Origin of the sequence: Alkalimarinus alittae (genome assembly GCF_026016465.1) — a bacterium.
Classification (GTDB): Bacteria; Pseudomonadota; Gammaproteobacteria; order Pseudomonadales; family Oleiphilaceae; genus Alkalimarinus; species Alkalimarinus alittae.
This window is the reverse complement of sequence record NZ_CP100390.1, coordinates 980,417-1,025,000: the sequence shown is the minus strand read 5'-3', so window position 1 is coordinate 1,025,000 and position 44,584 is coordinate 980,417. Positions and strand designations below refer to the sequence as shown.

The following is a 44,584-nucleotide window of genomic DNA, read 5'->3' as shown; positions in this document are numbered from 1 at the left end:
CTGTTTTGTAGATTAATAAAACTTAGATTTCCGGAGATTTTTATGGGAGAAACTGCTCCCCTCATAGTGAATGATATTCACAAAACCTTTGGCACACTCGAAGTACTTAAAGGGATATCCCTTGAGACCCGCAAAGGTGACGTTATTTCACTCATAGGATCATCGGGCTCCGGCAAGAGTACATTTTTGAGATGCATAAACCTTCTTGAAACTCCTACATCAGGTGAGATATTTGTTGATGGCGAACAGTTAAGCTTTAAGACCAATAAAAAAGGATTAAGGATCCCAGCCGATGTACGACAGGTTGAGAAAATGAGATCCCGTTTATCAATGGTTTTTCAGGGGTTTAATCTTTGGTCTCACATGACCGTTCTTGAGAATATTATAGAAGCCCCTATCAACGTTTTAGGCATCCCCAAAAAGGAAGCCATTGAGAAAGCATCTGCCTTACTTAACAAAGTAGGGATATATGAACGCCGAAACTATTACCCCGCACAAATGTCTGGTGGCCAACAACAAAGAGCAGCTATCGCAAGAGCACTCGCCATGGAGCCAGAAGTTTTGTTGTTTGATGAACCTACGTCTGCCCTCGACCCTGAGTTAGTTGGTGAGGTGTTAAAAGTAATGCACAGTCTAGCAGACGAAGGGCGAACCATGATTGTAGTAACGCATGAAATGGCTTTTGCAAAAGACGTATCATCGCAAGTTTTATTCTTGCATCAAGGGTTAATAGAAGAACAAGGCACACCATCTAAGGTGTTTGATAATCCAGATTCAGAAAGAATGCAGCAATTTCTTGCCCCAAAATATTAACTCTATAGACGTTATTATTTGGTAGGCTAGTTAGTAGGTAAATACGTTAATAACATTTAAAAATCAATAATAAGGGGTATTAAATGAAAAAACTGATAATCGCAGTTTCATGCATGCTAGCTTTTACAGTAGGTTCACTGCAGGCAAAAGATTGGAAAGAAATACGAATTGCGGTTGATGTACCATATGAACCGTTTGAATTTAAAGCATCTGACGGTACTCTGACTGGCTTCGAAATTGACTTAGGTAATGCAGTTTGTGCAGAAATAAAAGCAAAATGTGAGTGGATCACTCAAGCATGGGATGGAATTATTCCTGGTCTGCTTTCTCGTAAATATGACGCTATCATGTCCTCTATGTCTATTACAGAAGAACGTGCTAAAAAGGTTCTTTTCTCTGAAGGCTATTACAATACACCTTCTGGCTGGTTTGCCAAGAAAGGCGCAAACCTTGTGACATCAGACAAAGCATCAATGAAAGGTAAAAAAGTAGGTGTTCAGCGTGGCACGCTTCAGGATAACTACGTTACTGAAAAGCTGGGTGACGTTGTTGAAGTTAAGCGCTATACCACTGCAGATGACCTGGTGCTTGACCTTACTGGTGGTCGTCTAGATGTCGTATTTCTAGACTACCCTGTTGGCGAGCAAACAATCATTACAAATACTGACTATGAAACAGTCGGCGACACGATTCCTGTTGGTGAAGGTATCGGTGTAGCGTTCAGAAAGCGTGACAAAGAGCTTGCTAACAAGTTTAACAAAGCCCTTAAGAAGCTTAAAGAGGATGGCACATACGACACCATCATGAAGAAATACTTCACCTACAACATTAAGATCTAAAGAAAACGCTCAACTCAGTTTAATCTGGGTAACTTAAGGGGGCCACGCTTGTTCCGGCCCCTTACCTTTCACCTTGACGGTATACAACTATGCTTGATCTTCATGGGTACGGTCCATCCATTCTCAAAGGAGCCGTTCTGACCGTTGAGGTAGCGTTACTATCTTTGCTACTAGCCGTTATTCTTGGTTTGCTGGGAGCGCTAGCAAAACTTTCTCCCAACCCTATTTTTAAAGGCATCGCGACGACATATACAACACTTATTCGCGGTGTGCCCGACCTAGTATTAATGATGTTGATTTTTTTTGGTGGTCAAATGCTAATGAACAACATTTGCGACTGGATAAATGACACTTTTGATACAGATATATGGATTAATGTAAATGAGTTTACTGCAGGCGTCATTACCATTGGATTTATATTTGGTGCCTATATGACAGAAACTTTCAGGGGCGCATTTCAGTCTGTTGAAGTGGGTCAAATAGAGGCCGGAAAAGCTTACGGGATGACGCCTTGGCAAGTGTTTAGTCGCATTATGTTCCCCCAAATGATGCGCCATGCATTACCCGGAATTGGTAATAACTGGCTTGTCCTGTTAAAAACTACGGCATTAGTTTCAGTGATAGGCCTATCTGATATGGTTCGACTTGCTTCTGAAGCAGCGAAAGCTACACATGAGCCGTTTCGATTTCTACTCCCTGTAATAATAGGCTTTCTTTTGATGACGGCAGTATCTGAATGGGGCCTCAAAAGGCTTGAACAGAAATACAGCGCCGGCGTGGTGAAGGGGTAGAATATGCTTGAACAACTAAATCTACTACTCGCCCAAAATGATATTTTTAACCCCTCTACTCTTTCTCATTATTGGGGGGGCTTCGTTGTAACCGTTCAACTTGTTTTTATGTCGCTGATCATAGGGGCTGTTATTGCGCTACCTTTAGGCATACTGAGAACATCATCAAACCCATGGATTAGTAAGCCTATATGGCTTTATGTCTATATTTTTCGTGGTACACCGCTGATCGTTCAACTTTTTTTAATTTATTACGGCACCTCTCAAATCGAAAGCATTAAGGATACTTGGCTGTGGGATAACATCCTAAGTGAGGCGTTTTACCCATGTCTAATTGCATTTGTATTAAATACTGCCGCTTACACCACTGAAATTATCAAAGGTGCAATAGACAATACACCATCAGGTGAAATAGAGGCTGCAAAAGCGTACGGTATGTCCTGGGCTCAAAGAATGAGAAGAATCATACTGCCCAGTGCATTTCGTCGAGCATTACCCGCATACGCTAACGAAGTGATTTTTATGCTACACGCAAGCGCCATCGCCAGTGTAGTGACCATCGTAGATCTTACAGGGGCTGCCAGAGATATATATTCTCGATATTACGCGCCCTTTGATGCATTTTTATTTGTCGCCGCCATCTACTTATGTATTACTTTCGCACTGATATTTAGTTTCAGGCACTTAGAAAATAAACTATTAGCGCACTTAAAGCCGTTATCATGACCGAAGAAAAATCAACCACCAGAAGAACACTCTTTGGGACTTCGTATGACTTTCTTAGTCACTCTCTTGAGAATGCTACGAAGTCGATAGACCCATGTTCTGTTAATTTAGTCGATGGCTCAACGGTCATACTGCACGCACTAGGCTGTTTGGAATTCGTTCCTGCACATAACGAGAATGCAATTAAACCAACTAAGCTGATCTTATCAGCGGGCATACATGGTAACGAAACAGCGCCTATTGAGTTCTGCAATACGCTTATAAACGAAATACTTGATGGCCTTTACCCAATCAAAGTGCCTACACTTTTTATCTTCGGAAACCCACAAGCAATGGTGGCAGGTGAGCGCTTTGTAGAGCAGAACCTCAACCGATTATTCTGCGGCTTACACGAGTCCACCGCTTATAGTTACTCAGTAGAAGGAAAAAGAGCAGCCCTTATTGAACGCTATGTCGATTCATTTGTTAAAGAAGGCGGCGAATGCCTTGTTAATCACTACGACCTTCACACAGCTATCCGAAACTCTGAATTTGAAAAATTTGCTATATCCCCCTACATAGCAGGCCGTTCAACGAACCCATCGCAACTTCAATTTTTAGCGTTCAGTGATATCGAAGCATTTATATTTCAAACGACACCTGGCAATACTTTTTCGTCTCATACGGCAGAAAAATACAATGCAGAAAGTTTTACAGTGGAGCTTGGAAAAGTCAGAGCATTTGGAAACAACCTTGATTTCAAATACCACGCTATCACAGAGAATTTAAGATTACGACTACAAGGTCGTTGGCCTACCCCCAGAAAGTCAGAGCACAGAATTCAATGCTTTATATCTAGCCATGAAATCATCAATACCGGTAAAGATTTTGTGCTTCATATTCCTGAGGATGTTAGTAATTTCAAAAAATACCCTAAAGGTAGCTTGATCTGGGAAGACAAAGAGCAGCATTATTACGTAAAAGATCAAGACGAATATATCGTCTTCCCCAACAGCCAAGTTGAAGCGGGTCAGCGTGCTGGCATTATGCTCCGGCTAGTTAATATGGGCGATACGAAGCACCCACCTCCCTCACTCCATTAGCCTACCCAGTTCACTTTTGAAATGGATATACTGAACCCAGTTTTAATATTTGAGTCAACTCATCCAGTGCGGTTTCTGACTCTCTAAGAAGTGTACTATCCGCTAAATCATCGGTCGTTAATCTATCTCTATAATGCTTATCAACCCACTGATTTAGAGTAATGAACAAATGATCTGACATCATAATATTTGGATTAACGGCTGCCTGTTCATTTTCTGTCAGCACCACTCTTAACCTTAAACAGGCTGGTCCCCCTCCGTTTCGCATGCTTTGTTTAAGGTCAAACATTTCGATCTGATCAATAGGTCCTCCCGATGCAACCAATTGATCAAGGTAGGCGGTAACAGATTCGACCTCCTTACATTCTGAGGGTACAACAAGCATCATAGAACCATCGGACTTTGTTAATAGCTGGCTATTAAAAAGATAAGAGCGCACCGCTTCATCAACCGTCACATCCCCACTACTAACCTTAATTGGGTTTAACGTAGCACCTTTCAGCTTTCGGTCTAGCTCAGAGAGGACACGTTCGGTCTCTGAAAAGGCCTCTTCGTGATAAAACAAGACATTACCATTCCCAACAGAAATAACATCATTATGAAACACGCCTGCATCAATAGTAGAAGGTTTTTGCTGCGCATAAACGACTCGTTCACCAGGTAAATGATGGAGTCTTGCGATAGCTTCGGATGCTTCTAATGTCTGCCGAGCAGGATATTTGTTCGGCTTAGGAGCGGCCTCCTCAAAAGCTCGACGCCCATAAACAAAAAACTCTACGCCTTCTGAACCATAGTCCGCACAGAATCGAGTATGGTTGGCTGCGCCCTCATCACCAAACTGAGAGACTGATGGCAAAGCATCGTGATGAGCAAAATAACGTGCATCCGAAAATGATGCCTTCATAATGTTAGATGTTAGTTCGTGCTCTATTGAGCGGTGAAATTTTGCATTTAAATTTGCCGCGGTAAAATGTACTCGCTGATCTAACGTATCTGCGCTAGGTGAAACTGTGACTGCATTAGCAGTCCACATACAGGAAGCCGAAGAAACCGCAGCAAGCAATACTGGCGACGCTCGATTCACATCAGACAATACCTTTTCATCACTACCCGTAAAGCCCAGCCTTCTCAAAACATCTATATTGGGTCTATGATGAGGCGCTAACACTCCTTGCTTGAACCCCATCTCCTGCAAAGCCTTCATTTTTTTTAGGCCTTGCTTGGCTGCTTCTTTAGGGTTTGAAATGGCCATCACATTCTCTTCAGATGCGACATTACCGTAAGACAACCCACTATAATTGTGGGTCGGTCCAACTAAACCATCGAAGTTAAGTTCACGTGCTGCCATCTAGTTGCTACCTTCTTTAATTCAATGCACCTTAGTGATTCAAACAAAACCGCTTCCCCCTAGGTCATATCTAATCCTGGGGATAATTGCGCCGGCAATGTAGCGTGATCATCTTCTACCGAAGCCATTGGATAGGCACAGTAGTCTGCCGCATAATAAGCGCTAGGGCGGTGGTTTCCACTCGCCCCAATGCCACCAAATGGTGCAGCACTGCTCGCGCCAGTTATCGGCTTATTCCAATTCACGATACCAGCTCTAATATCACCAAGAAACTGTTCGTACAGCGCTCGCTCATCACTAATCAAGCCAGCAGAAAGCCCAAAGCTTGTTTGATTAGCAATTTCAATCGCTTGTTCAAAAGTTTCATACCGAATCACTTTTAATAACGGGCCAAAATGCTCTTCATCTGGGAGGTTGACAACCGAGGTCACGTCCACTATCCCTGGCGTCAGCATTGCAGCATCAGGCCTTATCTGCTGCATACTTAAAATTGCCGTAGCGCCAGAATCAAGCAGTGATTTTTGAGCCTCTAACAACTCTTCTGCGGCATCAATAGAAATCAACGCACCCATAAATGGTTGATCTTCTGCGTCAAACACATCAACCTTTAATCGACTCGACACATCTGCCAAGCGCTCAATAAATGCGTCGCCTTCAATACCCACAGGCACTAGCAACCGCCTAGCACACGTGCACCGCTGCCCAGCAGAAACAAACGCAGACATAACAGTATGATGAACTGCGGCGTCTAAGTCACTGGGTCGATCTACAATTAACGGGTTGTTCCCTCCCATTTCGAGCGCCAGTATTTTGTCAGGACGCCCAGCAAACTGCTTATGCAGAATATGGCCGGTACCAGAACTACCAGTGAAAAATAAACCATCTATTTGATCATGGGAGGCAAGTGCAATACCGGTTTCTTTATCGCCCTGCACCAAATTTAAAACACCTTCGGGGATCCCCGCTAAATGCCACAACTTTATGGTTTCTTCTGCCACCATAGGGGTCAGCTCACTCGGCTTAAATATAACGGTATTACCCGAAATTAACGCAGGAACAATATGACCATTTGGTAAATGTCCTGGGAAGTTATAAGGCCCAAACACAGCCACTACGCCATGAGGACGATGCCTTAACACCGTATGACCTGCAGCAACATTGGCTTCTTGGGTGCCCGTTCTTTCTTCGTAGGCGTTAATAGATATTTCAATTTTACCAATCATTGCGGCAACTTCAGTTCGAGACTCCCACAACGGCTTGCCTGTTTCTTTACCTATGCACTGCGCAAAGTGCTCTTTGTTTTCTCCTAATAGTTGGGCAAATCGTCTAACGATATTTTTTCGGTCCTCTATCGACTTTTTTTTCCAACTTGAAAACGCGTGTCGGGCAGCGGAAATAGCATTATTCACATCGTCAGCATTAGCTGAATTTCCCTGCCAAACGCTTTGCTGTGTCACGGGGCACAACGAGTCTAGCACTGCCCCCAGCCCTTCCTTCCATAAGCCGTTGATATAAAGACGCCCTAACGGTAAACCAAGACTACTGTTCGTATTATTAGTCAAAATAATTACCTCTTCATTTCTCTTAGACTAACGGCGCGTAACACATCACCGGAACAAACCTTCAACTGCTCTGCAAGCTCGACAGGGATGTCGATAGTATCCTGCCGAATACTAGCGCCTGGCACTAATGCAACACGGAAGTCTGAAAATAACCGATTAGAAACAAGGTAGAGCGATGAGTCACCTCCAGTAACCACTTTGGGGTTTTTCACAACTTGAGCATGCCGCTTAAAACTTTCTCTTACTACTCGAATATTATTTACAAACGCCTCTATCGCTGGGCCTCCGTCAAAAATATCGATGAACCCATTAAAATTAAACCCTTCAGTTTCAAGCATCGCTCTAGCGGGCTCGGTATCGGCATGAACATGCCCGACTACTTTTTGAGCCTCTTCACTTAAAAAAGGGAGATATATGGGGTATTTAGGCATTAACTCAGCAATAAATGATTTCCCCTCAACCCCCGTAAGGTAGTCGGCGCGCGAGAATTCCATGGTAAAAAACTTTTTACCAAGCGATTCCCAAAACGGAGATTGCCCCTGTTCGTCAGAATAGCCTCGCATCTCGGCAAAAACCTTTTCACTAAACATTTCGGGGAAGTCTGCCAAAAATAAAAATCGACTTTTAGATAACAGCAAGCCGTTACTATTCTTTCGATAGTTAGACTGAAGAAAGAGCGAACACACCTCAGTACAACCGGTCAAGTCATTGGTCAAATAAAGTGTCGGCGTTTGATTGTGAACACCTAGCTCTATTGATGCATTGACAGTGGTGCTAATACGGTAGTTGTACCAAACATCTTCAAGCCCTACCTGAGCCTCTATTCCGCAAACCCCTACGACTTTGCTTGTATCGGTATCCTCTAAGACAAACAGGTACTTAGCATGGGGAGCATCAACTTTTTTGGCAAATGCTTTTTCAGCTTTATCAATTTTAGTTTGTAATAAATTGGGATTATCTGGCAAAGAAGTCACCCCAAAACCCGTATTTTTTGCCAAGTGACAAAGGTCAGCAAAATCACTTTTATTGATTGGACGAATGACCATCATTACGCTCACCTCCACTAATTCGTTTAGCTTAAACCCAACGAGCTATTAATAATTGTTGAGCCAACAATATTATAGCGGCGCAAAGGTCACACGCTCTTTCTCAGACACATCGAGCACCTTAGCAAGCGTATGATTAATACGGATAACATCACCTATTCCATCTGTTAGATGCCCGACAACACACTTAAAGTCAGAAAAGTCACCGTTACAGATAAGATATTTAACACCTCCGCCATTAGATTCAGTGACCTTTACGGTTTTTGTGTGCATACTTTTTACTGTATTTAGATCATTTACATGTGCTCCAAGCGTTGGGCCTCCATCAAAAATATCAATATGATTACCCACTCTAAACCCTTCTCTGTGGAGCAACTGACAATTCTGCTCCGCCAATGGGTGAGGCTTTCCAATCGCTGCTTGAGCAGCATCTGAAAGAAGGGGGACATAAATCGGATGTGAAGGCATAAGCTCTGCAATAAACGTCTTACTTTTAACGCCAGAATAATGATCGGCGGTGGCGAAATCCATATCGAAAAAATGACGCCCTAAGCTATCCCAAAATGGGCAATCACCCGTTTCATCAGAAACGCCTTGAATTTCAATAATAATATCTTCATCAAAACGTTCTTTGAATAAACCGATAAAAAGCAGTCTAGCTCGAGATAGCAACCCAAAAAATTCTGTCCCCCGATACTCTGGAGCAATCGTCAACGAGCAAAACAGTGTCTTACCCGTCAATTCATGGGTCATATAAAGAATAGGTATATGATTATTAACCTGGAGCTGGCGAGAAGAGTGAATCAGCTCATCTCGCCGGTAGTTATAAAACGGCTGTCCGTTACCAGCACTTCGGTCTATACCGGCTGTACCCAGCACTTCTCCCGTCTCAGTGTTTTCAAGGATAAATAAAAATTGTTCTATGCCTCCCATCGATTCATCACCCGCAAATGAGCGGGTAGATGCATCGATTTTTGCACTGAGCTTGTCGCGCTGCTGCGGCAACGTCGATATTTTAGCGCTATTATGATTCGCTAGTTTTTCTATACTCACCAAATCCGAAAAAGTACTGGGTCTAACGGTCAACATATAACCCCCAAATTCATATTCGTTGCAGGTATGATTTAACTATGAGTTCAACAACACCTACCCAACAACCTTCTCGACCGCTCTTTCAAATCGAGCGAGGCCTTCTTTTATTTCATCATTTTCAATCACGAGAGAAGGTGTAAAACGAATAACACTAGGCCCTGCAACTAGCACCATCACATGCTCAAGTTGCGCAGCATTCAAAAAGTCTTTTGCTTTACCTTGCCACTTTTCGTTGAGCGCTGCGCCAATCAAAAGACCTGAACTACGCACTTCATCAAATATCTGATACTTATTATTGATGGCATCCAGACCTTCAATAAATAGCGTATTCTTTTCTTTTACGCCATTCATGACGACAGGGTCTGCAACAGTATTTAGCACTGCTTCACTCACGGCACAGGCCAAAGGGTTACCGCCATAAGTACTGCCGTGCGTTCCAATCACCAAACTTTTTGCAATTTCAGTAGTTGTCAGCATTGCACCTATAGGAAAGCCACCTCCTAACGCCTTTGCGCTAGTGAGGATGTCAGGGGTTACACCAAAATTCATATACGCGTAAAGTGCGCCTGTTCGACCAACGCCAGTTTGCACCTCATCAAAAATTAATAGCGCATTATGCTTATCGCACAGCGCCCTTACACCTTCGATAAAGGCTTGTGTCGCAGGAACAACCCCCCCCTCACCTTCAATTGGCTCCATAATAACGGCGCAGGTTTTATCCGAAATTTTTGCAGCCAACGCCTCAAGATCATTAAAGTCAACGTGACTTATACCCCCAGGGACAGGTTCAAACCCTTCGCGGTATTTAGCTTGCCCCCCTACAGATACAGTAAACAATGTTCTGCCATGAAAGCTATTGTTAAACGCTATAATTTCGTTCTTCTCAATACCATTGTTTTTGTCTGCGGGGAACTTTTCCCACGCATAACGTCTAGCCAGTTTTAACGCAGCTTCATTGGCCTCTGCGCCTGAGTTTGCAAAAAACACTTTATCGGCGAACGTTAACTCTGTAAGGCGCTGCGCAAGACGAATAGCCGGCTCATTAGTCAAAACGTTACTCAAATGCCAAAGTTTTTCACCCTGACTTTTTAGAGCGCTCACTAATGCTGGATGAGCGTGCCCCAGAACATTCACGGCAATGCCCCCCGCAAAATCTATATATTCAGTTCCGTTTTGATCCCATAACGTTGAACCTTCACCACGAACCGGAATTATTTGACCCGGTGAGTAATTGGGAACCATTACATCATCAAACATTTCACGGGTTACGGTTTTTTGGTTTGTCATGCCTGCCTCACTAATGTAAATAACCACAAAACTCAAACGCCTAAGTAGGCAAGACAGTTTTGCATTCAATACTAAGTATTCTAGTCTGGGTTTATGACAAAGGCTTGTAAAAATACAACATATTGTTTCTAAATCGTCTATATATTAGCGATAACAATATTTTTAGCTTACAGCTAAGCCTTAAATGCGGGTTGCGACATACTCAGCAATAGACAACGAAGACGTTAAACCAGGCGACTCTATACCTAAGAGATTAACCAATCCGGACACCCCATGCATCGAAGCATCCTGTATCATAAAATCTTCAAAACCACCGTCAGGACCACTTAGTTTTGGCCTGATGCCCGCATAAGCAGGCTGTAGCTGCGCCTTTGGAACAGTAGGCCAATATTGCTGAATAGCGGCTTCGAAATGCGCCTTTCGCAACACATCAACGGGGTAGCTTTTTTCCGTCACCCACTCAACATCGGGTCCAAACCGCGCTTGACCTGCTAGGTCCAATGTTAAGTGAATACCTAAACCACCAGGTTCTGGTACAGGGTAAATAAGATGATTAAAAGGTGCCTTACTCGGTAATGAAAAGTAATTTCCTTTCGCCATATAAAATGCGGGTATACATTGACTCGGAAAATTCTTAATTTTTGATAGTACGTTAACCGCATCGAGCCCTGCGCTATTAACAACAGACTTAGCCGTCAATTTAAACGGTGCTTGATGATTAATTAAAAGCTCAATGCCAGCACCTGTAATCTCACCGGAGACAACAGGGCTATTAAAAACAAACTGAGCGCCTGATTGCTCAGCATCATGCTTAAGCTGCAGCATTAATTGATGACTATCGATAATGCCCGTAGAGGGAGAACGAATAGCTGACAGCGCGCTCAGTTCGGGCTCCAGAATTTTCAGTTGAGCGCCAGAAAGAATTTCAAGCCCTTCAACATCATTCCCTCGCCCTTTGGCTAAAATTTTATCGAGCTCTGTAGCCTGCTCATCATTAGTTGCAACAATAAGCTTGCCACACTGCTTAAATGGTACGTTATGCAATTCACAGTAGTTATATAGCTTTCGACGTCCTTCGACACAAAGTGTTGCTTTCAAGCTCCCCTTTGGATAATAAATGCCGGCATGGATAACCTCACTATTGCGGGAAGACGTTTCACTGCCTAGCTCGCTCGTCGCCTCAAGCAGCCATACTTCACGACCCAACAAAGCCAATTGACGCGCAACAGCAATACCCACCACGCCGCCACCAATAATGACGCAATCAGCATGATAATGTTCTAGCATCTAAAACCTTTTAATTCGCATATTATCATTGTTGTTTTTTATAAACTCTGGGGGGAGCGCCTGTCCACCGTTTAAACGCGCGAGTAAAACAACGTCGATCTGCAAACCCTAAAGAGTCACTAATTTCTTCAACGCTTTTACCGGCAGCTAAAAAGCATCGAGTTAAATCAAGCCTAGCATTATCTTGCAGCGTTAGGTAACAGGTATTTTCTTCTTTAAGTTTACGTTGCAACGTACGCCTGCTCATATTTAACTCAGTCGCCATGTCATCAAGACTACAGCAAATGTTTTCTGGCTTAGCTCTCCATACACACATTATTTTTGCTGCAATCTTAAGCTTTGTCGTAACGAGAGCAATATCAAGCGCCATGCGATAGAATCCAACTTAAACAATCATTTAAAGACGATCTAAAAACTGTACCGATGTAATCATCTGTTAATGATAGTTATGCGGATTGAGTGGTCGTTAATCAACCCTTCGGTTATATAAATGAGCTAACCTCAATATAGAGTACCACCTGCTATAATGATCTGTTCAAAGTGGACAACTTAAGTTGATGGAAGATAAAATACCCGCCATACTCTACCTTCAAAATGAAGTAGCATGAACTCAGGCAAACATCGGAGCGTTAATGTCGGATAAAAAGCAATTCACCATTGTGATGCTAATTGCGTCTTTTTTTGTTGCTTGGATCGTATATAGCAACATGTCGATAATTTTTATAAACAATATCGTGCTAGAAGATAAAGAATTAGGCGAGTACCCATACCCCTTCCGCATACTAAAAAAAGACGCCGATACCGCCGTAATGGGTACACTCCGCTCAGCCGATATTCCGGCCTCGACCGCACTTAAACTGCTTTTTCCGGAGCTTCAAGACGAAGCAGACAGTAGTAAAAATATGCAGCACGCTCAAAAAGAGATGGCGAGACTCCAGGCTAAAGCTAAAGGCATCGTATTATCTCATTCGGAGTTTAAGCAGGTACGATGGGAAATAGATGAAAACTGGTTTCGAGTACAAGGTATAAAACCTTAAATGATAAAGTGTCAGTTAAAACTGACACTCACCTTTCTAGCGATCAATACACATCAAAACATCGATGAAGGGTATCCTTCAAAAACCTCATCCATTGCATCATCTACTCTAGCCTGAGTAACATTATCAATGGTAACACCGGTAATATCACTAATAGAAGAAGCCTTCCAAATTATTCTGTCAGTGTTAGTGTCAATGATATTAATTAATAAAGAACCTTCATTAACTGGCTCGATTTGGCTTTTAATATAAACGCCATTTCCTGTACTAATTTGTTCCTGTCTCATCTCTTGGCTGTGTTCAATACGCGTTGCATAGCGAATCAGTAAATCACCCTTTTCATTCAACGTATGGCTAAGACCCTTATCAGCCAACGCACCAATAATTCCGTTTTCAATCATGCTATTTAATCCTGAAGCCTGATGACTTTGCTGAATAGCCTCAATTGTAAACGTTTTATAGCTGTCAAACGGTGCACTTTCATCATAATTCATTTGAATATTACGGCGTGATGAAGAGGCGCATGCAGTAAGGACAACGCATAAAAAAACACAAACTAATTGCTTCATGTATAACTCCCTGTGTATTTATTAAAATTTTATAATTTCTCTAACCAATAGACGGCTCTGCCTGACTATACTACAAACATTCTTTAATAAATGTATTAGCTTGGCAAAAACGCTAACGCACAATAAAAAATATTCTACACTCAGCTGTTTTACATAGATTATTCAAATAATAATCACACAGCAAATTAAAAACAGTATGGTATTATCACCTACTTACTCAGAACGTTCACTAGAGGCTATCAATGGTAAATTCTTTAGATCAATCGCATCCCTATAATGATCTAAAACCTGAAACGGTTATTGATGCGGTTGAGAGCCTTGGCATCTTGAGTGATGCTCGAATTTTTCCATTGAACAGTTACGAGAACAGGGTTTATCAGGTCGGAGTTGAAGAAGACACCCCCATCATTGCAAAGTTTTACCGCCCTTACCGATGGAGCGAGCAAGCAATAATAGAAGAGCACGAGTTTTCATGGGAGCTATATGACCATGAGCTTCCCGTTGTGCCCCCCGCAAAAGATGAAAAAGGTAAAACACTTCACCAATTTAATGGGTTTCATTTCGCTTTATTTAAGCGCCAAGGCGGCCATGCACCTGAACTCGACAACTTAGATAGCCTGTTTCTGATTGGTCGCCACCTAGGCAGAATGCACGCCATTGGCGCTCAAACTCGCTTCAAGCACCGACCCAGCATTACAGTAGACGAATGGGGTGTTGCCAGCAGAGAGTTTCTTCTATCACATGATTTTATTCCCCGTGAACTCAAGCTCGCCTATGAAACACTCACACAAGATTTGGTCTCAAAAGTCAGTACTATTTGGAATCGATTACCAGACTTGAAAACATTTCGTATTCATGGCGATTGTCATGGCGGAAACATGCTTTGGCGAAATGATTTGCCGCACTTTGTTGATTTTGATGACTGCCGTAATGGTCCCGCTATTCAAGATGTGTGGCTATTACTTTCAGGTGATCGCCAGCAAAGAACTCTGCAACTTTCAGAAATTGCAGAAGGCTATAATGAATTTTTCGACTTTGAACCTTCCCAATTAGCCTTAGTCGAAGCGCTGAGAACACTTAGAATTATGAATTATAGTGCTTGGCTAGCTAAACGCTGGAGCGACCCAGCTTTCCCTCATCACTTCCCGTGGTTTAATACAGAGCGGTATTGGGCCGAGCATATATTAGAGCTCAGGGAGCAACTTGCGGCATTAGATGAAGACCCGCTAATACTGTATTAAGCGTTCTACCCTACAATTTCTAACACGTTTGGAGCTTTTCATGTCAGAAAATAATGTTACGGCTAATAATGATAATGTTAGCAAAAACATCCTCATTATTTCGGTTCTCGGCGCCGTTTTCTTAACGATCGCCGCCTTAGAATTGACCGGTAAAATTAAGCACAACGAAGCAAAAGATGAGTTCCCTGTTAGCAGCTATCAAGCCATTCTGATTAAAAAAGGGGAAGAACACAAAATTTCACGAAAGCCATCTAATCAAACCGCGCAATGCATTAACGAGTACCTCTTTATTACGGCCGATGATGATAGCAATATGCAGGGACTTATCGTCGATTATAAAAATCGTGGAGTTCGTTGCCAAGTTGCACATTAAGTATGAATAAAACTAATCTTCAATCTAATATTCTCCTGCTTATTACCGCTGCTATTTGGGGGTTTGCGTTTGTTTTTCAGCGCACTGGAATGGACCATGTTGGCCCCTTTACATTTAATGCTGCACGCTTTGCACTAGGGACCCTTTCACTCATCCCTGTTTGGTGGTGGTTTTCGTCGCGCGCTAAAGAAAAGTCCTCATCTAAGGTTTTTTATTACGGGCTAGTAGCAGGCGTTTTTCTATTCACTGGCTCTACATTTCAGCAAGTTGGCATTCAATATACTACGGCAGGTAAAGCAGGTTTTATTACAGGGTTATACATCGTCATCGTTCCGATATTCGCTCTTTTTATGGGGCAATATACGCGAAAAGAAACCTGGATTGGCTCAACTCTAGCACTCATTGGGCTCTACCTTCTTAGTGTCACCGATGACTTGACCATCGAGTATGGCGATACATTAATATTGATAGGCGCACTATTTTGGGCTGGCCATGTACTGGTTATAGCTAAGTACTCTCCTCACGTTTCTGCAATTTCACTTTCGGTTGTGCAGTTTGCAGTTTGTGCACTATTAAGCTTTATTACGGCCCTTTTCACAGAAACAATCGAAGTACCTAATATTTTATTAGCCGGCGAAGCTATATTATTCACAGGCATATTATCCGTTGGCATCGCCTATACACTTCAAGTAATTGCCCAACAAAACGCACACCCCGCTCATGCAGCTATTATTCTCAGTCTCGAGGCGCTCTTTGCAGCTATTGGGGGTTGGTTGCTATTGAATGAAGTTCTCTCACTCAAAGCTCAAATTGGATGCACTTTAATGCTACTTGGCATGGTGGTCTCTCAGATAAAATTATTCAAAATACCTTCTACAATTGGGGAAAAGCCAACAATAGGCTAAAATACTCAATCTAGTTTTAGATCAAAAAATTCATTAAATAACACTCTATACCTGGTATTAACATGGTTGATCAAAAACCCGATAACATTTATGCCTCTCCACTGGATCGAGTGGCTGATTTCGCCTTCGACGATGCCGTGGCCAGAGTATTCCCAGATATGATCCAAAGATCGGTGCCTGGATATACTACGATCATTCCGATGATAGGGCTCATCACGGAGCGTTACGCAAAGCCCAACACCCAATGCTATGACCTAGGTTGCTCACTTGGCGCGTCTACGCTCGCCATGCGTCACGGACTGAAAAAGGCACAATGCACATTGATAGCCATCGATAACTCTGAAGCCATGATTAAGCGGTGTGAACATTACATTGAGTTAGATAATGGCGTAGCGCCTGTCGAGCTTCGCTGTTGTGATATGCGTGAAGTCGCGATAGAAAATGCCTCTGTCGTGACGTTAAATTTTACGCTTCAGTTCATACGGCAAGGAGACCGCCCAGCGATGTTGAAAAATATAGCTAACGGCTTACATTCGGGCGGTGCTCTTATTCTATCAGAGAAGGTTTATTTTGAACCTACCGAAGAACAGCAAACACTTGAAGCATTGCACTACGATTTTAAACGAGCAAACGGCTATAGTGACCTTGAAATCAGCCAAAAGCGTTCGGCACTGGAGCAGGTGCTCATTCCTGAGACAATAGAGGAACATAAGCAACGCCTATTAGATTCAGGGTTTTCAAGTGTTACTGTATGGTATCAATGCTTTAACTTTGTCTCTTTTTTAGCGATTAAATAACTGACTTATTCGGCTGGTGACTGTGGATTTTTTTAAGATATACCAAGATCTATTTCAATACATGAAAGAGGGCCGACTGAATCGCTGGCTGGATAATTTAATCCCACAGCTGGAACAGCGGCTTTTAGACAACCCTCATGGTGACCTTGCACGATGGCAAGAGGCCCTAGGCCAATTACCAGCGATAAAAGCCGACCAAGTGGCTCTAAATACTCCCGCTATTACCGCAAGTACCGCCGACAAATTATCCGTTGCAGACCAAGCGCAATTAAAATCCGCTTTGATGGCCCTTAGCCCTTGGCGAAAAGGGCCTTTTGAGTTATTCGACACTTACATTAATACAGAATGGCATTCAGATTGGAAATGGGATCGAGTGGTACCCCATATATCCTCCCTTAAAAACAGAGTAGTGTTAGATGTAGGTTGTGGCTCAGGTTATCACTGCTGGCGAATGCTAGGCGAAGGTGCTGAACGCGTCATTGGCATTGATCCCAATTACCTTTTTCTAACTCAGTTTGAAGCCATTAAGAAGTATTGCGGCCCTCAAAGCCCTATTCACTTACTGCCGGTAAAAATGGAAGAAGTGCCAGCCAACCTTGAAGCCTTTGATACGACCTTCTCAATGGGGATTTTATATCATCGCCGCTCACCTATTGACCACCTTATTGAGCTTAAAAGCACGCTCAGAAAAGGGGGCGAATTAGTACTTGAGACATTAGTGATCGAAGGGGATGACGATCAGTGTTTGATGCCTGACGAGCGTTACGCCATGATGAGGAATGTCTGGTTTATTCCAAGTTGCGAGATGCTGACATTATGGCTTAAACGAGCTGGCTTTAATGACATTAAATTGGTCGATTTGAATAAAACAACTACAGAAGAGCAGAGAGGAACGGAGTGGATGACATATCAATCTCTCGACAGTTTTCTGGACCCAGAAGACACCTCTAAAACTATTGAGGGCTACCCTGCACCACTAAGAGCGACGTTTGTTGCCACTAAATAAAACCAATAAAAAAGGCAGAGTATAAACTCTGCCTTTGTGTTTTCTAAACGACCTTACGCAAATGGACTGCGTAAAACGATCGTTTCATTTCTATCTGGGCCTGTCGAAATAATATCAATAGGCGCTTCGATCTGCTCTTCGATAAACTTGATGTAGTTTTTCGCATTCTCTGGCAAATCTTCAAGGGTCTGAATGCCTAATGTGCTTTCACTCCATCCTGGCATTTCTTTATAGATAGGCTCAAGATCTTCATAGTGATCACAATCAACCGGAGGGCGCGTCAACTCACCGTTCTTGGTTTTGTAACCTACGCAAACATTAATGGTTTCTAGACCATCAAGCACATCAAGCTTCGTCAAGCAGATGCCTGAGACACTGTTAATTTGAATGGCGTGCCTAAGTGCAACCGCATCAAACCAACCACATCGACGAGCTCTGCCTGTGGTTGCACCAAATTCATGACCTTTCTTAGCAAGGTGAGCGCCTTGATCACAAAACAGCTCTGTTGGGAATGGGCCAGAACCCACACGAGTCGTATAGGCTTTAGTAATACCTAGAATATAATCAAGGTACATAGGACCAAAACCACTACCGGTTGCCGTTCCACCTGCAGTTGTATTAGAAGACGTCACAAACGGGTAAGTGCCGTGATCTATATCTAGCAATGAGCCTTGCGCACCCTCAAATAAGATATTCTCGCCCTTTTTACGGTAATTGTGCAGTTCATCAACCACATCTACCGCCATTGGCAGAATTTGCTTAGCCATTTCAAGGGTATCATCTAATGTCTTTTGAAAATCGACAGGCTCAACTTTGTAATAATTTTCTAGAACAAAGTTGTGGTACTCCATTACTTCACGGAGCTTTTCAGCGAAACGTTCTTTATTACAAAGATCAACTAAGCGAATACCTCTTCGTGATACTTTGTCCTCGTAGGCTGGACCAATACCACGGCCAGTGGTACCAATTTTGTTATTACCTAGTGCACTTTCACGCGCAATATCTAACGCAACGTGATAAGGCAAAATAAGCGGGCAAGATAAGCTTATTTGTAAACGCTCTCTAACAGGAACACCCTTTGCCTCAAGCTCACCCATCTCTTTCAATAGAGCTTCAGGTGAAAGAACAACGCCGTTTCCGATTAAGCAAGTTACATTTTCACGCAAAACACCTGATGGTATAAGGTGCAAAACCGTTTTTTCGCCATCAATTACCAGCGTATGGCCTGCATTATGACCACCCTGAAAGCGAGCTACAGCAGCAACCTGTTCAGTTAACAGGTCAACTATTTTACCCTTACCTTCGTCACCCCATTGGGTGCCCAAAATGACTACATTTTTGCCCATCGTATATATACTCTGTTAAAACAAATACAGTGTTAAAGCGGAATTGTCGTTATATTTATTTGGCTTTCAAGTTAATAAGCTCGTAAATCAATTAAATATGGACTCAATTCCCATTCATTTCGTTCAAGATGAAAATCGTATCGGTAGTACCGTTAATTATATCGGTTTAACGACCCAAGTATCACTCTCTTTAACCAATTCTCTATCGCACCCAAGCTGAGCGGCATCATTGCTATCGCTTTCTACAGAAAGTGACTGCACAACCTTTTCGGTTTGTCGCAAGCGATCAATTGCATCCCAAAGCGTAATATCGTCACTAAAAGGCGCCAATATGCCTTTTTTATTTTCAATACCATCTGGGGACGCAAGCATGGCTAATATTTTCAAATCAGCACTAAAACCTGTTGCAGAGCGCTCACTACCAAACTCTTTACCTATCGCGTCATATCGTCCGCCTTTAGCAACCGCATGACCATAACCAGGGTAATACGCCGCAAAGACTAAACCTGTATGGTAGTTATAGCCGCGTAATTCACAGAAATCGAAGCCTAGCTCTATATTCGGGTAACGCTGCTGTAACTGGTCGATAATTGACTCTAACTGCTCAACGGCATTGAGTACGTCTTTGGACGCACCAGTAACTATCGATTTAATATTCTTGATCGCTTCAATACCACCCGACGCATTAGTCAGTTGCAATAGCATTTTTGCAACAGCCGCATTACCAACGTCGCCAGATAAAAGCTCTTCGAGTTCGGGAATCGATTTTCTACGAATCGCATCAAAAATAGCTAGCTCGGTATCTCGCTCAAAACCTGCCTCGCTAATCAACCCTCTATAGATTCCCACATGAGCAAGATCAACGTGAACCTTTTCAAGCCCTGCCAAATTAAGCGTATTGAGCATTAAAGAAATAACTTCAACGTCAGCCGCTAGTGAGGCTTCACCAAACAACTCACATCCTATTTGGATAGGACAACGATTAGTCAGAAGGTGCGCTGGACGCGCATGAATAACCGCATCGGCATAACATAGTCGGGTTACGCCCTGCTCTCTTAAACTATGAGCATCAATTCTAGCGGCTTGCGGAGTAATGTCGGCGCGTATCCCCATCAGTCTACCGGATAACTGATCGGTCACTTTTAGCGTTTGAAGGTTAAGGTCGTTTCCTGTTCCAGTTAAGAGTGACTCGAGAAACTCAATCATCGGTGGACTAATGAGTTCGTAACCCCAGTTAGATATGTTATCTAACAACCGTCTTCGTAACTGCTCAACAACCCTTGCATTGGGAGGTAATAATTCATCTACGCCATCGGGAAGCAACCAGCGATCTGATACTGTCATTTTTACGCCTGTCAGAATCTATTCAAAGTACATTTTGTAAGTACATTTTGAGTATGCACTTATTAAATTAATGTGTTGCGATATGATCAATGCACCAGGTAGAGCAACCCCGTACCTAATAACATACTTATCAACCCCATGACTCTCATCGAACGATTATCGATTTGAGCCAAGGTTTGAACCATATTCTTCCATCGCTGAGGGTACAAAAATGGAATAATTCCCTCAATAACCAAAAGCATACTGAAGGCAATACCGATTTCTTGCCACATCAAGCGATCCACCACATTAAGGGTCTAGCCTAAAAATAAGTTTGACCTAAATGATCTCAACCATAAAAACGATCATTTAATCATCAAGTGGGCGATTCTACCCTTTTCTTGCACACAAAAAAACCGGGGAATTAGTCCGCTAATGCCCCGGTCTTATTTTTACGCTATTTTACCAGACTTTTATTTCTTTTTCCCTTGAGATTGATTCAAGTATTTAAGAAAGTCGCTATCTGGGTCAACCACAAGTATGTCGCTCTTGTTAGAGAATGCACTCTCATATGCAGTCAAGCTTCTATAAAAAGAGTAAAACTCAGCATTTTGGCTATAAGCATCAGCATAAATTTGCGCTGCAATCTCATCACCTTCACCGCGCGTCACTTCAGACTCTCGATAAGCTTCCGCTTCAACGACTATTTTTTGGCGATCAGCATCAGCTTTAATCCCTTCTGCTAGCTCACGGCCTTTCGAACGGTGCTCTTGAGCTTCTTTTTCTCTTTCACTTCTCATACGACGATATACATCGCTGCTGACAGTTTTAGGAAGGTCGATACCCTTGATACGAATGTCTACGATTTTAATCCCAAACTCTTCAGCCATTACTGAGTTCATGGCTTTGGTTAGCTCAATCATCAACTCATCACGCTGGCCAGAAATCACTTCATGCATAGTTCGAATACCGAACTGATCACGCAGGCCGTTATCAATTCGAGAGGAAAGCAACATCACGGCTCGGGTTTCATCACCTGAAGTACTCTTATAGTACTTGGCTACATCATTAACCTGCCAAGTAACAAAAGAATCTACCACTAAAGGCTTTTGCTCAATCGTCAAATACTCACGAGCAGGTGCATCTAGCGTCAGAATTCGTACATCAAATTTTCTTATTTCATCAATAATTGGGGCTTTAAAATGGAGCCCAGGCTGAATTTCATTCTCAACCAACTCACCAAAACGTAGCCTAACACCACTTTGAGTTTCGGGTACCACATAAATAGAAGCAGAGCCTATAAGGAGTACGATTAAGGCAACAACTATAATGCCAATAGCTTTAGGACTCATTATTCTCTCCCTCTTCTAGTCGTGTTATCAGACTGTCTAGTACGTAGCTCTTGCAGTACTCGATCAGTTAAGCTTCCTATTTCATCACTATTCAAGCGGCCCGACCCTGCGGAACCTGAAACAGAAGCAGAACCCGATACTGTAGGACTACTCGACATCATCTTATCTAATGGCAAATACATCATGTTATTGCCACCTTCAACATCGACTAACACCTTGCTACTTTTACTCATAACACGTTGCATGGTATCGATATAGAGACGCTCTCTAGTGACGTCTGGTGCTTTATCGTAAACAGACAACAACTTAAGGAATCGAGAAGTATCACCCTTTGCCCGCGCTATAACTTCTTCTTTATATGCGCTAGCTTCTTCAAGTATACGCTGAGCCATACCACGCGCTTCAGGTACCACTTTATTGCGATACGCTTCAGCTTCTGCCTTCACTCGTTGCTCATCTTCTTTAGCTCGCTGAACATCCTGAAACGCATCTTGAACCTCCGCAGGCGCCTGAGTGCTTTCTATGTTCACCTTACTGACTTGCAGACCTGAGTGGTAGAAATCCATAGACTTCTGCAAACGCTCTTGAGTACGAACCGCTAACACAGACCGCCCTTCGGTCAATACTTGATGCAATTCTGCACTACCCACTTCATGTCGAAGCGCTGCGTCGGTCGCGTAGTCTAAGGTTCGTTCGGCATTACGAATATCAAGCACAAACGCCTTAGGATCTTTGACGACATATTGAACCGCTAAGTTAATCTCAACGATGTTTTCATCTTCAGTCAACATATGTCCACGAGTGGCCGCTGAACGAACACGCGTAACATCTACTTTTTCGACACGGTCTACCAATGGCAGTTTAAACTGCAAACCTGGGCCTAATGTTTCTGAGTACTTGCCGAATCGCAGTACAACGGCTCTTTCTCGTTCGTCAACGGTGTAGACAGATTCAACCGCTAAGAGAATAAGTAAACCTATAATGACGATAACGAAAATCCCGCCAAATGCGGCACCCGATCCATTACCACTACCGCTAGAACCAGAGTCTCCTGAGCCATTTGGTTTACCACCAAATAACTTATTCAACTTTTCCATTCCTTTTTTTAGCGCTTCGTCTAGATCTGGTGGCCCTTGATCATTGCCGCGATTTCCGCCGCCCCAAGGATCTTTGTCATTTCGATTACCACCCGGCTCATTCCAGGCCATAAGACTCTCCGTTAATTGAATTCTAAAGTTAAAATAAAGACCGTTGATAGCCTTACGGTTTTACGGCGAGAAAATCAAAAAGCTCAACTCTCGCTTACCGAAGCCTAAATAAATCCTCACCACATGTATTAGCACGAATAATATTGATCTTAATCCAATACAGCAAGTTACAAAATTGAAATTTAGCTTTTCTGGTCAATCTACCTGAGGTTCATATTCCTGAAAAACTAATTCACTTTCACTCATCTCAGCTCGACGCAGTAGCTGATTGAAGTCTTGCCGCTGTATGCGTATTTCTAGACAAGCTTGACCACTCTCCGTAAATGTTTCGGCAACAACTGCACCCGCCTCATAAAATAATGCTCTTAATCGCCCTTGCTTACTTTCAATCAGTAAGCGCTGATGAATCAGATCTTCTGCCATCAACTCAGCAACAGAATCAAGAAGCAACTCTATGCCGTCTCCAGTGTTTGCAGAAACCCAAACGCGACTAGGCCTACCTTCCTCATCTCGGTCAACCCTAGGTTGGCGACCCTCTAACAAGTCAAGCTTGTTATACACCTGAAGTACCTGAATTTCATGAGCACCAATTTCTTCAAGCACAAGTTTAACCTGCTCTATATTTTCGAGACGGTTATCATCGTCACAGTCGATCACATGCAGCAGCAAATTTGCACTGCAGGTTTCTTCAAGTGTCGCTCTAAAAGACTCCACCAACTTATGGGGTAAGTGCCTAATAAACCCCACTGTATCGACCAGTATAACGGGGCCAACATCGGGCAGTTCTACCCGCCGCAGCGTTGGGTCTAACGTTGCAAACAATAAGTCTGCCGCATAGACACTCGATTCAGTTATACGGTTAAATAGTGTCGATTTGCCTGCGTTGGTATAACCAACCAAGGAAATAGTCGGTATATCTGCACGTACACGCGCACGCCTACCCTGGTCTCGCTGTTTACGAACCTTATCTAAGCGCTTATTAATTGATTTAATTCTGGCTCTCAGTAGGCGGCGATCAGTTTCAAGCTGGGTCTCACCCGGCCCCCGCATACCAATCCCCCCTTTCTGTCTTTCTAGGTGGGTCCAGCCTCGAATCAAACGCGTAGACATATGCTCAAGCTGAGCTAACTCAACTTGAAGCTTACCTTCGTGAGTTCTTGCTCGTTGAGCAAAAATATCAAGAATAACCCCTGTACGATCTATAACTCGACATTGCAGAGCTGCTTCTATATTACGTTCTTGGCTTGGTGATAACGAATGATTAAAAAGAACAACGTCAGCATCGTAAATTTCGACGGCTTGACGCACCTCCTCAAGCTTTCCTTCGCCCACGAAATATCGTGGACTAGGATGTCCTCTTGAACCCTCAATTAAAGTCATCGGCTCTACACCCGCTGACCTGACTAATTCTTTAAACTCTTGAGGGTCTTCGCGCTCACGATCGGACGTAAAATCCAGGTGAACCAATACCGCTCGTTCACCCGTATCCGGACGTTCAAACAAATTGATTATTTCCTATTTTAGGTGTTTCCTTCGCCTTCTTCAGCTGGGTTTGCTGGAGCTAAGCGAACATTTCTAGCGGGAACAACCGTAGAAATTGCATGTTTATAAACCATCTGACTCACAGTGTTCTTCAACAAAATAACGAACTGGTCAAATGACTCTATTTGTCCTTGTAATTTAATGCCGTTCACCAGGAAAATGGATACTGGAATGCGCTCCTTGCGCAATGCATTTAAATAAGGGTCTTGTAGTGAGTGCCCTTTCGACATCTCTAATCTCCTGTTTTTATGTTTAATTCTTCCTTCAGTCTGCAAAAGACAAACTAAAATTGTTTAAAGCGTTTCAAGTTATAATACTAAATGGTGGCAGAGTGTACTATTTTCAATACCTTGGCAAGCAATTCCGGATCTTCTGACTCAAACCAATTCAAATTTGGCCATCGCCTCAACCAAGTTATTTGTCTCTTTGCTAGCTGTCGAGTTGCAATAACGCCGCGCTCAACCATTTCATCATAGCTGAGTTTTCCGTCTAGGTACTCCCAAACTTGCCTATAACCCACACATCGCATAGAGGGCATTGATAAATTCAGTTTGCCAGATTGATGCAGCCCCTCAACCTCTTCAACAAAACCGTTATTTAACATCTGTTTAAATCGTAGCGCAATTCTTTCGTGGAGAGTGGAGCGTTCTTTTGGTGATACTGCAATATTTATCGCATTATACGATAAAGCACTAAAAGTGTCGCTCTCCCAATTAGTGTAATGCGCTTCGATATTCTGTCCAGTTTCTTGCTTTTCTTTTAACGCGGCTTGATCTGCCCAAAAATCTGTTAATGTCTTGCCTGATATTTCAAAAACCTCAAGTGCTCGCTGCAAGCGCTGTGGATCATTCGGGTGTATTCGATCGGCCGAAACGGGGTCTATCTTTGCCAGCTTTTGGTGCATGTACCCCCACCCTTTTTCGTTGGCTTCATCCAACAATTTCTGTCTTATGACGGGATCTGCAGAGGGTAGCGTTGCAAGCCCTTGATCCAACGCCTTAAAGTACATCATTGTCCCCCCCACGAGTAAAGGGATACGGCCTTTTTCGATAATAGCCGCCATCTCTTTAAGCGCATCCTCTCTAAATTGTGCAGCGGAGTATGATCCTGCTGGGTCGCAGACATTAATCAAACGATGAGGTGCCTCTTTTAATACCTCCGCTTCCGGCTTGGCTGTACCAATATCCATCCCCCGATACACCAATGCTGAGTCCACACTAATGATATCGCACGGCAACGCTTTAGTGAGTGCAACCGCTAAATCTGTTTTACCTGATGCGGTTGGCCCCATAAGGTAAATAACCAGAGGCTTTTTGTTTTGATCAGTGCTACTCATTAACGCCCTCGCAGGAAGAGTTTATCGAGCTCAGACATGGTGACTAACGTCCATGTTGGACGCCCATGATTACACTGGCCACTACGCTCTGTCGCCTCCATATCGCGAAGTAATGCATTCATTTCTGGAATTGTTAACTGCCTGTTTGCTCGCACTGAGCCGTGGCAAGCCATTGTGCCCATCATTTCATTCGCGAGCGCCTCCACCCGATCACTCGTGCCGTGCTCGGTGACGTCCGAGATCACATCTCTAACGAGCTGCTCACTATCCGCATCTCGTAAAAAAGCAGGCACTTGCCGAACAACGAGTGACTCAGGCCCAATACGCTCAATCTGCAACCCTAACTTGAGAAAGGCATCTTTAAACTCTTCTGCAACTGAAGCCTCTCGCTGGCTAACTGCGATAGTCACAGGCACCAACAGCGGCTGAGCTTTAACCCCTTGTGCATAATACGCCTGCTTCATTCGCTCATAGGTAATACGCTCGTGAGCAGCATGCATATCGACCACAATCATCCCTTTTGAGCTTTGGGATAAAATGTAAATACCGTGTAGTTGGGCAATAGCATATCCCAAAGGCGGTTCAAGCTGATCAGGGTCGGCCATTTCTTGCGAATATTGCACTTGAGAAGGCAACCCTTGAGATGTCGCCCCCACACCATTAGCTGAATTATTAACAGGATGAAGCGCGCCATAGCCAGATATCTGATCTTGTATTTGGGATGCCGTAACAGAATCCCTTAATGGCATCGCTGACTGCGCACCATAGGACGGCATCATCGCCCCCGCCTCAGTCATTGAAACAGCACCCTGACCTGAGCCGGGGATCAACGACCCGGGTGTAACACCCGCAGAACTCTCAAGATGCCCTGCATTATTTAAATTCATGCGATCATCAGGCCTAACATCTGCTAATGCTTTATGCAGACTTCGAAAGATAAAGTCGTGAACTAAACGACCATCTCGAAACCGAACTTCATGCTTAGTAGGGTGCACATTCACATCAACATTAGCAGGATCAAGCTCTAAATAGAGTACAAAAGCCGAGTGCCGCCCATGATAAAGCACATCACGATAAGCCTGTTTAACCGCATGGGCCACCAGTCGATCACGTATTACTCGCCCATTAACAAAAAAATACTGAAGATCAGCCTGACTTCTAGAAAACGTCGGCAGTGCAACCCACCCCCAAAGCTTCAACCCTGATGCATCAACATCAATAACCACCGAGTTTTCCATAAACTGCGAGCCACACAAGGCTGCTATTCGGCGCTCTTTATCTTGCATTGAAGCCGCTGGGCGGAGTGAATGAATGGTACGTTGATTATGACGAAGCGAAAAGCCGACTTCAAAACGGCTGAGCGCTTGTCGCTTAACAACCTCTTCAAGGTGTCCAAACTCAGTCTTTTCTGTTCTAAGAAATTTGCGCCTAGCAGGTGTATTAAAAAAAAGGTCTCGCACCTCGACCGTTGCGCCTTCTGGGTGAGCAGCTGGGCTTACTTTGGCGTCCATATCCCGACCTTCTGCTTCTACTTTCCACGCACCTTCAGCACTTGCTTCTTGCTGAATAAGCGGAGCAGCATCTTCTGCAGAAACATTGCTACCATTTGCACGAGGACGGGATGTCAGTGATAGCCGCGAAACAGAGCTAATACTCGCTAGCGCCTCTCCACGAAACCCTAGCGTAGCCACCGCCTCTAAGTCATCTAGCGTATCTATTTTGCTGGTTGCATGCCGACTTAGCGCCAGCGGCAGGTCATCTTGTGCGATGCCCGTACCGTTATCTCGAATTCTAATGAGTTTGATACCGCCATTTTCAACCTCGATATCAACCCTACGCGCCCCTGCGTCCAAAGAGTTTTCTAACAGTTCTTTTACAACTGATGCCGGCCGTTCGACCACTTCCCCTGCCGCTATCTGGTTAGCCAAACGGGGAGATAATTTATGTATTCGACTCATTATGGGTAATATATCCTACGCCGCTTCACACGGCGTATTGAAAATTTAAGATGCGGGAATACGAATGACTTGACCAATTTTTACATGATCTGATCGCAAACTGTTCTCTTTTCTTAATTGACTAACAGTAACCTGGTTGCGTTTCGCTATCCCCGAAAGGGTATCCCCTCGTTGAATTTTATACTGCTTCGGACTATTAGCCTGCCCGCTGTATTGCTGATAAGAGAGTAATGTTCCAGGCGGGGGCGTTGTTTTAAAGTGCGTATCCAACCCCCGATAAATCGCATTTGCCATTTTCTTCTGATACTTTCTAGTTTTCAAGCGACTAGCCTCAACAGGATTCGATATAAAACCAGTCTCAACCAAAATTGACGGAATATCTGGGGATTTAAGCACCACAAAGCCTGCTTGCTCAACGCGTTTCTTATGCAACCGCGTCATTCCGCCCATGGCTTTCAATACATGATTCCCCACCCCTAGACTGGCATTCAAGCTTGCTGTCATCGACAAATCAAGCAACACACCCGCTAGCACATCATCTTTGTCATCCAGACTAACGCCTCCCACACCACCAATTAAATCGGCACTATTCTCTTTTTGTGCAAGCCAACGAGCAGCTTCACTGGTTGCACCGCGCTTAGACAGTGCATATACTGAGGCGCCACTTGCCTGAGGCTTATTAAAAGCATCAGCATGTATCGACACTAACAAATCTGCATTGTGCTTTCTTGCAACCCCTGTACGCTGCCGAAGCCCCACATAGTAATCACCATCACGCGTCATTTCTGCCTTCATACCCCGCTGACTACCTACCAGTGCTTTCAACTCCTTTGATATTGCCAGTACAACATCTTTTTCTCTCACTCTTCCTGGACCAAGCGCGCCAGGATCTTCACCTCCATGCCCAGCATCTATGACTACGACAATATCTCTTTTCTGATGCTGACTATCAACCGATCGCACGACTTTAGGTGCTTGTTGTGTTTTCTCATGCTCATATAGATCAATAACCAATCGGTTACCATACTGCTCATTCGGCTTTAATAAAAAGCTTTTTGGTTCTACCTGTCTTGCTACATCAAGTACAACTCGCAAATCACGTTTATTTCTAACCGCCGAGCGAATTCGCTTAATTGGACTTCCCGCCAACGGCAAGTCAGACAAGTCGGTGAGCAGTTTAACGTTACTCATATCCACTACAATTCGATTCGGGCTACTCATGCTAAATAGCGTGTGCTCAACCCCAGAGGTGATCTCAAAAACCAACCGAGTGTGATCGGGTGCAGGCCAAACCCTTGCATTAGTAACATTTGCAGCATGCGAAACAGAGACAATGCCTAGCCATAACACGCCTAGTATCACTATAAAATATGCACTTGTTTTATGTTTACGTGCACTCATCAACTTCACACCACTTAACAACAAAACATACAACCTTATGTCAGACCTTCAGTAAGCCGCACAGCAATCGCTTCACCATGCACTGTATTAGTTTTCCAACGCACTACTCGCCCCACCCCATCTAAGGCAAACATCACCTCAATATCAGCTTTAGGCAAAATCCCCTTCCCTTTTTCTGGCCATTCAATAATAACCAACGCCTGCTCATCTAAGTAATCCCTTATCCCCATAAACTCAAGCTCTTCCGGGTCGCCCAATCGATAAAGATCAAAGTGATAAACCATCCCCTCTTTCAGCTCATAAGGTTCGACCAGTGTGTAGGTAGGGCTTTTAACGGTTCCTTGATGGCCAAGTGCATTCAACACGCCTCGGCACATCGTTGTTTTACCCATACCAAGGTCACCATGCAAAAAAATGATCCCTGAGCCTGCACACGCTTTTGCCAAACATCCACCAAACGCAATAGTTTCAGCTTCACTTTCTAATATCGCACTGTGCCTATCTTGACCTAGCTTTACATCACCTAACAACAGATCAACCCTACCTTTACTTAAAATTTCATTTTAATGCGTGCATTCTAACAGTTCAAAGCCCAATAAATGAACGTTATTCATTTATTTCAATACGATTAATCACTTGTCATACCACCCTCAATAATTGAGGTATTGCAGCCAACACATCCGAAGCCAACAAACTATATTCACCTACCGATAAGCGTGCCAGATTTGCCGACTCACCATGCAATGTTACCGCTGCAGGCCCTACCATCATCGAGTCGATATTCTTTTGCGCAAGCAAGCCACCTAATATGCCGCTTAATACATCCCCCATGCCACCGCTTGCCATACCAGGGTTACCCGTATTAGCTAACCAAGTCGCCTTTTCATTCCCTTGTGGCTCTACAGCAATTAATGTCCCCGCCCCCTTGAGTATGATGGTTCCACCATATTTCTGTTGCAATTCAGTCGCCGCCTGAAACCGGTTTCGCTCAATCGTTTCAATTGAGCAGTTTAACAGCCTAGCAGCTTCTCCTGGATGGGGCGTTAATATCCAGTTATGCCGTGATTCAGGGTTCAACTTAGCTAACAGATTTAACGCGTCAGCATCCACAATCATCGGTTTATTAGTATGCATCACCGCTTGAAATAGCTGCTGACCCCAAGCCGCTTGACCCAATCCCGGACCGATTACAACAACATCAACACCATCAATCATACTTCCAAGATATTGGGCAATATCGATACCTTGAGCCATAATTTCAGGTTGGCGCGCGATAAACGCTGAAACATGGGCTGGTCGAGTCGCCACATATACCAAACCTGCTCCCACACGGCATGCAGCTTCAGCTGCCATTAGCGCAGCACCTGCCATCCCATGATCACCGCCAATGACAAGCACACGGCCATAAATGCCTTTATGAGCGGCTCTCTGCCGTTTGGGTAATTTAGCCTCAAACTCACGCCAGTCCGCCCTTAAGCAGCAGGGATTAATTCGCGTTAAGACGGTTTCAGGAACCCCTAGCGAGTCATATTTCAACACTCCCACTACGTTAGGCCCTTCGCCTGTTAATAACCCTTGCTTTAGGCCAATAAACGTTATGGTGCGTTGAGCCTTAACGGCGCACCCCAGCACTCGCCCTGTATCACTACAAAGCCCTGACGGAATATCAACCGCAAAAACAGGCCTGCCTAACAAGTTAATCGCACTGATAGCACTCGCATAGCCACCCCGTACATCACCTATCAACCCAGTACCCAGTAGACAATCAACTATGAGCGCCCCTTGAACCTGTAGACCCACCTGCCAAGCCATAATAGTGAGCGATGAAAATACATCCAGCTGCTGCAACCAAGCCCAAGCCTCAGCGGCTTCGCCGCTTAACGACTCCGTATCCGCCAACAAAATAACCTCGACAGAGAGCCCTTTTTGGGCTGCCAAGCCCGCAATAACAAGCCCATCGCCACCATTATTGCCACCTCCACAAAAAACCGACAAAGACGGCGTCTCCGGCCATAGACGCAGCATCATACGAAAAGCAGCCTTACCCGCTTGCTTCATCAAATCAAACCCATTAATCGGCATGGTCTCCATGGCCAGTCGATCGAGTGCTCGCACCTGCTTAGCCGTGTACAGCTCTCGAGGAAGAGCCTTATCTTCAAAAGGCGATAATGGCGATTTTAACGCTCTATTCATATCGTAAACTGTCGTATAATACTCAACCAAGTTAACTTATTGATTCAATTGAAACCCTGAACCAATAGCCGAAAAAAATACTAATACTGTTAAGGATAAGATAATAAACTGCTTAAAGATTACCCTTTAGACTACTGTTAATAATAGCAAACAGTAAGAAAAAGATCATTTTATAAACAATTTTTAATATAAAGGATAAAACCCGTTGAATATACCTCCAACCACACCCACGGCCCGCGAAAAGAACCCGTCAGATGACGAGTTTCAATCGCTTGCTGCAAATATAAAGGCGTGGGCGCGAGAGTTAGGCTTTCAACAAGTCGGCATTACGGACGTTGACCCAGGGGAGCATGAACAACGCTTCATTCAATGGTTGGAAAATAAGTACCAAGGCGATATGGATTACATGGGCAAGCACGGCAGCAAGCGCTATCACCCAGACCAACTCGTCGAAGAAACCTCGCGTGTTATTTCACTTCGAATGGACTACCTGCCGGAAGATAGCAGGATGATTGAAGTCTTAAAAGATAAGAACAAAGGCTATATTTCTCGGTATACGTTAGGACGCGATTATCACAAGCTTATTCGAAAAAGACTTAACCTACTCACACAAAAAATTAACGAGGCCATGTCTGGCTTTTACTTTCGGGCGTTTGTTGACAGCGCGCCAGTACTAGAGCGGGCATTTGCCCAAAAAAGCGGGCTCGGTTGGTTTGGAAAAAGCTCGATGATCATCAATCGCCAAGCCGGTACTTATTTTTTCCTGGGCGAGATATTTACCAACATCCCACTGCCTCTAGACCCGCCCTACGAGAAAGATCACTGCGGGCAGTGCACGGAATGCCTCGACAAGTGCCCTACTAATGCATTTGTATCACCCTATGTTCTAGATGCTCGACGCTGTATATCTTATTTAACTATCGAATTAAAAGGGGCTATTCCTGAAGAGTTAAGGCCCATGATGGGGAATCGCATTTTTGGTTGTGATGACTGCCAGCTTGTATGCCCGTGGAACCGATTCTCAAAATCATCTCAAGAAACTGATTTTACGCCTCGACACCAATTCACAGCCCCCGATCTTATTGACCTATTTAACTGGGATGAACCTACATTCCTTAAACTTACAGAAGGGTCTGCTATTCGCCGTGCAGGCTACGAAAGCTGGTTACGGAATATCGCGATTGCCCTCGGCAATGCACCTAGTTCAGAAAAAATTATTAATGCGCTAAAAGAAAAACAAGATCACCCATCCAATATCGTTAAAGAGCATGTCGAATGGGCACTGAAGCAGCATGAAAGTAAATTACAGCTTATCGATATTACACCTAAAGCTTAAAAAAGTGCTCACGATAATGGTGCAACTCACCAATAGACTCACGGATATCATCAAGGGCTAAGTGAACACCTTTCTTTTTAAAGCTGCTAGCCACCTCTGGTTTCCAACGCCGTGCTAACTCTTTAACCGTACTAACATCTAGATTTCGATAATGAAAAAAAGCCTCAAGCTCTTTCATATACTTCACTAAGAACCGACGATCCTGCCCAATACTATTACCACAAAGCGGTGAAACACCTTTATCGACGTAATGTGCGATGAATTCAATCGTTTGTCGCTCTGCTTCAGCCTCGCTCACCCGACTCTCTTTAACCCGCTGCGTCAATCCAGTAGCACCGTGTGTTTTGGTACACCACTCATCCATCTGAGCCAAGACGCTATCTGGCTGATGCACGGCAATTACAGGACCTTCGGCCAATATATTTAAATCTGCATCGGTGATAATGGTTGCTATCTCAATGATGCGATCAACGTCTGGCTCTAAGCCCGTCATTTCTAGGTCAATCCACACTAAATTTTCATTTCTAGCCATAAAATTTCCTTTATCAGCCATCAAAAGCTGCTAATCATCTGTAAATCCAATATCATAGAGTCATATTAGCAGTTATTTACAGTGCTCCAAATAAAAGAAAGGTCTCTTAGAGAATATGGCCAAACGAAAGCTCAACAGACGACAGCAATGGCGTGTAGAAAAAGTACAAGAAGAACGTACGATTCGCGCCCAAAAACGCGAACGCGATATTAGCCGACAATTACAAGCAGGTGACTTAAGCGAAGAGCAAGAAGGGATCGTCATCGCCCATTTTGGCCAACTCCTGAATATTGAAGCGCTCGAAGGTGAAGACAAAGGCGAGATTCACAGCTGTCATGTTAGAGCTAATATTGAATCTCTAGTGACGGGCGATCGTGTTATTTGGCGTGCAGGAAAAGACCTCACCGGCGTCATTGAAGCCAGACTTGAACGACAAACCATTCTCCAACGCCCAGACAACTTCGGCAACCTTAAACCTGTTGCAGCCAACATTGACTACATTGTTATTGTCATTGCACCTGAACCCGAACCCTTTCAAGGCTTGGTAGATCGATACATTGTTGCCGCTGAAACTGTTGGCATTCCACCCGTCATTCTGCTTAACAAAACAGACTTGCTGACCGATGAAAACCGAAAACCCATTGATGACATGATGGCGCTATATGAGTCATTGGGCTATCACACAATAAGAGCCTCCGTTAAATCATCTACTGGGGATGATAGCAACAAAGGTATGTCTGAACTCCTAGATTGGCTCGACCAGCACACCAGCGTCTTTGTAGGTCAATCAGGCGTAGGTAAGTCATCGTTAATCCAAGCCCTACTACCCGAGCATGATATTAGAGTCGGCGCACTTTCTGAAAACACTCGTAAAGGCACCCACACGACCACCACCGCTAAGCTATTTCATTTGCCAAGCGGAGGTGATCTTGTCGACTCTCCAGGTATTCGAGAGTTTGGTTTGTGGCATATCGGAGAGCAAGAGCTGCTTGAGGGCTTTATTGAGTTTCGTCCGCACCTTGGATTTTGTCGCTTTAGGGACTGCCACCATGAAAAAGAACCTAAGTGCGCCATACTCGCAGCCGTTGAAAGCGGTGAAATTTCTGAAAGACGAATGGACAGCTACAGGCGTATTAAGCATGCAATAGCAGACCAAAATGCTAGAGGCTTGATGCTTAGGGATTAATTGCAGACATTGCTCTATTATAACGTGGTCGCGGCCTCGAGCCGCTTTTAAACGCGCGCAACCTAGCTTAAATGCCGTTATAAAAACGTCAGCCTAGCACAGCTCTGATCATACCTTACCAATCAACTTCATTAGGCTTAACCTCTTTAACATCATCAAACCAGCTACCCCCTTCTAGCTTTTGGGTGCTTTCTTTACTGCTAGTCCCCGCGTCTCTAACGCCAGCATTTCGAGCAAATTCATCTTCTGCTTTTCTATTTAACACAATAATAGCAATTCGACGATTAACAGCTGCATACGAGTCATTGGGATCAAATAAAACTGAAGATGCCAACCCCACCACGCGTGATATTTGCTCTTCGTCAACACCACCTGCAACAACAGCACGCCGAGCAGCGTTGGCTCTATCTGCCGACAGCTCCCAATTAGAGTACCCTTCACGCCCCGAAAATGGCAGGGCATCAGTATGCCCTGTGAGGCTAATTTTATTCGGTACCTGTGATATCGTTTTGCCTAGCTCAATCAGCAGATCTTCAGAATAAAATTTAAGTTCTGATTTACCACTATCAAACATCGGTCTTTTGGACTGATCAACTATTTGGATTCGTAACCCTTCGGGCGTGATATCCAGTAAAAGTTGGTCTTTAAACTCTCTAAGCGTTTTGTTTTGATCAATTTTATCTTGCAGCGTCATCATAAGAGTTTGCAGGCGTTCTTCTTCAATCGTATCTGCTAGTTGCGTAATCTCTTCATCTTCAAACTGAATATCAGCATCCTGCTGATCTGCAGAAGACGAACGAACCACCGATGCACTGCCGTCTAAATCAATAGGATTGGGACTGCCACCTTCAACAAACCCTATTGGGTCTTTAAAATAGCCCTCTATCGCTTCTTTCTGTTCAGGGCTAGTCGTCGCAGTCAGCCACAGCACCAAAAAAAACGCCATCATAGCCGTTGCAAAATCAGCAAATGCAACTTTCCAGGCACCACCATGATGCCCGCTTTTTTTAACAATCTTTCTAACAATTATAGGAGGACGATCTTCCACTCTTACACCCTAATTTGTTGCATGAGGTTTATGTCGCCCCTAATTAACGAGACTTTACGTGATCATTAAGCTCTTGAAACTTAGGCCTAACATCAAAAAACAGCACCTTTCGGCCAAACTCAACAGCCATCTGAGGCGCCATTCCACCCATCGTAGCCAGAATACTCACCTTAATGCACTCAAGCGCCTTTACCTCGGCATGAACCATATGCTCCATCAAAGAAGACATAGGGCCTACAAAACCATAAGCCAATAAAATCCCGAGAAACGTACCGACCAGTGCTGCCGCTACGTGAGTACCAATCATTTCTGGAGGACCACCAAGAGACCCCATAGTAATAACAATACCCAACACCGCCGCCACAATACCAAACCCTGGAAGCGCATCTGCGACCTTTTGCAGTGCGTGAGCCGGTTCTTCAAGTTCTGTCTGGCGCGTCTCTATTTCAAGATCCATTAGACCTTCGAGCTCATGAGAGGCCATATTACCGGTACTAATAATTCTCAAATAGTCAGTAATATATTCAATGACCGCAGGCATTTTTAGAATAGCGGGGTAACGGGTAAATATTTCACTTCCATGAGGATCATCTACATCAGCCTCAATCGACATTACGCCTTGTTTACGGGATTTATCAAATATGTCGTAGAGTAGGCTTAGCAAATCAATATACATTGCTTTATTAAATTTTGACCCCGTCACTAAAGACGGTAATGAGGCAAACACAGCTTTAATCGTATGCACAGAGTTTGATACCACGAATGCACCAAAGGCAGCACCACCAATAATCAATATCTCAAAGGGCTGCCAAAGTGCCGCGATCTCCCCATGTGACAACACATAGCCACCCAATACGCTAGCCAGTACGATGATAAAACCAATAATTAACGCCATAAATATAAACCAAAAAAATGAACAATAAATACAGTATGTTATTCCAATAACGTTAAATAGCCATTTAAAAACAGTAGTCTTTTTGTACACCAGCAGAATATTTCAATCTACCACTACTAATTTGTACCGTTTTGGCTATTTCATACTATAGTTAGTTAAGATCATTTTTAATCATTTAACAAATACTTATGAATAAATCAGACACATTTTCCGGCGCCAAAGAGTGGTCAGAATTTCTTTCGGTGCAAGTACTGCCGATTGGCCCTATTGTTGGAAAACAAATATTACAAACATTATCGACACACGAACTCCCCTATAAAAAATTAGCGGAACTGGCGAATAATGATCCGGTTTTCTGTTACCACATTATCAGCAAAGCCAACCAAAATAAGGAAGAGAAAGCCCCATATAGCAAGAACCTAGAGCACGCTATCAGCATGATAGGCACTGAGCAACTGAAACAAATAACGTTATCACTGCCTACCCAAGGACCAAAACCAAGCAACACTCAGCAGCTATATTACGCTCGAGCCATAAACGCGAGCCTTCTTGCTTCGTATTTGGCGTACCATTTCTCCACTATTAAACAACCAAGCCAAGCCAAAGACAGCTATTGGGGAGCTCTTTTATGCGGAGTACCCATGTGGTACTTATGGGAGTTTGCAAGTACAAAAATGAAGCAAGTGCGTAAAGCGATGCATGTTGACTTTAAACCCTCAAAAGAAGCGGAAATAGATATTTTTGGGTGTACACTTCCAGCGATAGCAGAAGCGTTAGTCGAACACCTTAACCTGCCTCCCCTAACAAAAGCATGTTATATGGCAGAGAACCAATTAACGCCCAAGCAGTGGATTAAGGTAAGCCAACATGTTGACCAAAACGGGCGCCCGCGAAAGGTAGATGACAAAGACATTAAGCTCATTACCTCCCACCCATCATTTTCTATTACACTTGCAAACCTTTTAGCCTATTATGCTTCGCAAGACTGGTATTCAAAATCAACACTCAGGGTTCAAAAAGCCATTGCTGTATACTTGGGGGTGTCGTTACATCAAGTGGTTTCACTCACCCACCAATGTGCAATAGACATGTCGAGGGAACACCCTATGCCGGGCATTATGCTGCCCGCCGCAAAGCTGCTACTGCCACCAAGAGAGAAACAGAAAAAACAGCGACCAAGTCCGCAACAAAACACACCACCACACACTGATACACCTATATCTGTAGCACCTATACCAGAAGCACATTTAACCGTGGACAACACTGCACCCGCGCCCATCAATCCAGTTGAGCCAACAATCCAAACAAAATCAGAATCAAGTCACGTCGCTAAACAAGCGCCCAAAAAACAACCACGAATAAAATCCGAAAAAGAACTCATGCAAGAGGGAATGATGGAAGACAGCCAAATCGAACAAGCTCCACGCGGCGACAAAGCAGTATTCAATGAATTCACCAATATAATGCTTAAAAACCCAGACAATTTTGTTGATCTTCATGAACTCATGAACGCAGCAACACAATGCCTTTCTTACGGGCTAGGGCTAGAAAAGGCTATTGTTGCACTCATTAGCACCAATGAAACCCGCTTAAAAGCTTATTACAGCGTAGGAACGCGAGATTACCCAGAACTGAGCAGCTACCAAGAGTCTCTAACAAAGCCTAGCCTGTTTTCTAGGCTAATTGAAAAACCATCAAGCGTTTGGGTTAAACCAGACAGCAGTAAAAGCATTTGGGCGATGATTCCACCAGAGTTTAAGGTAGCGAGTGGCGCTAGAGAGTTCTTCCTAATGTCGATATTCATCAACAAAAAACCTGTCGCTATATTTTATGCCGATTCAGGGCATGAGAAGCGACTGCTAACAGATGAAGACTACAAACAGTTTAAATATATGTGCGGAGCGGCGACCCACTGCCTCCAATACTTAGCAGAAAAGCGAACAAAAAAAACGTAATTTACCACTAGAATCAGCCTTACAGGTGCAAGGTAAGCAGTAAAATCTGATAATATGACTCAACAGCAGTACTCATTAACCGTTTAAATTGATAGTTTCGCCTAGCAAGAGCTTTAAAGAATGGAAAATACCTCGCAGAACATCCCCTTATTACTTGAACCCGAACAACTTCAAGAAATGATCGGTGAGCCATCATTGCTCATTATCGATATTTGTAGCCCAACTCGCTATCAAGAAGGCCATATTGAAGGGGCTATCCATGTGTCTCCAGGGGAAACTCAGCTTGGCACCCCCCCCGCCCCTGGAAAGATGCCCACAGAAGAATCACTAGATCAACTGTTTAAACGGATAGGCCTAACCTCAGACAAGCATGTCATTGTTTATGACGACGAAGGGGGTGGCTGGGCAGGCCGATTTATCTGGCTACTCGATAGCATCGGACACACTCAATACTCTTACTTAAATGGCGGATACCTTGCTTGGAAAGATGAAGGAAGACCGTTAACACAAGTAGTCCACCCCACTCGACTCTCTAACTATACCGTTCGCCTTAACTATAACCATACAGCCTCACTAGAAGAGGTACTTGCTGCCATCACTGAAACATCGACAGTCATTTGGGATGCACGATCACCACAAGAATATCGTGGAGAAAAAGTACTCGCCGCTAAAAAAGGGCATATCCCAGGCGCAGCCAATCTTGAATGGACCGAAGCAATGGACCCTAAGCGGGCTCTGCGACTAAAAAATCAACAACAACTGCTAGAAACACTCACATTGCTCGGTATTACGACAGACAAAAAAGTGATCACCCATTGCCAAACACACCACCGCTCAGGGTTTACTTACTTGGTGGCAAAAATATTAGGATTCAGCGAAGTCAAAGCCTATGACGGCTCATGGTCTGAGTGGGGAAACCGACCCGAAACCCCTGTTGAACTATAGTGATGGACAAGTGCGATCAGTTCAAACTTGAGTTCTAGAGGTAAAGCAGTAGAATTGCACATTAATAACCTCTTTTTACTAACCCATTTTATTAACCCGATCTTACTCACTACAGGCAAACACGATTAATGCTCGATAACTTATTTGTTCTCAGTCAGTACCTAACCCCTCAGCATACGCTTTCTAGAACCGTAGGCATGCTAGCTGATTGCAAGCAACCGCAGATAAAAGATGCATTTATAAAGTGGTTTATTAATAGGTATCAAGTCAACATGGCTGAAGCCGCTAAAGAGAATCCTAGCGACTACCCTTGCTTTAACGACTTTTTTACTCGAGAGCTCAAACCAGGTCTACGCCCTCTTGCAGATGACAGTACACAAATATCTTGCCCTGTAGACGGAGCGATCAGCCAATTAGGTGATATCAACCACGGAAAAATATTCCAAGCAAAAGGTCAAGATTACAGTTTAATAGACCTTTTAGGAGGCGACGTTGCTCGTGCCAAACCCTTCATGGGCGGCAAGTTTGCAACAATTTATCTTGCACCTAAAGATTACCATCGTATCCACATGCCACTCGCCGGCACCCTGAGGGAAATGATTTACGTACCAGGAAAGTTATTTTCAGTAAACCCATTAACCGCAGAAAAAGTACCCGGCCTATTTGCGCGAAACGAGCGCTTAGTGGCTATTTTTGATACCGAACACGGGCCTATGGCTATGGTTTTAGTTGGCGCAATGATTGTTGCAGCCATTGAAACGGTTTGGTCTGGTCAAGTAGCGCCACCCGTAAGGCAGCTAAAAGTAACCGAGTATCCTGCAGAACCCACAAACCCCATCACACTTAATAAAGGGGATGAAATGGGTCGCTTTAAGCTCGGCTCAACGGTTGTGTTAGCGTTTCCTGAGAATATGGTCGAGTTTAAAGAAGAGCTAATGGCAGGGTCGGTCGTTAGAATGGGACAAGCATTCGGCAAACTACCAAACGCCTAATTACGCCCGCCCTACCGGAAATGCGATAACGTCATCAATTGATGACGTTTTTTGTATTACCATCTGCAAGCGATCCATGCCTAAAGCAACACCCGAGCATTTAATCAGTCCAGACTTTAGTGCCTCTATGAGGTGATGATCAATCGGTATTTCAGGTAACCCGTCTAACTTTCTAGCCTTATTATCAGCCTTAAAGCGGTGTAACTGCTCATCCGCATCAATTAACTCATCATATCCATTGGCCAGCTCTAAACCATTGGCATATAACTCAAATCTCTGCGCAAGCTTGATGCCATCAATCTCTTTAATGTTGGCTAAAGACGCCTGACTCGCGGGGTATTCAATCATAAAGACAGGCTTTTCACACCCCAACTTTGATTCAATACAATGAGTTAGCAATAAATCGAGACAGTCATCTCGCGAAAGGCCATCGCCTGAGATCCCTGTCTTTTGTTTTGCTAGTTGGAAGAGCGTTTGCTCATCAGCTCTGTGTGGGTCAATATTGAGATACTGTAGAAAGGCCTGCTGATAGGTGATGACATCAGGTTTATCTAACTTAGCAACAACAGAAAGGTAATCTGCCACCTCCGACATCAATTCCGATAAGCTAAAGCCGGGTCGGTACCACTCCAACATGGTAAATTCAGGATTGTGACGTATTCCTGACTCTCCATTTCTAAAAGACTTGGTGGTTTGGTAAATAGCACCCGAACCCGCCGCTAATAGACGCTTCATTGCAAACTCAGGAGATGTTTGCAGGAACATTTGTTTCGAACCTTGCTGATGGGGTAAATCAACTTGCGCCGAAACACTCGCTAAATGAAGATCTGTTGCCGTGGAATAAGATAAAAGGGGTGTCTCAACTTCTAGCACCGACCTTTCAGCAAAAAAACATCGGGTTGCAGCCAGTATGTCAGCTCGCAACCTTAACGCAGCAAGCTGACAACTAGGACGCCAACTCACTGAACTATCAACCAATTAACCCTTCGCTCTACTAACATATTCGCCAGTACGCGTGTCTAACTTCAGCACTTCGCCAATATTGACAAATAACGGTACGTTTACAACTGCCCCCGTCGAAAGAGTCGCCGGCTTAGTGCCGCCTTGAGCCGTATCACCTTTTAGCCCAGGGTCTGTCTCAACCACTTCAAGATCAACAAAGTTCGGAGGAGTAACCGAAAGCGGAGCACCATTATAAAGTGTCACTGCATACACTACTTGCTCTTTAAGCCATAGTTTACAATCACCCACCGCTGTTTCGTCTGCGCCATACTGCTCAAATGAGCCGTCTGTCAGCATGAAATGCCAGAACTCGCCATCAGAGTACAAATACTCCATATCAAGTTCAATAACGTCAGCACCTTCAAGTGATTCACCCGACTTAAATGTACGCTCCCAAACGCGCCCTGTTCTAAGGTTTCTCAACTTTACTCGGCTAAAGGCCTGCCCTTTACCAGGCTTTACGAACTCAACCTCAAGCATGGCGCACGGGTCGCCTTCAAGCATTACTTTAACACCTGATTTGAATTCATTGGTAGAATAGTTGGCCATTGTTCCTCACCGGTCTGTAATATTAACGATAAAATTTATGCGCACTATTTTTCTGTATTCAGATAACGCTCATAAACGTTGCTTATAAATGTTGTTATGGAAACTAGCTAATGATACCGCGAACCCTTGATGCTGTCGAAGTTCCTAGCTGGAAAGAAATACTTTCTAATGCAATTTCTTCGCCTAAACAGCTCTCAGATCACTTAAACATCCCAATTTCGAGCATTTCGAGTAATGCCAACAATGATTTTAAGCTATTTGTACCCGAGCCTTACTTGCAGAGAATAGAAAAAGGTAACATCGATGACCCACTGTTAAAACAAGTTTTACCCGACCATCAGGAGGCTATATCACCGCCAGATTATTCAAAAGACCCGCTATCTGAAGATACGTATAATGCCATACCAGGGCTCATACACAAATATAAGAGCCGAGTACTATTGGTTTCAGGCGCCTCCTGCGCTATCAATTGTCGATATTGCTTTCGAAGGCATTTTCCTTACGCAGATAACAGGCTTTCAAAAGAACAATGGTCAAGCGCTATCGACTATATCCATCAGCACTCTGAATTAAATGAAGTCATCTTAAGTGGCGGAGATCCGCTGGTCAGCAATGATAAACAACTGCACTGGTTAACGACACAAATCAGCCAAATCCCCCATATAAAAAGGCTCAGAATTCACACCCGCTTACCCGTTGTTATACCGCAACGAGTTGATGAATCTTTTATTCGCTGGCTTTCAAGTATTCAGTTACAAAAAATCATGGTCCTTCACATCAATCATCCCAACGAAATAGATCAATATGTGAAGCAGGCCATTAAGAAAATCAAAGAAACCGGGACTCTGGTTCTCAATCAATCGGTGTTATTAGCAGGCGTTAATGATAACGCTGAGGTATTAACGAGTCTCAGTGAAGATTTATTTGATGCAGGGGTTCTTCCGTACTACCTTCACCGGTTGGACAAAATCAAAGGCGCCGCTCATTTCGACCTCTCTCAAACAAAAATAAATGAAATATACACAGACCTACTGGCCTCACTACCTGGTTACTTAGTACCGAAACTAGTTGCTGAAATACCCCATAAAGCCTCAAAAACGCCCTTGGACTTATATTTGGAGTAGATTACTCAAACAAATGAATGAAATTAACTAAAGATTTGCGCATTTAACATCAACTCAGGCATGAATTTCTGGTAAAAATGCAATACTATTAGTTGTTCAAAAAGTAAAAGAATGAAAAATATAATCTATTTGAGATTAATATCAGAGCATCAACTAGTTTTTGCTGACACTTTGCAAATCTCTGCTATTCTTTTCGATAGGTGCTTGTATTCTATAGATAGTTGCGTAGCAACTTTACTGATGCATCAACAAATTTCTGCCATTGCCGAGATTCTTTTTACTCTCCAAAGGTGGTGCTGTGTATTTTGTATGATAAATATGGTGTTCTTTGATGACTAGCCAGGTAAATAAACTCAATCTAAATATCCCAGAACAGAGCCTGGCCTCCCTTTCTTTTTGCGATGCAACACCGAATCACATAGAAGAGTGGGTTAGCTCACTCCCAATGGCGAACATTGGTGAGACTGCACGCCAGCTATATCATGCCATCATTGAGCTAAACCAGCTTATCATCAACTCGCAAACACGCAGTCAATTATTGGAGCTTGTACGCCCAGCTATTCAATATGTCTGTAATGAACTGTCTAAGCACTACCTTAATCAGCCTATTATTTTGCCTGAGAAGCAGCGCAAGATAGCTAACTTGTCACAAGCACTGCAAATACACTTAGCAACCGGCTACAAAATAGTCATTGTTGAAAATTCAGAGCAACCTAAAAACGAAAAAGCCAAGAAAAATCTCGCGATTGCATGTCATAGGGTCATCAGTATATATAGCCGTACAGTATTACGATCATCTCAGCTGTATTGCCCCAGCCCAAAAGGCGTTTGGCTTGAAGCTCATTCTATTTTTAAGTTTTCTGAATCATCCGATTTACTGAAGTACGCGATAAAAGACGAGCAAAACACCAGTAAAATTGAAACAAGCATTGAAGACGCATACAAAAGACTATTACTTGTTGGCTGCTGTAAAACTAATCAATTACGACAGAGTGACTTGGCTCAAATATATGATGCATTTGAAGTTTGGGCGTCTTACACTGACATCGGCCAATACTACTCATCAAATTCAACATTTGTTCTAAATATGGAAAATGATGCGCCACCGATCTATCGGAGCCTTCTTCATGATTCATTAACAGATCATTTTTACGGATTCGATACTTCAACATTAGTGCAGTATTTAGCAGATTACCTCTCGACTAAAGGTCGCAAGGATCAGGATGAATCTCCTATTGAAGTGCCAAAAAACATCCAAGATCAATTAGTCGCTCACCTTGCACAAGCACTCGGCATTTTAACCAAACGTAATTTCAAACGTATGTCTAGCAAGGGCCACTTGCAGCTGTGTGCAGGCTTAAGTGCAGCTCATTACTTTTGTTCAGGAGAGGTCGACTTTAATACTCAGCTATTACAGAACCTGATCAAACAAAATATTGAGCAAGATAGCGACAATATCTTTCTGCATCGTAGCAAAAAACAAAATGACGCTTGGTCGGGTGCTTTTGATGCCGGTGGTTCAGATACTGAAGAGCATGCTAGCATTCCAGTTAACTTCAC

The 44,584-nt window shown here is 43.7% G+C and carries 43 protein-coding genes (1 of these 43 only partly in view); 18 read left to right on the top strand and 25 right to left on the bottom strand.

Annotated features, from left to right (window positions below; all coding sequences use genetic code 11):
- The first annotated feature begins 42 nt into the window (after positions 1-42).
- From NKI27_RS04505 to NKI27_RS04485, 5 genes are all read left to right on the top strand, one after another.
- On the top strand, positions 43-813 hold the full coding sequence (locus NKI27_RS04505; protein ID WP_265048500.1) for an ABC transporter ATP-binding protein: 771 nt from the start codon (positions 43-45) through the stop codon (positions 811-813).
- 83 nt (positions 814-896) lie between these two features.
- On the top strand, positions 897-1,652 hold the full coding sequence (locus tag NKI27_RS04500) for an ABC transporter substrate-binding protein (protein WP_265048499.1): 756 nt from the start codon (positions 897-899) through the stop codon (positions 1,650-1,652).
- Between the two features lie 89 nt (positions 1,653-1,741).
- Positions 1,742-2,443, top strand: coding sequence for an ABC transporter permease (locus tag NKI27_RS04495; protein WP_265048498.1), 702 nt, complete (start codon positions 1,742-1,744; stop codon positions 2,441-2,443).
- 3 nt (positions 2,444-2,446) lie between these two features.
- Positions 2,447-3,169: an ABC transporter permease gene (locus NKI27_RS04490; protein ID WP_265048497.1), complete on the top strand. Its 723-nt coding sequence runs from the start codon at positions 2,447-2,449 to the stop codon at positions 3,167-3,169.
- The gene (locus tag NKI27_RS04485; protein WP_265048496.1) at positions 3,166-4,251 is read left to right on the top strand and encodes a succinylglutamate desuccinylase; all 1,086 of its coding nucleotides are present in this window, start codon (positions 3,166-3,168) and stop codon (positions 4,249-4,251) included. The genes NKI27_RS04490 and NKI27_RS04485 overlap by 4 nt, the downstream gene beginning before the upstream one ends.
- 10 nt (positions 4,252-4,261) lie before the next feature.
- Here the strand turns inward: NKI27_RS04485 and astB are convergent, their stop codons facing one another.
- The 7 genes from astB to NKI27_RS04450 all read right to left on the bottom strand — a co-directional run bounded on the left by astB (position 4,262) and on the right by NKI27_RS04450 (position 12,243).
- The gene (astB, locus tag NKI27_RS04480) at positions 4,262-5,599 is read right to left on the bottom strand and encodes an N-succinylarginine dihydrolase (RefSeq protein ID WP_265048495.1); all 1,338 of its coding nucleotides are present in this window, start codon (positions 5,597-5,599) and stop codon (positions 4,262-4,264) included.
- Positions 5,600-5,658: 59 nt separating this feature from the next.
- On the bottom strand, positions 5,659-7,161 hold the full coding sequence (astD, locus tag NKI27_RS04475; protein WP_265048494.1) for a succinylglutamate-semialdehyde dehydrogenase: 1,503 nt from the start codon (positions 7,159-7,161) through the stop codon (positions 5,659-5,661).
- Positions 7,162-7,166: 5 nt separating this feature from the next.
- Complete coding sequence (gene astA, locus NKI27_RS04470) at positions 7,167-8,210, bottom strand: arginine N-succinyltransferase (protein WP_265048493.1); 1,044 nt, start codon at positions 8,208-8,210, stop codon at positions 7,167-7,169.
- A 69-nt stretch (positions 8,211-8,279) separates the two neighbouring features.
- Positions 8,280-9,296 carry an arginine/ornithine succinyltransferase subunit alpha gene (gene aruF / locus NKI27_RS04465; protein WP_265048492.1) on the bottom strand — a complete coding sequence of 339 codons (1,017 nt, stop codon included), beginning with the start codon at positions 9,294-9,296 and terminating at the stop codon, positions 8,280-8,282.
- A gap of 57 nt (positions 9,297-9,353) precedes the next feature.
- Entirely contained in the window at positions 9,354-10,586 is a 1,233-nt protein-coding gene (locus tag NKI27_RS04460) for an aspartate aminotransferase family protein (protein WP_265048491.1), read from the bottom strand.
- A 180-nt stretch (positions 10,587-10,766) separates the two neighbouring features.
- Positions 10,767-11,873: an NAD(P)/FAD-dependent oxidoreductase gene (locus NKI27_RS04455; protein WP_265048490.1), complete on the bottom strand. Its 1,107-nt coding sequence runs from the start codon at positions 11,871-11,873 to the stop codon at positions 10,767-10,769.
- 25 nt (positions 11,874-11,898) lie between these two features.
- The gene (locus NKI27_RS04450) at positions 11,899-12,243 is read right to left on the bottom strand and encodes a helix-turn-helix domain-containing protein (RefSeq protein ID WP_265048489.1); all 345 of its coding nucleotides are present in this window, start codon (positions 12,241-12,243) and stop codon (positions 11,899-11,901) included.
- Between the two features lie 262 nt (positions 12,244-12,505).
- Between NKI27_RS04450 and NKI27_RS04445 the strand changes: the two genes are divergently transcribed.
- Positions 12,506-12,910: a hypothetical protein gene (locus tag NKI27_RS04445; protein ID WP_265048488.1), complete on the top strand. Its 405-nt coding sequence runs from the start codon at positions 12,506-12,508 to the stop codon at positions 12,908-12,910.
- 53 nt (positions 12,911-12,963) lie between these two features.
- Here the strand turns inward: NKI27_RS04445 and NKI27_RS04440 are convergent, their stop codons facing one another.
- Positions 12,964-13,479: a DUF4136 domain-containing protein gene (locus NKI27_RS04440; RefSeq protein ID WP_265048487.1), complete on the bottom strand. Its 516-nt coding sequence runs from the start codon at positions 13,477-13,479 to the stop codon at positions 12,964-12,966.
- A 242-nt stretch (positions 13,480-13,721) separates the two neighbouring features.
- Between NKI27_RS04440 and NKI27_RS04435 the strand changes: the two genes are divergently transcribed.
- From NKI27_RS04435 to cmoB, 5 genes are all read left to right on the top strand, one after another.
- Positions 13,722-14,720 (top strand): serine/threonine protein kinase, encoded by a 999-nt coding sequence (locus NKI27_RS04435; protein WP_265048486.1) that lies wholly within the window; start codon positions 13,722-13,724, stop codon positions 14,718-14,720.
- A gap of 40 nt (positions 14,721-14,760) precedes the next feature.
- Complete coding sequence (locus NKI27_RS04430; protein WP_265048485.1) at positions 14,761-15,093, top strand: hypothetical protein; 333 nt, start codon at positions 14,761-14,763, stop codon at positions 15,091-15,093.
- A gap of 2 nt (positions 15,094-15,095) precedes the next feature.
- Positions 15,096-15,998 (top strand): DMT family transporter, encoded by a 903-nt coding sequence (locus tag NKI27_RS04425; RefSeq protein WP_265048484.1) that lies wholly within the window; start codon positions 15,096-15,098, stop codon positions 15,996-15,998.
- A 62-nt stretch (positions 15,999-16,060) separates the two neighbouring features.
- On the top strand, positions 16,061-16,795 hold the full coding sequence (gene cmoA / locus NKI27_RS04420) for a carboxy-S-adenosyl-L-methionine synthase CmoA (protein WP_265048483.1): 735 nt from the start codon (positions 16,061-16,063) through the stop codon (positions 16,793-16,795).
- 22 nt (positions 16,796-16,817) lie between these two features.
- Positions 16,818-17,801 carry a tRNA 5-methoxyuridine(34)/uridine 5-oxyacetic acid(34) synthase CmoB gene (cmoB, locus tag NKI27_RS04415; RefSeq protein WP_265048482.1) on the top strand — a complete coding sequence of 328 codons (984 nt, stop codon included), beginning with the start codon at positions 16,818-16,820 and terminating at the stop codon, positions 17,799-17,801.
- 53 nt (positions 17,802-17,854) lie between these two features.
- Here the strand turns inward: cmoB and NKI27_RS04410 are convergent, their stop codons facing one another.
- From NKI27_RS04410 to NKI27_RS04355, 12 genes are all read right to left on the bottom strand, one after another.
- The gene (locus tag NKI27_RS04410) at positions 17,855-19,147 is read right to left on the bottom strand and encodes an adenylosuccinate synthase (RefSeq protein ID WP_265048481.1); all 1,293 of its coding nucleotides are present in this window, start codon (positions 19,145-19,147) and stop codon (positions 17,855-17,857) included.
- A 156-nt stretch (positions 19,148-19,303) separates the two neighbouring features.
- Positions 19,304-20,491, bottom strand: a complete 1,188-nt coding sequence (locus tag NKI27_RS04405) for an ATP phosphoribosyltransferase regulatory subunit (protein WP_265048480.1) — start codon at positions 20,489-20,491, stop codon at positions 19,304-19,306.
- Positions 20,492-20,577: 86 nt separating this feature from the next.
- Positions 20,578-20,763 (bottom strand): DUF2065 domain-containing protein, encoded by a 186-nt coding sequence (locus tag NKI27_RS04400; protein ID WP_265048479.1) that lies wholly within the window; start codon positions 20,761-20,763, stop codon positions 20,578-20,580.
- Positions 20,764-20,943: 180 nt separating this feature from the next.
- On the bottom strand, positions 20,944-21,822 hold the full coding sequence (hflC, locus tag NKI27_RS04395; RefSeq protein ID WP_265048478.1) for a protease modulator HflC: 879 nt from the start codon (positions 21,820-21,822) through the stop codon (positions 20,944-20,946).
- Positions 21,822-23,030 carry an FtsH protease activity modulator HflK gene (hflK, locus tag NKI27_RS04390; RefSeq protein ID WP_265048477.1) on the bottom strand — a complete coding sequence of 403 codons (1,209 nt, stop codon included), beginning with the start codon at positions 23,028-23,030 and terminating at the stop codon, positions 21,822-21,824. The genes hflC and hflK overlap by 1 nt, the downstream gene beginning before the upstream one ends.
- Positions 23,031-23,225: 195 nt before the next feature.
- Positions 23,226-24,533: a ribosome rescue GTPase HflX gene (gene hflX / locus NKI27_RS04385; protein WP_265048476.1), complete on the bottom strand. Its 1,308-nt coding sequence runs from the start codon at positions 24,531-24,533 to the stop codon at positions 23,226-23,228.
- 17 nt (positions 24,534-24,550) lie between these two features.
- Entirely contained in the window at positions 24,551-24,802 is a 252-nt protein-coding gene (gene hfq, locus NKI27_RS04380) for an RNA chaperone Hfq (RefSeq protein WP_250654990.1), read from the bottom strand.
- A gap of 86 nt (positions 24,803-24,888) precedes the next feature.
- The gene (miaA, locus tag NKI27_RS04375; RefSeq protein WP_265048475.1) at positions 24,889-25,908 is read right to left on the bottom strand and encodes a tRNA (adenosine(37)-N6)-dimethylallyltransferase MiaA; all 1,020 of its coding nucleotides are present in this window, start codon (positions 25,906-25,908) and stop codon (positions 24,889-24,891) included.
- Positions 25,908-27,866: a DNA mismatch repair endonuclease MutL gene (gene mutL, locus NKI27_RS04370; protein WP_265048474.1), complete on the bottom strand. Its 1,959-nt coding sequence runs from the start codon at positions 27,864-27,866 to the stop codon at positions 25,908-25,910. The genes miaA and mutL overlap by 1 nt, the downstream gene beginning before the upstream one ends.
- A gap of 45 nt (positions 27,867-27,911) precedes the next feature.
- Positions 27,912-29,267 (bottom strand): N-acetylmuramoyl-L-alanine amidase, encoded by a 1,356-nt coding sequence (locus NKI27_RS04365; protein ID WP_265048473.1) that lies wholly within the window; start codon positions 29,265-29,267, stop codon positions 27,912-27,914.
- 35 nt (positions 29,268-29,302) lie between these two features.
- The gene (gene tsaE, locus NKI27_RS04360) at positions 29,303-29,797 is read right to left on the bottom strand and encodes a tRNA (adenosine(37)-N6)-threonylcarbamoyltransferase complex ATPase subunit type 1 TsaE (protein WP_265048472.1); all 495 of its coding nucleotides are present in this window, start codon (positions 29,795-29,797) and stop codon (positions 29,303-29,305) included.
- Between the two features lie 109 nt (positions 29,798-29,906).
- A complete protein-coding gene (locus NKI27_RS04355; protein WP_265048471.1) occupies positions 29,907-31,460 on the bottom strand; it encodes an NAD(P)H-hydrate dehydratase in 1,554 nt (517 codons plus the stop codon).
- Positions 31,461-31,665: 205 nt separating this feature from the next.
- Here NKI27_RS04355 and queG point away from each other — a divergent pair, with 205 nt between their 5' ends.
- Positions 31,666-32,796, top strand: coding sequence for a tRNA epoxyqueuosine(34) reductase QueG (gene queG, locus NKI27_RS04350; protein WP_265048470.1), 1,131 nt, complete (start codon positions 31,666-31,668; stop codon positions 32,794-32,796).
- On the opposite strand, the gene orn is transcribed toward queG, so the two are convergent.
- On the bottom strand, positions 32,786-33,328 hold the full coding sequence (gene orn, locus NKI27_RS04345) for an oligoribonuclease (RefSeq protein ID WP_265048469.1): 543 nt from the start codon (positions 33,326-33,328) through the stop codon (positions 32,786-32,788). The genes queG and orn overlap by 11 nt on opposite strands.
- Before the next feature lie 115 nt (positions 33,329-33,443).
- On the opposite strand from orn, the gene rsgA reads away from it, so the two are divergent.
- Positions 33,444-34,514, top strand: a complete 1,071-nt coding sequence (rsgA, locus tag NKI27_RS04340) for a small ribosomal subunit biogenesis GTPase RsgA (RefSeq protein WP_265048468.1) — start codon at positions 33,444-33,446, stop codon at positions 34,512-34,514.
- 115 nt (positions 34,515-34,629) lie between these two features.
- On the opposite strand, the gene motB is transcribed toward rsgA, so the two are convergent.
- Complete coding sequence (motB, locus tag NKI27_RS04335; protein ID WP_265048467.1) at positions 34,630-35,562, bottom strand: flagellar motor protein MotB; 933 nt, start codon at positions 35,560-35,562, stop codon at positions 34,630-34,632.
- Between the two features lie 43 nt (positions 35,563-35,605).
- Entirely contained in the window at positions 35,606-36,457 is an 852-nt protein-coding gene (motA, locus tag NKI27_RS04330) for a flagellar motor stator protein MotA (protein WP_265048466.1), read from the bottom strand.
- Positions 36,458-36,645: 188 nt separating this feature from the next.
- Here motA and NKI27_RS04325 point away from each other — a divergent pair, with 188 nt between their 5' ends.
- The 3 genes from NKI27_RS04325 (at position 36,646) to asd (ending at position 40,349) form a co-directional block, all read left to right on the top strand.
- Positions 36,646-38,412 (top strand): HDOD domain-containing protein, encoded by a 1,767-nt coding sequence (locus tag NKI27_RS04325; RefSeq protein WP_265048465.1) that lies wholly within the window; start codon positions 36,646-36,648, stop codon positions 38,410-38,412.
- 120 nt (positions 38,413-38,532) lie between these two features.
- Positions 38,533-39,357 carry a rhodanese-like domain-containing protein gene (locus NKI27_RS04320; RefSeq protein ID WP_265048464.1) on the top strand — a complete coding sequence of 275 codons (825 nt, stop codon included), beginning with the start codon at positions 38,533-38,535 and terminating at the stop codon, positions 39,355-39,357.
- 128 nt (positions 39,358-39,485) lie between these two features.
- A complete protein-coding gene (gene asd, locus NKI27_RS04315; RefSeq protein ID WP_265048463.1) occupies positions 39,486-40,349 on the top strand; it encodes an archaetidylserine decarboxylase in 864 nt (287 codons plus the stop codon).
- On the opposite strand, the gene epmA is transcribed toward asd, so the two are convergent.
- Together epmA and efp are read right to left on the bottom strand one after the other, a co-directional pair.
- Positions 40,350-41,312 (bottom strand): EF-P lysine aminoacylase EpmA, encoded by a 963-nt coding sequence (gene epmA, locus NKI27_RS04310; RefSeq protein ID WP_265048462.1) that lies wholly within the window; start codon positions 41,310-41,312, stop codon positions 40,350-40,352.
- Positions 41,313-41,327: 15 nt separating this feature from the next.
- Positions 41,328-41,900: an elongation factor P gene (gene efp / locus NKI27_RS04305; RefSeq protein WP_265048461.1), complete on the bottom strand. Its 573-nt coding sequence runs from the start codon at positions 41,898-41,900 to the stop codon at positions 41,328-41,330.
- A 110-nt stretch (positions 41,901-42,010) separates the two neighbouring features.
- Here efp and epmB point away from each other — a divergent pair, with 110 nt between their 5' ends.
- Both epmB and NKI27_RS04295 read left to right on the top strand, forming a co-directional pair.
- Entirely contained in the window at positions 42,011-43,024 is a 1,014-nt protein-coding gene (gene epmB, locus NKI27_RS04300) for an EF-P beta-lysylation protein EpmB (protein WP_265048460.1), read from the top strand.
- A 331-nt stretch (positions 43,025-43,355) separates the two neighbouring features.
- Positions 43,356-44,584, top strand: the 5' portion of a protein-coding gene (locus NKI27_RS04295) for a hypothetical protein (protein ID WP_265048459.1). It continues 574 nt past the right edge of the window; the window shows 1,229 of its 1,803 coding nt (coding positions 1-1,229); it begins with the start codon at positions 43,356-43,358; its stop codon lies beyond the right edge, outside the window.

Bases quoted from the DNA above. Each gene is read 5' to 3' on its own strand.
- NKI27_RS04505 (WP_265048500.1), top strand. From the start codon at position 43: ATGGGAGAAACTGCTCCCCTCATAGTGAATGATATTCACAAAACCTTT.
- NKI27_RS04500 (WP_265048499.1), top strand. From the start codon at position 897: ATGAAAAAACTGATAATCGCAGTTTCATGCATGCTAGCTTTTACAGTA.
- NKI27_RS04495 (WP_265048498.1), top strand. From the start codon at position 1,742: ATGCTTGATCTTCATGGGTACGGTCCATCCATTCTCAAAGGAGCCGTT.
- NKI27_RS04490 (WP_265048497.1), top strand. From the start codon at position 2,447: ATGCTTGAACAACTAAATCTACTACTCGCCCAAAATGATATTTTTAAC.
- NKI27_RS04485 (WP_265048496.1), top strand. From the start codon at position 3,166: ATGACCGAAGAAAAATCAACCACCAGAAGAACACTCTTTGGGACTTCG.
- astB (WP_265048495.1), bottom strand. From the start codon at position 5,599: ATGGCAGCACGTGAACTTAACTTCGATGGTTTAGTTGGACCGACCCAC.
- astA (WP_265048493.1), bottom strand. From the start codon at position 8,210: ATGATGGTCATTCGTCCAATCAATAAAAGTGATTTTGCTGACCTTTGT.
- aruF (WP_265048492.1), bottom strand. From the start codon at position 9,296: ATGTTGACCGTTAGACCCAGTACTTTTTCGGATTTGGTGAGTATAGAA.
- NKI27_RS04460 (WP_265048491.1), bottom strand. From the start codon at position 10,586: ATGACAAACCAAAAAACCGTAACCCGTGAAATGTTTGATGATGTAATG.
- NKI27_RS04455 (WP_265048490.1), bottom strand. From the start codon at position 11,873: ATGCTAGAACATTATCATGCTGATTGCGTCATTATTGGTGGCGGCGTG.
- NKI27_RS04450 (WP_265048489.1), bottom strand. From the start codon at position 12,243: ATGGCGCTTGATATTGCTCTCGTTACGACAAAGCTTAAGATTGCAGCA.
- NKI27_RS04445 (WP_265048488.1), top strand. From the start codon at position 12,506: ATGTCGGATAAAAAGCAATTCACCATTGTGATGCTAATTGCGTCTTTT.
- NKI27_RS04440 (WP_265048487.1), bottom strand. From the start codon at position 13,479: ATGAAGCAATTAGTTTGTGTTTTTTTATGCGTTGTCCTTACTGCATGC.
- NKI27_RS04435 (WP_265048486.1), top strand. From the start codon at position 13,722: ATGGTAAATTCTTTAGATCAATCGCATCCCTATAATGATCTAAAACCT.
- NKI27_RS04430 (WP_265048485.1), top strand. From the start codon at position 14,761: ATGTCAGAAAATAATGTTACGGCTAATAATGATAATGTTAGCAAAAAC.
- NKI27_RS04425 (WP_265048484.1), top strand. From the start codon at position 15,096: ATGAATAAAACTAATCTTCAATCTAATATTCTCCTGCTTATTACCGCT.
- cmoA (WP_265048483.1), top strand. From the start codon at position 16,061: ATGGTTGATCAAAAACCCGATAACATTTATGCCTCTCCACTGGATCGA.
- NKI27_RS04410 (WP_265048481.1), bottom strand. From the start codon at position 19,147: ATGGGCAAAAATGTAGTCATTTTGGGCACCCAATGGGGTGACGAAGGT.
- NKI27_RS04405 (WP_265048480.1), bottom strand. From the start codon at position 20,491: ATGACAGTATCAGATCGCTGGTTGCTTCCCGATGGCGTAGATGAATTA.
- NKI27_RS04400 (WP_265048479.1), bottom strand. From the start codon at position 20,763: ATGTGGCAAGAAATCGGTATTGCCTTCAGTATGCTTTTGGTTATTGAG.
- hflC (WP_265048478.1), bottom strand. From the start codon at position 21,822: ATGAGTCCTAAAGCTATTGGCATTATAGTTGTTGCCTTAATCGTACTC.
- hflK (WP_265048477.1), bottom strand. From the start codon at position 23,030: ATGGCCTGGAATGAGCCGGGTGGTAATCGAAATGACAAAGATCCTTGG.
- hfq (WP_250654990.1), bottom strand. From the start codon at position 24,802: ATGTCGAAAGGGCACTCACTACAAGACCCTTATTTAAATGCATTGCGC.
- miaA (WP_265048475.1), bottom strand. From the start codon at position 25,908: ATGAGTAGCACTGATCAAAACAAAAAGCCTCTGGTTATTTACCTTATG.
- mutL (WP_265048474.1), bottom strand. From the start codon at position 27,866: ATGAGTCGAATACATAAATTATCTCCCCGTTTGGCTAACCAGATAGCG.
- NKI27_RS04365 (WP_265048473.1), bottom strand. From the start codon at position 29,267: ATGAGTGCACGTAAACATAAAACAAGTGCATATTTTATAGTGATACTA.
- NKI27_RS04355 (WP_265048471.1), bottom strand. From the start codon at position 31,460: ATGAATAGAGCGTTAAAATCGCCATTATCGCCTTTTGAAGATAAGGCT.
- orn (WP_265048469.1), bottom strand. From the start codon at position 33,328: ATGGCTAGAAATGAAAATTTAGTGTGGATTGACCTAGAAATGACGGGC.
- rsgA (WP_265048468.1), top strand. From the start codon at position 33,444: ATGGCCAAACGAAAGCTCAACAGACGACAGCAATGGCGTGTAGAAAAA.
- motA (WP_265048466.1), bottom strand. From the start codon at position 36,457: ATGGCGTTAATTATTGGTTTTATCATCGTACTGGCTAGCGTATTGGGT.
- NKI27_RS04325 (WP_265048465.1), top strand. From the start codon at position 36,646: ATGAATAAATCAGACACATTTTCCGGCGCCAAAGAGTGGTCAGAATTT.
- NKI27_RS04320 (WP_265048464.1), top strand. From the start codon at position 38,533: ATGGAAAATACCTCGCAGAACATCCCCTTATTACTTGAACCCGAACAA.
- asd (WP_265048463.1), top strand. From the start codon at position 39,486: ATGCTCGATAACTTATTTGTTCTCAGTCAGTACCTAACCCCTCAGCAT.
- efp (WP_265048461.1), bottom strand. From the start codon at position 41,900: ATGGCCAACTATTCTACCAATGAATTCAAATCAGGTGTTAAAGTAATG.
- epmB (WP_265048460.1), top strand. From the start codon at position 42,011: ATGATACCGCGAACCCTTGATGCTGTCGAAGTTCCTAGCTGGAAAGAA.